General features: G+C 63.9%; 61 protein-coding genes (2 of these 61 running past the window's edge). 31 read left to right on the forward strand and 30 right to left on the reverse strand.

Features of this window, described 5'->3' with window-relative positions; translation table 11 throughout:
• On the forward strand, positions 1-569 hold the 3' portion of the coding sequence (locus HWX69_RS12965) for an enoyl-CoA hydratase/isomerase family protein (protein ID WP_178917508.1). 220 nt of this gene lie to the left of the window's left edge; only the last 569 of its 789 coding nucleotides appear in the window; its start codon lies off the left edge, out of view; the stop codon is at positions 567-569.
• A gap of 6 nt (positions 570-575) precedes the next feature.
• Here HWX69_RS12965 and HWX69_RS12970 read toward each other — a convergent pair whose 3' ends face one another.
• Positions 576-1,820 carry an MFS transporter gene (locus HWX69_RS12970; RefSeq protein ID WP_178917509.1) on the reverse strand — a complete coding sequence of 415 codons (1,245 nt, stop codon included), beginning with the start codon at positions 1,818-1,820 and terminating at the stop codon, positions 576-578.
• A gap of 86 nt (positions 1,821-1,906) precedes the next feature.
• On the opposite strand from HWX69_RS12970, the gene HWX69_RS12975 reads away from it, so the two are divergent.
• The 3 genes from HWX69_RS12975 to HWX69_RS12985 are packed head-to-tail and all read left to right on the forward strand — an operon-like array spanning position 1,907 to position 3,663.
• A complete protein-coding gene (locus tag HWX69_RS12975) occupies positions 1,907-2,281 on the forward strand; it encodes a universal stress protein (protein WP_178917510.1) in 375 nt (124 codons plus the stop codon).
• Between the two features lie 39 nt (positions 2,282-2,320).
• Complete coding sequence (locus HWX69_RS12980; protein WP_178917511.1) at positions 2,321-3,265, forward strand: D-2-hydroxyacid dehydrogenase; 945 nt, start codon at positions 2,321-2,323, stop codon at positions 3,263-3,265.
• Between the two features lie 26 nt (positions 3,266-3,291).
• The gene (locus tag HWX69_RS12985) at positions 3,292-3,663 is read left to right on the forward strand and encodes a universal stress protein (protein WP_178917512.1); all 372 of its coding nucleotides are present in this window, start codon (positions 3,292-3,294) and stop codon (positions 3,661-3,663) included.
• Here the strand turns inward: HWX69_RS12985 and HWX69_RS12990 are convergent.
• From HWX69_RS12990 to HWX69_RS13035, 10 genes are all read right to left on the reverse strand, one after another.
• Positions 3,660-4,034 (reverse strand): VOC family protein, encoded by a 375-nt coding sequence (locus HWX69_RS12990; RefSeq protein WP_178917513.1) that lies wholly within the window; start codon positions 4,032-4,034, stop codon positions 3,660-3,662. The genes HWX69_RS12985 and HWX69_RS12990 overlap by 4 nt on opposite strands.
• 47 nt (positions 4,035-4,081) lie before the next feature.
• On the reverse strand, positions 4,082-4,573 hold the full coding sequence (locus tag HWX69_RS12995; RefSeq protein WP_178917514.1) for a hypothetical protein: 492 nt from the start codon (positions 4,571-4,573) through the stop codon (positions 4,082-4,084).
• Positions 4,574-4,737: 164 nt separating this feature from the next.
• A complete protein-coding gene (gene asd / locus HWX69_RS13000) occupies positions 4,738-5,772 on the reverse strand; it encodes an aspartate-semialdehyde dehydrogenase (RefSeq protein ID WP_178917515.1) in 1,035 nt (344 codons plus the stop codon).
• 115 nt (positions 5,773-5,887) lie between these two features.
• Positions 5,888-6,076 carry a 30S ribosomal protein S17e gene (locus tag HWX69_RS13005; RefSeq protein ID WP_156710463.1) on the reverse strand — a complete coding sequence of 63 codons (189 nt, stop codon included), beginning with the start codon at positions 6,074-6,076 and terminating at the stop codon, positions 5,888-5,890.
• A gap of 87 nt (positions 6,077-6,163) precedes the next feature.
• Complete coding sequence (locus tag HWX69_RS13010) at positions 6,164-6,763, reverse strand: DUF447 domain-containing protein (RefSeq protein WP_178917516.1); 600 nt, start codon at positions 6,761-6,763, stop codon at positions 6,164-6,166.
• 3 nt (positions 6,764-6,766) lie between these two features.
• On the reverse strand, positions 6,767-7,600 hold the full coding sequence (locus HWX69_RS13015; protein WP_178917517.1) for a triphosphoribosyl-dephospho-CoA synthase: 834 nt from the start codon (positions 7,598-7,600) through the stop codon (positions 6,767-6,769).
• Positions 7,593-8,363, reverse strand: coding sequence for a tRNA-dihydrouridine synthase (locus HWX69_RS13020; RefSeq protein ID WP_178917518.1), 771 nt, complete (start codon positions 8,361-8,363; stop codon positions 7,593-7,595). The genes HWX69_RS13015 and HWX69_RS13020 overlap by 8 nt, the downstream gene beginning before the upstream one ends.
• A complete protein-coding gene (gene cofD / locus HWX69_RS13025; RefSeq protein ID WP_178917519.1) occupies positions 8,363-9,364 on the reverse strand; it encodes a 2-phospho-L-lactate transferase in 1,002 nt (333 codons plus the stop codon). Before cofD ends, HWX69_RS13020 begins: the two co-directional genes overlap by 1 nt.
• Before the next feature lie 48 nt (positions 9,365-9,412).
• A complete protein-coding gene (locus HWX69_RS13030; protein ID WP_178917520.1) occupies positions 9,413-10,399 on the reverse strand; it encodes a transcription initiation factor IIB in 987 nt (328 codons plus the stop codon).
• A gap of 213 nt (positions 10,400-10,612) precedes the next feature.
• The gene (locus HWX69_RS13035; RefSeq protein WP_178917521.1) at positions 10,613-11,671 is read right to left on the reverse strand and encodes an ABC transporter ATP-binding protein; all 1,059 of its coding nucleotides are present in this window, start codon (positions 11,669-11,671) and stop codon (positions 10,613-10,615) included.
• A gap of 174 nt (positions 11,672-11,845) precedes the next feature.
• On the opposite strand from HWX69_RS13035, the gene HWX69_RS13040 reads away from it, so the two are divergent.
• The 4 genes from HWX69_RS13040 to pcp all read left to right on the forward strand — a co-directional run bounded on the left by HWX69_RS13040 (position 11,846) and on the right by pcp (position 15,318).
• Positions 11,846-13,000: an ABC transporter substrate-binding protein gene (locus tag HWX69_RS13040; RefSeq protein WP_178917522.1), complete on the forward strand. Its 1,155-nt coding sequence runs from the start codon at positions 11,846-11,848 to the stop codon at positions 12,998-13,000.
• Positions 13,001-13,091: 91 nt separating this feature from the next.
• Entirely contained in the window at positions 13,092-13,871 is a 780-nt protein-coding gene (locus HWX69_RS13045) for an ABC transporter permease (protein WP_178917523.1), read from the forward strand.
• Complete coding sequence (locus HWX69_RS13050; RefSeq protein ID WP_178917524.1) at positions 13,871-14,692, forward strand: ABC transporter permease; 822 nt, start codon at positions 13,871-13,873, stop codon at positions 14,690-14,692. Before HWX69_RS13045 ends, HWX69_RS13050 begins: the two co-directional genes overlap by 1 nt.
• Positions 14,689-15,318, forward strand: a complete 630-nt coding sequence (gene pcp / locus HWX69_RS13055; RefSeq protein WP_178917525.1) for a pyroglutamyl-peptidase I — start codon at positions 14,689-14,691, stop codon at positions 15,316-15,318. The genes HWX69_RS13050 and pcp overlap by 4 nt, the downstream gene beginning before the upstream one ends.
• Before the next feature lie 65 nt (positions 15,319-15,383).
• Here pcp and HWX69_RS13060 read toward each other — a convergent pair whose 3' ends face one another.
• From HWX69_RS13060 to HWX69_RS13075, 4 genes are all read right to left on the reverse strand, one after another.
• On the reverse strand, positions 15,384-16,199 hold the full coding sequence (locus tag HWX69_RS13060; protein ID WP_178917526.1) for a creatininase family protein: 816 nt from the start codon (positions 16,197-16,199) through the stop codon (positions 15,384-15,386).
• Positions 16,186-17,790 carry a hydantoinase B/oxoprolinase family protein gene (locus tag HWX69_RS13065; protein ID WP_178917527.1) on the reverse strand — a complete coding sequence of 535 codons (1,605 nt, stop codon included), beginning with the start codon at positions 17,788-17,790 and terminating at the stop codon, positions 16,186-16,188. Before HWX69_RS13065 ends, HWX69_RS13060 begins: the two co-directional genes overlap by 14 nt.
• Positions 17,787-19,793 (reverse strand): hydantoinase/oxoprolinase family protein, encoded by a 2,007-nt coding sequence (locus tag HWX69_RS13070; RefSeq protein ID WP_178917528.1) that lies wholly within the window; start codon positions 19,791-19,793, stop codon positions 17,787-17,789. The genes HWX69_RS13065 and HWX69_RS13070 overlap by 4 nt, the downstream gene beginning before the upstream one ends.
• A 129-nt stretch (positions 19,794-19,922) precedes the next feature.
• On the reverse strand, positions 19,923-20,477 hold the full coding sequence (locus HWX69_RS13075) for a ribbon-helix-helix protein, CopG family (protein ID WP_178917529.1): 555 nt from the start codon (positions 20,475-20,477) through the stop codon (positions 19,923-19,925).
• A gap of 245 nt (positions 20,478-20,722) precedes the next feature.
• Here HWX69_RS13075 and HWX69_RS13080 point away from each other — a divergent pair, with 245 nt between their 5' ends.
• Both HWX69_RS13080 and HWX69_RS13085 read left to right on the forward strand, forming a co-directional pair.
• Positions 20,723-21,967, forward strand: a complete 1,245-nt coding sequence (locus tag HWX69_RS13080; RefSeq protein WP_178917530.1) for an inorganic phosphate transporter — start codon at positions 20,723-20,725, stop codon at positions 21,965-21,967.
• 107 nt (positions 21,968-22,074) lie between these two features.
• Positions 22,075-23,379, forward strand: a complete 1,305-nt coding sequence (locus HWX69_RS13085) for an acetamidase/formamidase family protein (RefSeq protein ID WP_178917531.1) — start codon at positions 22,075-22,077, stop codon at positions 23,377-23,379.
• A 29-nt stretch (positions 23,380-23,408) separates the two neighbouring features.
• Here HWX69_RS13085 and HWX69_RS13090 read toward each other — a convergent pair whose 3' ends face one another.
• On the reverse strand, positions 23,409-23,684 hold the full coding sequence (locus HWX69_RS13090) for a ubiquitin-like small modifier protein 1 (RefSeq protein ID WP_178917532.1): 276 nt from the start codon (positions 23,682-23,684) through the stop codon (positions 23,409-23,411).
• A 103-nt stretch (positions 23,685-23,787) separates the two neighbouring features.
• Between HWX69_RS13090 and HWX69_RS13095 the strand changes: the two genes are divergently transcribed.
• The 5 genes from HWX69_RS13095 (at position 23,788) to HWX69_RS13115 (ending at position 28,491) form a co-directional block, all read left to right on the forward strand.
• Positions 23,788-24,864 carry a hypothetical protein gene (locus tag HWX69_RS13095; protein WP_178917533.1) on the forward strand — a complete coding sequence of 359 codons (1,077 nt, stop codon included), beginning with the start codon at positions 23,788-23,790 and terminating at the stop codon, positions 24,862-24,864.
• A 191-nt stretch (positions 24,865-25,055) separates the two neighbouring features.
• Positions 25,056-25,496 (forward strand): DUF1810 domain-containing protein, encoded by a 441-nt coding sequence (locus HWX69_RS13100; protein WP_178917534.1) that lies wholly within the window; start codon positions 25,056-25,058, stop codon positions 25,494-25,496.
• Between the two features lie 83 nt (positions 25,497-25,579).
• A complete protein-coding gene (locus HWX69_RS13105) occupies positions 25,580-26,797 on the forward strand; it encodes an HD domain-containing protein (RefSeq protein ID WP_178917535.1) in 1,218 nt (405 codons plus the stop codon).
• Positions 26,798-26,880: 83 nt separating this feature from the next.
• Entirely contained in the window at positions 26,881-27,909 is a 1,029-nt protein-coding gene (locus HWX69_RS13110) for an amidohydrolase family protein (RefSeq protein ID WP_178917536.1), read from the forward strand.
• A gap of 75 nt (positions 27,910-27,984) precedes the next feature.
• Complete coding sequence (locus HWX69_RS13115) at positions 27,985-28,491, forward strand: universal stress protein (RefSeq protein WP_156707997.1); 507 nt, start codon at positions 27,985-27,987, stop codon at positions 28,489-28,491.
• Positions 28,492-28,520: 29 nt separating this feature from the next.
• Here HWX69_RS13115 and HWX69_RS13120 read toward each other — a convergent pair whose 3' ends face one another.
• Genes HWX69_RS13120 through HWX69_RS13130 form a run of 3 tightly spaced genes read right to left on the reverse strand, consistent with a single transcriptional unit; the run spans position 28,521 to position 30,990 of the window.
• Complete coding sequence (locus HWX69_RS13120) at positions 28,521-29,447, reverse strand: biotin--[acetyl-CoA-carboxylase] ligase (RefSeq protein ID WP_178917537.1); 927 nt, start codon at positions 29,445-29,447, stop codon at positions 28,521-28,523.
• 35 nt (positions 29,448-29,482) lie between these two features.
• Positions 29,483-29,791 (reverse strand): NifU family protein, encoded by a 309-nt coding sequence (locus HWX69_RS13125; protein ID WP_178917538.1) that lies wholly within the window; start codon positions 29,789-29,791, stop codon positions 29,483-29,485.
• 50 nt (positions 29,792-29,841) lie between these two features.
• Positions 29,842-30,990 (reverse strand): thiolase family protein, encoded by a 1,149-nt coding sequence (locus tag HWX69_RS13130; RefSeq protein WP_178917539.1) that lies wholly within the window; start codon positions 30,988-30,990, stop codon positions 29,842-29,844.
• Between the two features lie 206 nt (positions 30,991-31,196).
• On the opposite strand from HWX69_RS13130, the gene HWX69_RS13135 reads away from it, so the two are divergent.
• Positions 31,197-31,364 carry a DUF7838 family putative zinc beta-ribbon protein gene (locus HWX69_RS13135; RefSeq protein WP_178917540.1) on the forward strand — a complete coding sequence of 56 codons (168 nt, stop codon included), beginning with the start codon at positions 31,197-31,199 and terminating at the stop codon, positions 31,362-31,364.
• Positions 31,365-31,410: 46 nt separating this feature from the next.
• Positions 31,411-32,574: a M48 family metallopeptidase gene (locus HWX69_RS13140; RefSeq protein ID WP_218644791.1), complete on the forward strand. Its 1,164-nt coding sequence runs from the start codon at positions 31,411-31,413 to the stop codon at positions 32,572-32,574.
• Positions 32,575-32,682: 108 nt separating this feature from the next.
• Here the strand turns inward: HWX69_RS13140 and gcvPB are convergent, their stop codons facing one another.
• Positions 32,683-34,116, reverse strand: coding sequence for an aminomethyl-transferring glycine dehydrogenase subunit GcvPB (gcvPB, locus tag HWX69_RS13145; protein ID WP_178917541.1), 1,434 nt, complete (start codon positions 34,114-34,116; stop codon positions 32,683-32,685).
• Positions 34,113-35,441: an aminomethyl-transferring glycine dehydrogenase subunit GcvPA gene (gene gcvPA, locus HWX69_RS13150; RefSeq protein WP_178917542.1), complete on the reverse strand. Its 1,329-nt coding sequence runs from the start codon at positions 35,439-35,441 to the stop codon at positions 34,113-34,115. Before gcvPA ends, gcvPB begins: the two co-directional genes overlap by 4 nt.
• A gap of 164 nt (positions 35,442-35,605) precedes the next feature.
• On the opposite strand from gcvPA, the gene HWX69_RS13155 reads away from it, so the two are divergent.
• Both HWX69_RS13155 and HWX69_RS13160 read left to right on the forward strand, forming a co-directional pair.
• Positions 35,606-35,995 carry a universal stress protein gene (locus tag HWX69_RS13155; protein ID WP_178917543.1) on the forward strand — a complete coding sequence of 130 codons (390 nt, stop codon included), beginning with the start codon at positions 35,606-35,608 and terminating at the stop codon, positions 35,993-35,995.
• The gene (locus HWX69_RS13160; protein ID WP_178917544.1) at positions 35,992-36,261 is read left to right on the forward strand and encodes a DUF7553 family protein; all 270 of its coding nucleotides are present in this window, start codon (positions 35,992-35,994) and stop codon (positions 36,259-36,261) included. Before HWX69_RS13155 ends, HWX69_RS13160 begins: the two co-directional genes overlap by 4 nt.
• 78 nt (positions 36,262-36,339) lie before the next feature.
• On the opposite strand, the gene HWX69_RS13165 is transcribed toward HWX69_RS13160, so the two are convergent.
• From HWX69_RS13165 to HWX69_RS13175, 3 genes are all read right to left on the reverse strand, one after another.
• On the reverse strand, positions 36,340-37,644 hold the full coding sequence (locus HWX69_RS13165; RefSeq protein WP_178917545.1) for an ornithine cyclodeaminase family domain: 1,305 nt from the start codon (positions 37,642-37,644) through the stop codon (positions 36,340-36,342).
• Between the two features lie 200 nt (positions 37,645-37,844).
• Positions 37,845-40,181, reverse strand: a complete 2,337-nt coding sequence (locus HWX69_RS13170; RefSeq protein WP_178917546.1) for a S8 family serine peptidase — start codon at positions 40,179-40,181, stop codon at positions 37,845-37,847.
• A gap of 63 nt (positions 40,182-40,244) precedes the next feature.
• Positions 40,245-40,628 carry a hypothetical protein gene (locus HWX69_RS13175; RefSeq protein ID WP_178917547.1) on the reverse strand — a complete coding sequence of 128 codons (384 nt, stop codon included), beginning with the start codon at positions 40,626-40,628 and terminating at the stop codon, positions 40,245-40,247.
• 128 nt (positions 40,629-40,756) lie between these two features.
• On the opposite strand from HWX69_RS13175, the gene HWX69_RS13180 reads away from it, so the two are divergent.
• The 6 genes from HWX69_RS13180 to HWX69_RS13205 all read left to right on the forward strand — a co-directional run bounded on the left by HWX69_RS13180 (position 40,757) and on the right by HWX69_RS13205 (position 46,792).
• Positions 40,757-41,209 (forward strand): RDD family protein, encoded by a 453-nt coding sequence (locus tag HWX69_RS13180; protein WP_178917548.1) that lies wholly within the window; start codon positions 40,757-40,759, stop codon positions 41,207-41,209.
• Between the two features lie 167 nt (positions 41,210-41,376).
• A complete protein-coding gene (locus HWX69_RS13185; protein WP_178917549.1) occupies positions 41,377-42,069 on the forward strand; it encodes an SOS response-associated peptidase in 693 nt (230 codons plus the stop codon).
• A gap of 66 nt (positions 42,070-42,135) precedes the next feature.
• Positions 42,136-43,713, forward strand: a complete 1,578-nt coding sequence (locus HWX69_RS13190) for an MmgE/PrpD family protein (RefSeq protein ID WP_178917550.1) — start codon at positions 42,136-42,138, stop codon at positions 43,711-43,713.
• A complete protein-coding gene (locus HWX69_RS18390; protein WP_178917551.1) occupies positions 43,710-44,621 on the forward strand; it encodes a diacylglycerol kinase family protein in 912 nt (303 codons plus the stop codon). Before HWX69_RS13190 ends, HWX69_RS18390 begins: the two co-directional genes overlap by 4 nt.
• Before the next feature lie 105 nt (positions 44,622-44,726).
• Positions 44,727-45,911 (forward strand): PAS domain-containing response regulator, encoded by a 1,185-nt coding sequence (locus HWX69_RS13200; RefSeq protein WP_178917552.1) that lies wholly within the window; start codon positions 44,727-44,729, stop codon positions 45,909-45,911.
• 173 nt (positions 45,912-46,084) lie between these two features.
• On the forward strand, positions 46,085-46,792 hold the full coding sequence (locus HWX69_RS13205; protein ID WP_178917553.1) for a fumarylacetoacetate hydrolase family protein: 708 nt from the start codon (positions 46,085-46,087) through the stop codon (positions 46,790-46,792).
• Positions 46,793-46,798: 6 nt separating this feature from the next.
• Here the strand turns inward: HWX69_RS13205 and HWX69_RS13210 are convergent, their stop codons facing one another.
• Entirely contained in the window at positions 46,799-47,230 is a 432-nt protein-coding gene (locus HWX69_RS13210; protein WP_178917554.1) for a universal stress protein, read from the reverse strand.
• 102 nt (positions 47,231-47,332) lie between these two features.
• Here HWX69_RS13210 and HWX69_RS13215 point away from each other — a divergent pair, with 102 nt between their 5' ends.
• On the forward strand, positions 47,333-47,683 hold the full coding sequence (locus HWX69_RS13215; RefSeq protein WP_178917555.1) for a helix-turn-helix domain-containing protein: 351 nt from the start codon (positions 47,333-47,335) through the stop codon (positions 47,681-47,683).
• A gap of 71 nt (positions 47,684-47,754) precedes the next feature.
• Positions 47,755-48,045, forward strand: a complete 291-nt coding sequence (locus tag HWX69_RS13220) for a DUF7521 family protein (RefSeq protein ID WP_178917556.1) — start codon at positions 47,755-47,757, stop codon at positions 48,043-48,045.
• 171 nt (positions 48,046-48,216) lie between these two features.
• On the opposite strand, the gene HWX69_RS13225 is transcribed toward HWX69_RS13220, so the two are convergent.
• On the reverse strand, positions 48,217-48,420 hold the full coding sequence (locus HWX69_RS13225) for a hypothetical protein (protein WP_156708015.1): 204 nt from the start codon (positions 48,418-48,420) through the stop codon (positions 48,217-48,219).
• 63 nt (positions 48,421-48,483) lie between these two features.
• Complete coding sequence (locus HWX69_RS13230; RefSeq protein WP_178917557.1) at positions 48,484-49,677, reverse strand: redox-regulated ATPase YchF; 1,194 nt, start codon at positions 49,675-49,677, stop codon at positions 48,484-48,486.
• Positions 49,678-49,821: 144 nt separating this feature from the next.
• Between HWX69_RS13230 and HWX69_RS13235 the strand changes: the two genes are divergently transcribed.
• Both HWX69_RS13235 and HWX69_RS13240 read left to right on the forward strand, forming a co-directional pair.
• Complete coding sequence (locus tag HWX69_RS13235; protein WP_178917558.1) at positions 49,822-49,968, forward strand: hypothetical protein; 147 nt, start codon at positions 49,822-49,824, stop codon at positions 49,966-49,968.
• 16 nt (positions 49,969-49,984) lie between these two features.
• Positions 49,985-50,329, forward strand: coding sequence for a hypothetical protein (locus tag HWX69_RS13240; RefSeq protein WP_178917559.1), 345 nt, complete (start codon positions 49,985-49,987; stop codon positions 50,327-50,329).
• Between the two features lie 27 nt (positions 50,330-50,356).
• Here the strand turns inward: HWX69_RS13240 and HWX69_RS13245 are convergent, their stop codons facing one another.
• Together HWX69_RS13245 and HWX69_RS18300 are read right to left on the reverse strand one after the other, a co-directional pair.
• Complete coding sequence (locus HWX69_RS13245) at positions 50,357-50,617, reverse strand: hypothetical protein (RefSeq protein ID WP_178917560.1); 261 nt, start codon at positions 50,615-50,617, stop codon at positions 50,357-50,359.
• A gap of 93 nt (positions 50,618-50,710) precedes the next feature.
• Positions 50,711-50,833, reverse strand: a complete 123-nt coding sequence (locus HWX69_RS18300; protein ID WP_281361577.1) for a hypothetical protein — start codon at positions 50,831-50,833, stop codon at positions 50,711-50,713.
• Positions 50,834-50,953: 120 nt separating this feature from the next.
• On the opposite strand from HWX69_RS18300, the gene HWX69_RS13250 reads away from it, so the two are divergent.
• Both HWX69_RS13250 and HWX69_RS13255 read left to right on the forward strand, forming a co-directional pair.
• On the forward strand, positions 50,954-52,051 hold the full coding sequence (locus HWX69_RS13250) for a thiamine pyrophosphate-dependent dehydrogenase E1 component subunit alpha (RefSeq protein ID WP_178917561.1): 1,098 nt from the start codon (positions 50,954-50,956) through the stop codon (positions 52,049-52,051).
• Positions 52,052-52,105: 54 nt separating this feature from the next.
• On the forward strand, positions 52,106-53,674 hold the full coding sequence (locus HWX69_RS13255) for a spermidine synthase (protein WP_178917562.1): 1,569 nt from the start codon (positions 52,106-52,108) through the stop codon (positions 53,672-53,674).
• Between the two features lie 6 nt (positions 53,675-53,680).
• Here the strand turns inward: HWX69_RS13255 and HWX69_RS13260 are convergent, their stop codons facing one another.
• Positions 53,681-54,240: the end of a DUF2298 domain-containing protein gene (locus HWX69_RS13260; protein ID WP_178917563.1), read on the reverse strand. Its footprint extends 1,858 nt past the window's final position; the window shows 560 of its 2,418 coding nt (coding positions 1,859-2,418); its start codon lies beyond the right edge, outside the window — the gene reads right to left on this strand; the stop codon is at positions 53,681-53,683.

A 54,240-nucleotide genomic window follows, 5' to 3' on the forward strand; every position in this document is an offset into this window, starting at 1 on the left:
ACGAGACCGACGAACCAACCCTGCGAAAGCTGACGAACCTGCTTCACGAGTTCGTCGCCCAACTGATTCGGGCGCCGAAACCGGTCGTCACGGGTGTCAACGGCGTCACCGCCGGCGGCGGCCTCGGCCCGGCCATCTGTGGCGACATCGTCCTCATCGCCGAATCCGCGCGACTGGAGTTCGCCTACCCCCGAATCGCGCTTTCGGGCGACGGCGGGTCTACGTACCTGTTGCCGCGACTCGTCGGGATGCGAACCGCACAGGAAATCGCCTTCCGGGACGAGCCAATCGGCGCCGAGGAGGCCGTCGACATCGGGCTGGCGACGGAAGTCGTCGTCGACGACGAGTTCGAAGCGCGCCTCACCGAGGAGGCCGAACGACTCGCCTCTGGACCGACGAAGAGCTACGCGGCGACGAAGGGACTGCTCCGGAAGAGCTTCGACAACTCGCTGAACGAACAGCTCGCCGAGGAGGGCGACACCATCGCCGGCCTCACCGACACCGAGGACTTCTCGCGAGGACACGCCGCGTTCAACAGCGACGAGGAACCGGATTTCACCGGGAAGTAAGGCGCCTCAGTCGTCTACAACAACGGCGCTGCGTTCGGCATCGTAGGTTTCGACCAGCCCCCACGCCACGAGCGCGGTCGCGAGGAAGCCGACGAGACTCGCCGCGACGAACGCCAACTCGTAGCTGTACAGCGTCGCGACGCCGCCGACGAGTGCGGGACCGAAGACGCCCCCGAGCCCCTTCGCGGTCTCCCGTATCCCCATCAATTCCGATTCGCGGGTAGCCGGCGCCACGTCGCTGATGAACGCCAATCCGCCGATTGTCATCGCCGAGAACGACGCGCCCAAGACGACGAAGGTGGCGACGCCGAAGGCGAGGCGGGAAACGCCGGCCGGGACTGCCGTCAGCCCGGCAGCCATCAACGCGAAGACGGCGCTACCGCCCATCCCGACGACGACCAGCGGTTTCCGACCGATGTTGTCGGCGACGACGCCGAGGGCGTACATGAACAGCACTTGCGAGCCGTGGTTGAACGCGAGCAGCACGCCCATCAGGACCTGCGTGACGCCGACGATGGTGATGAGATACGGCGCGACGATTGCCATGATTCCGAGGACGGCGAGGTTTCGGAGCGCGACCGCCGCGTAGAGCCACAGCAACCCGTTCGTCGTGAGGTGACCGCGTTCGTCCGGTGCGGGGAACAGTCGTCTACGCGTCTCGGCGGCGACTTCTTTCGCGGTCGGTTGCCGCTCCGGCGTCGGCGTCGGGTCCGACACCGCGAGCACCGCGACCGTCGAGAGGAACGTCACCGCGGCGATGGCCCAGTAGATGTCGACGGGCGTGACGTACTCCAAGAGTGCGCCGGAGACGACGTATCCGAGCGCGAACCCACCGGAGCGGGCGCTGTTGAAGATGCCGATGGAGCGCCCCCGTCCCGTCGTGCCGCCGTGGTGGCTGGCGATGGCGAGTGCGACCGGCGCGAATCCGGCGAGGAAGGCGGCGTAGACGCCACGAGAGCCGACCGCGACGGCGACGGTGTCGGCGACGACCAACGGGAGAACGGCGAGGACGCCACCGATACCGGTGACGAGGAGAACGAGTCGGCGCTTTCCGGTGATGTCCGCGAGGGCACCCCAGAACGGCGAGAACAGCATCAATCCGGCGTAGTATGCGGTGCCGACGACGCCGGCGGCGAAGGCGGAGGCGCGTGCCTCGACGACTACCGCCAAGGCCGTTCCCATGAGGATGGCGCCCGCAAACCGCGCGAAGGTGGCGAGGCTCAGCGCCGCCCACTGCCGACGACTCGTCATTGTCGACTGCGACGACCGGCCCGTTGGTAAGCGACGCGATTCGAGCCGACCCGAAGCTTCGAGGGCACCGCCGTCGAAGCCGTCGTATGCGCTATCTGGTCGCGACCGACTCCGTACACACGACGGCGGCCGCCTGTGGTTATCTCGACCCTCGGCTCGAAGACGACGACTTCGTCAGCGTCGTCTCGGTGCCCGGAACCGACGGCCGCGACGCCGAAGACGCTCTCAATGTCGTGACCGCTCGATTGGCCGGACGCGCCGATATCACCACCGAGCAGTTCCTGACCGACGGCGACCCCGCCTCGGGCATCCTCTCGGCGGCGAACAACGCCGACATCGACGTTATCGTCATCGGTCCCCACGCCGGCGACCCCGATTCCGGCCCGGAGTTGGGCGGCACCGCACGACGGATACTCGAAGGCGCCAACGTGCCGGTCGTCGTCGTTCCCCTGTCCGTCTGAGACGCTGGCGTTGATTAGGTGTGCCGACGAACCTCCGGTATGGAACTGCTCGTCCTGCGGGAAGGCGTCCACCGGCTGTCGGCCGAGTCCTACGCCGAACGGCTCGAAGAGCGACTTGACGACCACTGGGTTCGGTTCGCCGCAACGCCGGCCGACGAACGCCGACTGCTCGCGTCGGCGGACGTGGTGACCGGACCGCGAATCGACGCCGAAGCAATCGACGATGCATCGAACCTGCGGTTGTTCGCCTGCACCTATGCGGGCTACGGCCACCTCCCGATGGACGCCTTCCGCGACGCCGGTATCGCGGTAACGAACGCCACCGGCGTCCACGCACCGAACGCCGCCGAACACGTCCTCGGTACGATACTCGCCTTCTCGCGGCGCCTCCACGAGGCCGCACGTGCCGAAACATGGCAGGCTCTTGACCCAGGTGAGCTTGCGGGATCGACCGTGACTATCGTCGGACTGGGCGCTATCGGCACCGCGATCGCCGACCGCCTCGATTCCTTCGAGGTGACCACCCTCGGCGTCCGGAGAACGCCCGAAGACGGCGGTCCGACCGACGAGGTGTTCGGCCCCGACCGCCTCCACGAGGCGCTGGCCCGAACGGAGTACCTCGTGTTGTGCTGTCCACTTACAGAATCGACACGGGGGCTAATCGGTTCGGCCGAGTTGACTACGCTGCCGCCGGATGCGGTGCTGGTCAACGTCGCCCGCGGTGCGGTCGTCGACACCGACGCACTCGTCCGTTCGCTTCGCCGAGGGCGTCTGGGTGGCGCCGCACTCGACGTAACCGACCCCGAACCGCTTCCCGACGACCATCCACTGTGGAACTTCGACGATGTGTTGATAACGCCACACACCGCCGGGGCGACGCCGAAATACTACGACCGACTGGCCGACATCGTCGCGGACAACGTGCGGCGCTTGGCCAACGACCGGCCGCTCCGCAATCAGGTCGGCACAGCCGAAAACCATTAGCGACGGGTCGTCTAACGTCTCCGACGATGACACGGTACCTCGTTGCGACGGCGTCCGCACCGACCACGGAGGCCGCCTGCGAGTACCTCACGGAGAAACTGGAATCCGACGACGAGGTCTACGTCCTCACCGTCGACGTGCCCGAGGAGGCCGACGACCGCGAGGCCGCACTCGACGTGGCACAGGTGGAGTTGACTGGTCTGGTCGAGGTCCGGACGTTCCGGCGCGAGGGCGTCCCGGGACAGGAAATCGTCAACTTCGTCCGCGACAACGACATCGACGAAATCATCGTCGGGCCGGCGAGAAGCGGCGGCATCTCGACTATCGGGTCGACGACACGGACCGTCCTCAACAAAGTCGACAAGCCCGTGTTCGTCCTTCCGGCGCGGACGTCCTAATCCTCCAGCGGTTCGATGAGCTCGATAGCGTGGCCGTCGGGGTCGCGGACGAATGCCGTCCGGGCACCAGCGGCGGGCTGGTCGCCCGGCTCTTTGATGACGCCGTGGTCGTCTATCTCCTCGAAGGCCGCATCGACGTCGTCGACTTTCACCGCGAGATGGTCCCAGAGGTCGCCCGCCTCGCTGGGGGTTTGCCCCTCGGTGTCGGAGAGCTGGAGTTCGACGCCGTTGTCGTCGGCGACGTAGCGGTTGACGGTCTCGCCGTCGGGCGTCTCGAAGCCCCACGACTCCTCGAAGTCGAGGTTCTCGGTGTACCATTCGATGGACCGGTCGACGTCCGAAACGTTCAGACAGGTGTGCAGGATGACCATACGACAGCGGCACACCGGGGAGCCATAACACCGACGATGTCGACCGCTCAGAGGGCGGCCGCGACGCCGAGCATCGACCCGCCGAGGACGGCGGAGACGACGAGGATGCCGAGTAAGTCGGCCCGCGTTGGCGGGTCGGGGAGGTCGGCTGTTTTTGCGTCGCGGCGATGCTTCTCGACGGCGATGGCGAAGCCGACGCTACCGAGCAGAACCCCGCCGCCGACGGCACCGACCGCCGAGAGACCGACTTCTCGCAGCGACTCCTCGACGAGGACGGGGCCGAGTTGGCCGGCCAGCGGCACCGTCCCCGCGGCCCAACTGGCGAGGACGCTTCCGTTGAGATAGCCGGCGACGAACGAAAGCAGGAGTCCGCCGAGGACGCCGACGGCGGCGTACACCGTGAAAACCGTCGGGGAGAACTCGCTCCCGAAGACCGTGCGGGCCGCCTCCAGCCCCGCGACGAGCAGCGCCAACCCGACCGCGATGCCACAGAAGTAGCCGGTGAGCCGCGGCGTCCGCCCGAGGAGGTGTTCGCGCATACCGGCCCGTGGACGCGCCGCTTTAGGACGGTTTCGGTTGGGCGAACAGGCGGCACGCTCCAGTCACCGTAGCCCGTGTGCCACGCTCCCGCCACGGCGGACCACGGCCGCTCGTCAGCGCATACGGCCCGTGGCCTCGGTTTCGTATATAAAATCGAGGGACTCTAGAGGTAGCCCTCTTCGAGCAGCAGTTCGCCGTTGAGAACCGACGCGCCGGCCGCGCCGCGGATGGTGTTGTGGGCGAGACAGTTGTACTGGACGCCGTGTGGCGTCGACTCGATGCCGCCGGCGGCGACGGACATACCGTCGCCGAGCATGCGGTCCATTCGGGGCTGGGGCCGCTCGGGGTCCTCGAACACCTCGATGAGTTGGTCGGGCGAGGAGTGGAGGTCGACGCTCGGGAAGTCGGTCATCGCCTCGGCGATTTCCTCGACCGTGGGGTCCTCGGAGAGGTCGGCCCAGACGTTCTCGAGGTGGCCGTCGAGCGTGGGGATGCGGTTACAGGAGGCCGACACCTCGGCGTCGTGCATCCGGAGCTCGGCGCCGTCGAAGTCACCGAGCAGTTTGCGGGATTCGGTCTCCATCTTCTCGGCTTCGCCGCCGATGTGGGGCAGGGCGTTGTCGATGATTTCCATCGAGGTGACGCCGGAGTAGCCGGCGCCGGAGACGGCCTGCAGCGTGGCGACGTGGACGCGCTCGACGCCGAAGTCGTCGAGGGCCGCCAGCGTCGGCACGAACGTAATCGTCGAGCAGTTGGGGTTCTTCACGAGTGCGCCGTCCCAGCCGCGCTCGTCGCGCTGGACCTCGATGAGGCTGAGATGGTCGGCGTTGACCTCGGGGATGGTCAGCGGGATGTCCTCGTCCATCCGGCCGTTCGAGGAGTTCGAGGAGACGACGTAGCCGTCCTCGACGAAGGCGGGTTCGACCGCCGCGCCGACGCTGGAGGGCAACGAGGAGAACAGCAGGTCAACGTCGTTGGGAACCGCGTCGGGCTCGGTTTCGACGACGGTGATGTCGGCGACGGATTCCGGAATCGGCGTTCCGACGCGCCACTTGGCGGCGTCGCGGTAGGTCCGACCGGCCGAATCCTCCGAGGCGGTGAGGGCGGCGATTTCGAACTCCGGGTGTGGTGCGAGCAGTTGGATGAGTCGCTGTCCGACGGCGCCGGTCGCGCCGAGGACACCTACACGGGTAGACATTGGTGGACGTATAACGAGCCCACCAAAAACGGTTGTGAAAGACGCAGGAACTGTCCGGCGATTCCTGCCGGTACCGTCGCTGTCCGTTCGAAAGCGAGAGAAACGAAAGCCCGTTCTACGCCGGCGTCGCGCGCTGCTTGCGAGTGACGTATCCGGCGACTCGGTTCCGGACGCCCTTCGACTCGATGTTGGTCAGCTCCTCTACCAGTTCCTTGTTGTGCTCGAAATCGGCACCGAAGGCTTTCGGGTAGCGTTCCATGAGCAGCGTTGCGGTCTTCTTGACGTAGGCGGGCTTGATGGCCATTGGTAAAGTCCCCTACTGTGCTGTGATTCAAAAAAGGTTCGAAAGGGCCGTCAGACCGTGCGGGACCGAAACACGGGTGCGGCGGCGTCAGACCGAGATATCGGCGTGTGTACGCAGGCGGTCGAAGGCCGCCCGCTCTCGCTCGCCGCCGCATCGCTCGACGACATCGGCGAAGTACGCCAACCGTTCCCGAAGCGTCTCGTCGTCGTAACTCGGCACGTCCAGCCGCGAGGCGGCGACCGTCGCCTCGACGACGGCGTAGTAGCCGCGGTTCGTCGTAGGGACGACGCGCCGCTCGACGGCCGACTCGACGGGTGAGAGCGCCCACTCGACCCACTGCGTGTCGCCCTCGACTCCATCCTCGACGGCGTCGACCTCGACGCGGACCCACGCGTCGGCGCTGTCGAGGACCGGGTCGTCCTCCTCCCGGACCGAACACGCCGCGTCGACGAAGTCGACCGGGTCACGGGTGAACTGGACGTGCCCCTCGCCGCGTTCCGTGAAGTTCCGCCAGGTCCGGGTCCGGCCCCACGTGCGGGCGGTTGCGGTCCCGTCGGACGTGTCGGTGGCGAACAGCCCGAGTGCGGCGACGTTCCAGCGGCCGTTCGGCCCGAGCGTCGTCACGACCGATTCGGTGACGCCGCGTAACTCGGCCGGCCACTCGGCGGCCCCCCCGCTTTCGCCCATCGCTCACACCTCCATGCCTCGCTCCAGCGCGACGAACAGCGCGGCGGCGGTGAGGTCGGCCGTCGTGCCGGGGTTGATATCGCGGTCGCGGAACTCCTCGGCCAGTTCCTCGGCGTCTTCGGTGCCGTCGAGGACGGCCCGTGCCCGTTCGGTCGCCTCCTCGGCGGCGGCCTCGCCGTTGCGCGTGACGACGAAGGTGTCCGGTTGTTCGGCGAGCAGTCGGAGGAAGGCCCGCGAGGCGCGCCGATAAATCGGTCCGTCGTCCTCCAGCAACCACTGGGCAGCTTCGAAACTGCGCTCGAAGCCGTTCGTCCACTCCGCTGCAACACCGTCGACGTCCGCCGAGAGTTCCATCACGTCGTACAGCGTCGTTCCGCGCTCCCGGAGCGTCTCCACGGCGTCGCTCCCGCGGCGTACGTCGAGTGCGTCGGCATCCTCGGGGAGGTCGTCGACTGCTACGTCGACGTGGTCGAACGCCCGGTAGAAATCGCAGGCATCGTCGACGGTAGTCGATTCGACGACATCGGCGACTCCCGCCGTGGAGAGCCGGTCGGTCGCGGCCGCCCGAACGAGCGGCGTCAACATCAGGAGCGCACCGAACTGGGTGTTGCCGCCGGATTGCTCGGCCATCCCCGCGACGGCACGCTCGAAGGCTCGCCCGACCGCCGCGCCGTCGGCGGCCATCCGGAGGCCGCGAAGCGAGCCGACGGCCCCCGCGAGGAACTGCTCGAACCGCAGGTCGTCGTAGTCGCGGTGGCGGTCGACGTTGCCCGGTTTCGGCGTTCCCGAGACCTCAAGCAGCAACGCGAGTTGACCGTTCTCGGCGGCGTCACGCATCCGGCGACACCTCCGCTCCCGACCGTGTGTCGGCGAAGTACGCCTCAACCGCCTCCCGAACACGTCGGAGGACTGCCGGGTCCGTCGAAGGACGACCGACCGACACGGCGTCCGCACCGTATTCGAGATACTCAAAGACCGTCTCGCGGTCCCGGACGCCGTTGTTCGCCACGACGAACGCCTCCGGGACCGCCTCGACGACGTCACCGACGACCGACTCGCTGTCCATCGCATCGACGTGGATTACGTCCGCCCCCGTATCGACGAGTCGCGCCGAAAGCCCCGGCAACTCGACGCCCGGAACCTCGGTTCTAACTTTCACGCTCACGGTCGCGCCGGCGTTGGCTGCCGCGGCGACCTGTTCACAGAGGCGCTCGCCGTCTTTGAGTAGCGATTCGCCCGCGTCAGCGGCACACATCTCCGCCTGCCGGCAGTGGGCGTTGATTTCGAGGAGCGCATCGTGGTCGGCACAGACCGCCGCCGCCTCGGCGATGGGGTCCAGCGTCGCGCTGCGAACGTTGACCCCCGGCAGCACGCCGACGGCATCGAGCGCCGTGAGTTGGTCGTCGACGAACGCTATCGGGTCCGCCGGCAGGAACTCATCGCGGTCGCGGTCGCGGAGGTCTCGGGCGGCACTGCGCGTCGCTTCGTCGAGTGCGACGCCGCCGAGGATGGCACAACCGACGTGTGGCGCAGCCTGCTTCGCCCACACGGCGTCGGATTGGCCGGACAGCGACGCTGCGGCGAGACGAGGACTGAACATCAGACCACCCCTCCGACGCGTTCGATGGCCTCACGGACGGCCCGGCATACGCGTTCGCCGTCGGCAGGGTCGTCGAGGGTCGTGTCGGTCCGGACGACCGGGCGGTCGATGTCGGTTCCGTCGTCGGTGTCGAGGACGAAGGCGTCGGCAAAGGGGTACGCCTCCGCGACGCCGGCCGTCGAAGGATCGGAGCCCGTCGCGGCCATCAGTTTCCCGGCCGGCCCGGAGAACACTCGGTCCTCGACGAACGGGGAGACGGCGACGACCGGTGTCGATTCGAGCGCCTCGCGAATCCCGTCGAGGGCGAGCATCGGCCCGATGCTCGTCACCGGGTTCGAGGGACCGACGACCACCGGGGCGTCGAGGGCATCACGGACAGCATCCGTGGCGCTTGCTGTCTCCGCGCCGCGGAACTCGACGGACTCGACTGTGGGTTCGGCGCGTCGGTGGACCCAGAACTCCTGGAAGTGCATCGGCCCCGACTCGGTGTGGACGATGGTGGCGACGGAATCGTCGCTCATCGGCAGGATGGGGCGCTCGACGCCGAGGGCGTCGGCAAGCGTCCGCGTCGCCTCGGTGAGGGTCCGACCTTCGTCGAGCAGTCCCGTCCGGGTGATGTGGAGCGCACGGTCTCGGTCGCCCAACTCCATGAACTCCGCGACGCCGGAGAAGCGCCGCCAACGTGCGATGTCCCGGCCGGCCGTCTGGGCCGAATCAGGGAGGTATCGCGGGCCGGCGTCGAGGCCGGCTGTATCGGCAAGGGCCTGTAACTCCTCGTGGGTTTCCGTCGTGTCGTCCTCGATACCCCACCACGTCTCGCGGTCGAGGCGGCCGCTCTCGGCGAACAGGGTCGTGTCCACGTCGGGACAGACCAGCAGGCCACCCAACTCCACGTCGTCGCCGGTGTTGGCGACGACCGGCGTCTCGGCGGGGTCGAAGACGCCGTCACCGCCGTCGAGGAGTTTCGGCGTCCCCGTCCCGCCCGCGAGGAACGTAACCATACGTCGGCTTTCGCGCCGACGGGTTTGTATCTGACCGTTAGCCGACGGTCACGTCGTCACGTCGGCGGCCCGGAGAATCTGCTTGTAGCGATTGCGGATGGTGACCTCCGAGATGTCGCAGACATCGCTGACCTCGCTTTGGGTGACCTTCTGATTGCAGAGCAACGCAGCGGCGTACACCGCGGCGGCGGCGAGGCCGACCGGTGACTTCCCCGAGACGATGCCGGCGGCCGCGGCACTGTCGAGGAGGTCCCGAGCGCGGCGTTCGACCGCCTCGTCGACGCCGAGTTCGCTGCCGAACCGCGGGATGTAACTCTTCGGGTCGGCGGGCCGGATTTCCAGTTTCAATTCGCGGACGACGTACCTGTAGGTTCGTGAGATTTCGCTGCGGCCGACACGGGAGACGCGCTCGATTTCGTCAAGGCTGCGAGGGGTCCCGGCCTGCCGGGCAGCGGCGTATAACGCCGAGGCCGCGACGCCCTCGATGGAGCGACCGGGCAAGAGGTCGTCGTCGAGGGCCCGCCGATAGATGACCGAGGCGGTTTCCCGGACGTTCTCGGGGAGGCCGAGTGCGCTTGCCATCCGGTCGATTTCGCCGAGTGCCTGCTTGAGGTTGCGCTCCTTGGAGTCACGGGTGCGGAACCGCTCGTTCCACGTCCGCAGGCGTTGCATCTTCTGGCGCTGGCGACTCGACAGGGAGTTGCCGTAGGCGTCTTTGTCCTGCCAGCCGATGTTCGTCGACAGCCCCTCGTCGTGCATCATCTTCGTCGTCGGCGCGCCGACGCGGGACTTCCGGTCGCGCTCGGCGGAGTCGAAGGCGCGCCACTCAGGCCCGCGGTCGATTTCGTCTTCCTCGACGACCAGTCCGCACTCGCTACAAACAGTTTCGCCCGTATCGACGGCAGTTTCGAGCCGACCATCGCACTCGGGACAGGCCTCCGTGCGTTCCCGTGAGTCAGCCGTGCGGCGTTCCGTCGTCGATTCGGCTGCTTCGGTTCCCCGCTCGACATCCGTTCGCGTGTTCGTGTTACTCATAGTCGGAATCCAGCGTCGGTCACTCGAACGCCCGTTCTCCGGAGGTTCCCGCACGCACTGGTGGTACCCGAACTACCCCGAACTGCTTCAAGAGAGTTTTCCGAATTCTCACCCAATTTCGGAAGGTGGGCGATTCCACAGCTCTCGAAGGAACGAATGCCCAGATACTGACTCACAGGCCGGAAACGGTACTGACGCGCCGTTTCGGCGCTGTCACTTTGCTTCTGGATGCAGTATGACTGTATCGTCCGTGTCCCAACCGAGCGTAATTGTATCTCCCTCGTCGTGTTCAACGTCTGGAAGTGTCGCGACGAATCGTTCATCCCCTGCGATACGCACGGTGTAGTCCGTGAGCTCACCTCGATAAACGACGTTCTCTATCGTTCCCGTCACGGTATTATCGCCAGCACCTAGCTGAACGTTCTCTGACCGGACGAAGAACTGGACCGGTTCTTCCGTAGGAAGTTCGAACGCCGGCGTATTTGCCGTTATTTCAGTTTCGAGGGATTCCAAGGTAACCGTCTCCCCGATGTCACGCAACCTGGCGTCGTAAATATTCGACCCGCGGAAAAACCGTGCAATGAACTGGGTTCGGGGCTGTTCGTACACTTCTTCTGGAGACCCGACCTGAACGACTTTGCCACTGTCCATTACCGCAATGCGGTCGCTCATTGAGAGCGCCTCCTCCTGGTCGTGCGTCACGTAGACGAACGTGGTCCCGAGTTCTTCTTGAATCTCTTTCAGTTCGATTTGCATTTCGCGCCGGAGCTTCTCGTCCAATGCACCGAGTGGCTCGTCGAGAAGAAGGACACGCGGCTCGATCGCGAGGGCACGGGCAAGCGCAACGCGCTGTTGTTGCCCGCCTGAGAGCTCGTCGACCTGCCGTTCTTTAAGACCAGGTAGTGAGACTAACTCGAGGAGTTCGTCGACACGCTGGTCAATCGTCGATTGGTCACGACCGCGAATTTCGAGCCCATACCCGATATTCTCGCCGACGGTCATGTGAGGGAATAACGCGTAATCCTGGAAGACCGTATTCACGTCTCGATTATACGGTGGCGCATCCGTCACATCCGTATCTCCGAGATTGATTATCCCATCTGTCGCCGTTTCGAGGCCAGCAATCATCCGTAGAACGGTGGTCTTCCCCGACCCTGACGGGCCAAGAATGGTGAAAAACTCGCTTTCAGAGATATCGAGATCGATACCTTCCACCGCGACCACGTCTCCGAACTCCTTGCGCACCTCGCGAAGTCCGATAACAGTACTCATTCAGTTGTTGGTACCTCCCCCTTGACGGGCTTATACCTGTTTGTTACTCCAACTCGTTGATTCGGGGTAACAATGTCTGAAATACTCCCCATTCATCCAAATTATGAATCTCTGCTATGTTGTATGAACAGTTCACAACAACACTTATTGACAGACGCTCGCCTGTGTCAGGTAATGTCAGACGGAAACCTGTCCCGTCGTGAGTACGTCACCCAAGGCGCCGCTGCCGCGGCGCTGGCTGCTGGGTTGGCGGGCTGTATCGGCGGTGGCAACGGTGACGATGAAACGAGTACGCTCGAATACGGAGCCATCGCGACCGCGGACGCGGGGGATTGGAGCGACTTCGAGGATGAAACCGGTTGGGAACTGAGTTTCTCGACGATTAGCAACACGCCGGGTGAACTCCTCAGCACGCTCGTCGCCGGTGGAGGGCGCGAACTCTACGACGTTCTCGGACCTGTTGGTGGTATTCAGCCGCCGCTTGCATCGGAGGGTGCCATTCAGCCAGTCGACACGGACCGATTAGACAACTGGGATGCCCAGTACGACTACTGGGAAACTGATCAGGGTCGGGACTTCATCAGCCATGACGGTGATATCTACGGAATCCCGATCGTCTGGCAGGGTGACTCGATTGCGTACCTGCCGGATGAGGTCGGAGAGATTACATCCTACGGTGCACTCTTCGATGAGGAGTACGCTGGCCAAGTCGCTATCGAGGACAATTACACGACTGCCGGCCAAAAGACGGCGATGTATCTCGACCACCACGATATCGAGGACATCGAGGATCCCCGAAACATGACCGCATCGGAGTTCGAAACGGTCGTCGACTTCCTCATCGAACAGAAGGAGTCCGGACAGTTCAGGACGATGTGGTCCGGATACGAGAACGCGGTAAACCTGATGTCGAACGGTGAGGTCGTCGTGATGGATACGTGGGAACCGGTCGTCTTCGATCTTCGCGACCAGGGCGTCAATGCAGAGTACGCGGAACCTGAAGAGGGGTACCTCCTTTGGGCACTCGCCGACTACGTCGTCAGGCCTGAGGAGGAGCGCTCCGACGCCCGAGAAGAAGCAATCTACGACTTCCTTGACTGGAACCTTGCCGGCTGGTATGGAGCGACGATAACCCAACAGACGGGCTACATGACGAACCCTGCTGCGATAGAGTACGCGGAGGAATCTGACGAATTCGACGCCGACGAGATTCGTGAGATTCACGAAGGAGTCAGCGAACGCTTCGAGGTCGGAGGGAGTTGGCAGCAGCGGTGGCCCGACGAGCGGGAAGTGTACGAAGAACAGTGGGAGCGGCTCCGAAGCGCCTGATATGCGAACAGAACTTCGACAGAGACTGCCACAGCTTCAGCTTGCGCCCGCAGTCGCAACGCTGTTTTTGATTTTTGTTGTCCCGTTGGTAATGACCTTCATGTGGGGATTCTGGCCCAGAACCGAGTTTTGGATGGAACCCGGATTCACGCTCGCGTCTTACGAGGCGTTCTTCTCCTCAGGGCGAGTAGATGTCTACTTGCAGAGCCTTCGCCTCAGTGTGATTACGGTGGTTCTCTCGTTGAGTCTCGGCTATCCAGTTGCGTACTATTTGGGTCGCCGGCTCGACGAAGATGTCGCCTTCGGGCTCTTGTTCGTGTTCGTACTGCCGTTTATAATCAGCAGTGTCGTTCGAACGCTTTCGTGGCGGTTCCTCCTCGGTCGTGAGGGCCTCGTGAACCAGACCCTCGTGGCAGTGGGTCTCGTTAACGCTCCGCTCGACTGGCTCCTGTTCTCCGAAGTCGCCGTCGTTATCGGACTCGTCACGGCAACGCTGCCGTTCGTAATCTTCCCGGTCTGGCTCTCACTCCGAACGATCGACGACTCGCTGTTAGAGGCGAGTGCTGACCTCGGCGCTCATCCTGTCACGACCTTTCGACGAGTAACAGTCCCGCTGTCGCTCCCCGGTGTCTTCGCGGCAAGTATCTTCTCGTTCGTTACGGCGTTCGGCGAGACAGCCATCCCGCAACTACTCGGTGGAAGCGGCTTCTCGACAGTTGGTACGTCGATCACGAGTGTACTTGGAGTCCTGAATTATCCGCTTGCAGCTGCCATCAGCAGTATCTCGATTGCAACGATGCTGGTCCTCCTAGGACTGTGGTCCCACTTCTTTGACATCGACCGACTTGTCAGCCTCGGAGGGACGCACTAATGAGCGAAATGAAACGAGGGATACTGGCGAAACTCCCGGAGGTTTCCGAGCAGACCGTCAACCGACTGTTCGCACTCTACACTGCGGCAGTCGTGTTCGTTCTGCTTCTGCCGTTAGCGTATCTTCTCCCAATTTCGATGCACCCCGACGGATTGACCCAGATACCGACGTCACCCACGCTCAAGTGGTACTCTCAGCTCTTCGCAAACGGAAGTCTGCTTTCAGCACTCGGTGTTTCCGTCCAACTTGGCTTGCTGACTGCCGTCGTGACGACGCCACTGGCATTCCTTGCAGCAGCGGGGACGAGAAACGTCGCTCGTCGCGATTTGGTAATCGGATTTTTCCTACTCCCGATTTTCATGCCTGGCGTCAGCGTTGGGCTTGGTCTTGCGGTCTATTTTGAACTCATTGGCGTTTCCCTGTCGATCTGGACAATGCTCATCGGTCACATTCTGTGGACGTTCCCGTTCGCCTACATAATCATCCTGACGAGCATGGCGAGCTTTGATCCACATCTGAAGGAGGCTGCCTATGACCTCGGGGCCAACGAGTGGCGGGCCTTCCGGGACGTCGAACTCCCGCGAATACAGCCCGGGCTAATCGGGGCTGCGATCTTCTCGTTCACGCTCTCGTTCAACGAGTTCTCTCGGACAATGCTGGTTCGAGGACCAACTGATACGCTCCCGACTTACGTGTTGAGCCGAGTCCAGAACCTCGGAGTGGACCCAACGGTGTATGCTATCTCTGGACTTACAGTCGTAGTATCGAGTATCCTCCTCGTCGTCATTGGGTACTTTACACTCAAGACAACCGAGTCATGAACACGTTACTGCTCACTGGATACGAACCGTTCGGATCGTACGAGACGAATCCCTCGGCGCGAATCGCACACGCCCTCGATGGAGAGACAGTCGGCGAATACACGATCGTTGGTCGTGAGCTGCCTGTTGTCTTCGATGAGGCGTTGCCAATGGTTATCAACGAGATCGACGCTCACGCTCCGGATTCGATCCTCTCAACGGGATTGATGCCGGAACGAGAGGCGATCTCCGTCGAACGAGTCGGCATCAACGTCCGAGATGCGGGTGATGTTCCGGACAATGCTGAGTGTTCTCCCGTCGATACGCCTGTTGACCGTGATGGGCCGACCGCCTACTTTGCGACAGTCCCTATCAGAGAGCTAGTCGCTGCGTCGAAAGACGTTGGCGTCCCCGCTCGGGTTTCGAACACTGCAGGAACGCATCTCTGTAACAATATTCTCTACGCTACGCGGCACTACATCGAAACAAACGACCTCTCCATCCGGTCGGGGTTTGTTCACGTACCGTTCACACATGACCAGGTTGCCCGCCGTGATGAGGTTTCTCCGAGCATGAGTTACGGTGCGATGGAGCGGTCAATCAGGGCAATGCTGAATACGCTCTCATCGGACAGCAACGTGGAGTGATCGTCCCGGCCCGGGAGCCAGGACGTTCTCTCCGAAGTCCCGGCACCTGAGCGTCGAACCCCACTCTACGAACTACTCGCCGAGCGATGTTCGGCAAGCTCGTCGAGGAAGGTGACCGCATCTGTTACGAGCCGTTCGTACAACTGCTCTCCCTTCGCTGCTGAGGCGTTCGTCGGATCCCCCACGTGGCCGAGATGTCCTGCCGCTGGATCGTGTCCGCTGCTCGGTGAGAGGATTCGATCACCGTTCCCCACGAGATTGTTCGATTGGAACTGTGAGAACGTCTCACTCGTTTCCTTCTCGAACTTCGATTCTCGGACAAGGTCCGGGTAATGGAACTGCATGAATGAGGTTTCGAACTCGCCACCATGCATTCCATCTTCGGAGCCACCGTCGCGAAGATCGGTGTGGATCTCAACGCCGAACCGAAGTGGATCAAGTGTCGCAAAGAACACGTCCGGATGCTCATCTACGAGGCGCTTGCTCGCTGTGTCGATCGCCGTGAGATTCGCGACGCGATGGCCGTTGACGGTGATGATGTTCTCGAAACCGTGACCGATGAGGCTCTCATAGACATCGACCAGCACTGATGTCGTGGTCTCTGTCGACAGCGAGATCGTCCCTGGGAACTCGAGATGGTGGCCTGCGTCACCGTATGGGATTGCTGGAGCGACGAGAACGTCGGCGCGTTCGGCGATGCCGTCTCCGAGCGTTTCTGCTTGCATTGCATCGACACCAAGCGGCAGATGAGGGCCATGCTGCTCGGTCGACCCAATCGGAACGATAACCGTCGGCGACGGTTCATCCTCGAGATACGTCTCCACATCCTCCCACGTCAGCTCATTCAATCGATGAGAGATGGCCGGATTACTCATCGTCATCACCAGTCTTCCCATCGATTCGGTCTTCGGCACATTCGGCGGCCGACCGTTCCGTCGGGTCGCCGTAGCCGCCACCGCCCGGTGTTTTGACCGTAACAGTTGACCCAGCATCGATATCAACTGTCGTCTTCGCCGGCACTGGTGACCCGTCAATCAGATTCGCACCCGTCGTTCCATCCGCCCCGCCGTGGCTGCCCCGTGGTGGGAATTTTCGGCGCTCCGTCAACAGGGATACCGTCGCAGCCGTCTCGACGGTAATCGAGCGTTCGATACCGAGGCCGCCACGGTGTTTTCCGTCACCGCCACTGCCGTCTCTTAGTTCGTACCGCTCGACACGCATCGGATACTCCGCTTCGAGCGCTTCAATCGGTGTGTTGAGTGTGTTCGTCATGCCTACTTGGACGCCGTCGATTCCGTCACTGGTTGCACGCCCGCCGAACCCGCCACCAATCGTCTCGTAGTACGTGAACCCATCGCCGTTTCGGGTCCCGATGATGAGATTGTTCATCGTCCCCTGGCTTTGTGCAGGGACGCGCTCTGGAACCGCCTCTGCAAAGGCATCCAGCACCACGTCGGTGACTCGCTGGCTTGTTTCCACGTTCCCGCCGACGACGGCAGCGGGATGGGTCGGATTGAGCAACGAACCTTCGGGAACCCGAACCGAAATCGGTTGGTAACAGCCCGCTGTCGGCGGGATATCCGGGTCCGTGACGGCTCGGACGACGAAATACACCGCACTCTTCGCAACGGCCAGCGGTGCGTTCATATTCCCTGCAACTTGGCTGGATGTTCCAGAGAAATCCACATCGACTGTGGCGTCATCAACCGTTACGGTCACCTCAATTGGAATCTCCTCTTCGGTCACACCGTCGCCCTCGAGTCGGTCGCTGGCTCGATAAACGCCGTCCGGAATCTCCTCGAGTTCGTTTTCGATGCGCTTTCGCGAGTAGTCGATAACCGCATCGAACGCCGCCTCGACCGTCGGCCAGCCGTGTTTCTCGACGAGTTCGCGAACCCGCTCGATAGCGCGGTCGTTCGCTGCGAGTTGCGCACGAATGTCTGCACGGCGCTCATTCGGGTTCCGAACGTTCGCCAGAACGAGGTCCATCACCTCCGCGTTTATGTTCTCCTCAGAGACGAGTCTCACGACTGGCAACCGAAGACCTTCCTGATAGATTTCCGTCGCGCCGGCCGGCATACTTCCCGGCGTCATCCCGCCGATATCGCCGTGGTGTGCCCGGGTGACGCCGTACCCGATGATTTCTCCCTCCACGTCAATCGGCGCGACGATCGTCACGTCGGGGAGATGGGTCCCGCCCGTAAACGGATCGTTCAAGACGTATGCCTCTCCAGGCACCGGGTTCCGGTCGCGGACTGCGTAAACCGCTTCGGGCATAGCGCCCAAATGGACTGGGATGTGCTCGGCTTGGGCAACCATCCGGCCGCGTGCATCGAACAAGGCCGTCGAGCAATCCTGCCGTTCTTTGATGTTCGGAGAATACGCACCGTGGATGAGCACATCCCCCATCTCATCGGCGATTCCCTCTAGCTGATTTCGCACGACCTCAAGCGTAACGGCGTCGAGATTCATCGTGTCTCACCTCGCTCGAGCACGAGCCCGCCATCGTCGTGCACTGAACCGGACCATCCGGGCGGCACGACGGCCGTACTTTCGTTGTCTTCGAGAACTGCAGGCCCGGTAATCGACGTCCCGACCTGAACCGTATCTCGATTCCAGATGGAAACATCGTAACGTTCGCCATCGAAATATCCGTCACGGGTGCCGACACTGGAGCTGTCCGTTCCCTCGTACTGCGTTGGTGGAGATTCGTGTTCGACACGGGCGGAGACCCCGAGCGTGACTAACTCGACCGGCTCGTCCATCCGATATCCGTAGGCCTGTTCGTGAGCCGCACCGAATCGAGTCGCGACGGCGTCCAAGTTAACGGGGTCGGTAACGTCGATAGCTAACTCGAAACTCTGTCCCGCATACCGGAGTTCGGCTGTTCGTTCGACAATTGGGGTACCGGTGGTTTCGACATCGTCTAGCACTTCATCGGTCAGTGCTTCGTATATCGACTCGAGTCGAGAGACGTCTGCGTCGTCGAGCAGTGTTCGATGCGTTCGCATTCTGTCGTGTTTCTCGTCGGCACCCAACAGGCCAAAGGCGGACAACACACCACCTGCCAGTGGGATGATGACCCGGTCCATCTCTAGACGATCTGCCAGCGCAGCGGCGTGCATCGGTCCAGCGCCCCCGAAGGCGACCAATCCGAACTCCCGCGGGTCGTGGCCTCGCTCGACGGTGACCGACCGAATCGCGCGTGTCATCTTCGCATTGGCAACGCGGTACACGCCTGCTGCAGCCTCCAGTGCCGAATCGAGTCCCGCTTCATCAGCTAACGAAGCCAAGGCCTCGCGGGCGGCATCGACATCGAGCGAGACCTCGCCACCGAGAGCTGCGTCTTCCCCGATGTATCCGAGGACCACGTTCGCATCCGTAACCGTCGGTTTCGTTCCGCCACGTCCGTAACACGCTGGACCGGGTTGGGCACCGGACGACTCGGGCCCGACGCGCAATGCGCCCCCGGCGTCGACCCAGGCGATGCTTCCGCCACCGGAGCCCACGGTCGTCACATCGACCATCGGCGTCGCGATAGGGTGGCCGCCTATCTCGGCCGACGTCGTCCGTGCAACGTCGCCGTCACGAACAAGACTCACATCGCTCGAGGTTCCGCCCATATCGAACGTCACGAGTCCGTTAAGACCGGCCGCCGATATCGCTGATTCTGCACTGGCTGCGGCACCAACCACACCCGCCGCAGGCCCCGAAAGGACCGTCGTTACCGCATGTTCACGAACTGTTTCGGGGTCAGCGATACCGCCGTTGGACTGCATCACACGCGGCTCTGGAACGCCGAGGGTTTCTGCTTCGCTTGTGACCCGCCCCAGATACGAATCGATTGCAGGCCGAACGTAGGCGTTCACAACTGTCGTTGAAGTCCGTTCATACTCGCGGAATGCGGGGAGGATCTCGTGCGACGCGGATACTGGTATATCGAACTGGTCGCGAAGGCGCTCTGCAATACCTGACTCATTGGAGGGGTCAGCGTAGGAGTGCAACAGAGAGACAGCGATGCTTTCTGCCGACGCAAGCTGGTCGCTCAATTCGTCGACGGCTGCAAGATCGACCTCTTGCTTGACGCCTTCGGGGGTTGTTCGCTCGTCGAGTTCGAACCGGCGTCGACGTGGGACTAACGGTTCGGTACGCTCGGCCGAAAGGTCGTACAAATCCGGACGAGTCTGTCGTCCGATTTCAAGCACGTCCCGGAAGCCTTCCGTCGTCACCAGCGCCGTCTTTGCTCCGTCACCTTCCAGTAGCGCGTTCACCGATACCGTCATCGCGTGTGTGAACACCTCGATATCTTCGACGTCGAGTTCGGCCTTCTGACACGCTTTTTGGATTCCAGTAAACACCCCCTCACTTTGGTCTGCCGTAGAGGGAACTTTCGCTGTCGTCAAGCCATCCGCTGTCGCTAACACCACGTCAGTGAACGTCCCTCCGACGTCGACGCCGACGTGTGGGGTAGTCACGTCAACACACCTCCGACTTGGTTGGAGTCGTTATCTGGTCGTGCATTTGTCTCTTGTTCACACTCAGCAGTAGAATCTGCAAAAACGTTGTTAAGAGGGACGCCATCTCTCGTATGAATCGATATGAATTCAGTCGTCGGTGGGGAATTCTTTGAATATGACCTTCGAGACGCCCTCCTCGATTTCGAGTTCGAACGGCAATCCGGCCGTGCTCTCCTGTACGAACCGCGTCATGAACCAGCGGAGTTGCTGAGACGGGAACACGACATGGTAGGTGTTCTCGTCCGTTTCACGAACCGTGAGAAACCCGCAGACAGAGAGCCAATCGAGCAGTTCTTCTAAACTGGTAAAACGGTCCTGGTACTCTGCTGCGTGAAAGCGGGCTACCTGGTCGATTGCTTCAACGAACTCGGGATCAGGGTCGTCGATGTCTTCGATTGCGTATTCCAGGAGACAATGTAGGAAGTCGATATCGAGCAGGACGTGTTCACCGCTCGCGAGCATCTTGTGGTACTCCTCCAGTGTACCGCTTACGTCCGTACTCGCCGCCTGGAAGTTCGCCGCATAGAACACGAGGGCACGTCGAACGAGTTCGCTTTGCCCTTTTCCAGTTCGATTGACGAGGTCGTCCAGAGATTTTCGTGAGTTCTCGTCTAGAGAGACGGTGAGTCGGTCGCTGACCATACGTAGCCCACGAGTTCAAGCACCGAATATGTCACGTACCGCGCGGGACCGCTGGTTGCTTCTATCATTCGCCTTCGCAGGGAGTCACCGCATCTGAACGCTCCCGTCGAAGGTGTAGGCACATAGGTACTCGCCGATCCTGCTTTCTATGAGACCTGCCGAGAGTAAACTATCCAGGACCAACCCGGAGTTGGCTGCAGGAATTATATATGCGAGTCGGACAACGTTGACTCAGATACGAAACGATGGTGATGCTGCTAACCGTCGTCGGAATCGTTGTCGCCGTATTCGTCGGGTTCAACATAGGGGGCTCATCGACGGGCGTGGCGTTCGGTCCGGCAGTCGGCTCGCGGCTCGTTCGGAAGACGACCGCAGCGGGCTTGTTCATCGGATTCGCCTTTTTCGGTGCGTGGACCGTCGGTCGGAACGTCATCGCGACGATGAGCAGCAGTATCGTGCCGGCAACCCAGTTCACCCCCGCTGCAAGCGTTGCCGTCCTGTTTTTCACAGGCGCGTCGTTGTTCATCTCGAATCTCTATGGCGTTCCAGCCTCTACCTCGATGACGGCTGTTGGCGCCATCGTCGGATTGGGCCTCGCCTCCGGCACGCTCAATCAGGCGCTTATGTTCGTTATCGTCTCGGCGTGGATCGCCGCACCGCTGTTGAGCTTTCTTATCGGGTTCGTGGTCGGACGCTACGTCTACCCGTATCTCGACCGGTACATCGCGTTCACGACGTTCAACCTCCACTTCATCCAACTCGACCGATCGGGGACGATTCCGCGTCCGTACGTGAATGTGAACGCCTCACCACAGGATATCGTCGGGTCACTTTCGGTAGTCATTATCGCCTGCTATATGGCGTTCTCGGCAGGGGCGTCGAATGCGGCGAACGCCGTGGCTCCCCTCGTCGGTGCGGGTGGATCGCTCACCGTCGATCAGGGCGTCCTGCTCGCGGTGGCAGCGTTCGGGTTGGGGAGTTTCACGATCGCCCGTCGCACGCTGGAGACGGTTGGAAGCAACATTACGGAACTACCGATTCTCGCGTCACTGATCGTCTCCGTGGTCGGTGGGACCGTAATCACGATTCTCTCCTATTTCGGCATTCCCGCGAGTCTCGCGGTAAGTACGACGTCGACGATCATCGGACTCGGGTGGGGTCGGTCGAGCCGAGCGGCGACACTGGCGGAGCTAGCGACGCCAACACCCGAGCGGCCGGACGTGGAACTCGCGACAGGAGCCTTAGTCACCTCACGCGCCGAGGACGCTCCCGCCGGCCCGACCATCGGGGATATTGCTCGACAGGAGAAACCGGCAGAAAAGTCGGAGGAGATCCCGGACGTCCCGGCCGTCGGCGCGGAGGGACCGGCGGACCTCGACGAGCGGAGTCTCTTCGATCCGAAAGCGGCCAAGCGTATCGTAACGATGTGGGTGTTGACGCCGTCACTGGCGATTGTCACCTCCTATCCAGTGTTCGTGTTTCTGCTGTGAACGCCGAACGCCACCGCACCGATGGCTTTCGAGACCCGACATCCGTCCGTCAGGTCAACCGACCGAGAATCGGTTTTAAGCTTGGGACCAACTAACACACTAGGGCGATGTCTCAGCAAGTCCAGAAAGAACTCGAAGTAGACCAGTATACACTCGGTCTCGTCGGTCCCGACCAGGAGTGGGCGGGCACGGTCGCCGACGGCGGTACCATTCGAACGCACACCCCACCGGCCTGCTGGGGACCGATGATTACGCCGGAGTTCCGCGGCGGCCACGAAGTCACACGTCCGATTCGCGTCGAGAACGCCGAACCCGGGGACGCTCTCGTGGTCCGTATCAAAGACGTCGAGGTGACCAGCGTCGCGACCAGCACCGGTAGCATGGCCGAACGCGAGGGGGCCTTCGGTGACGACCCGTTCGTCGACCACGTCTGTCCGGAATGCGGGACGGAGTGGCCCGACAGCGTCGTCGAGGGAACCGGCGAGGACGCAATCCGGTGTGCCGAATGTGGCGCCAACGCCTCGTCGTTCGGCTTCGAGTTCGGCTACACCGTCGCCTTCGACGAGGACCGCTCGGTCGGCCTCACTGTCGGTTCCGATGGGGCCGACGACCTCGCCAACCGCGCCCACGAGGCGATGGCGTTGCCGGAGAACTCTCGCCAGCATCCGATTCTGTTGTACAAGCCCGACGGGATTCCGGGCACGCTCGGCCACCTCCGGCCGTTCATCGGGAACATCGGAACGACGCCGTCGCGAGAACTCCCGGACTCCCACAACGCCGGCGACTTCGGGCAGTTCCTCATCGGCGCCGACCACGACTGGGGACTGCCCGACGAAGATGCCCTCGCCGACCGGACCGACGGCCACATGGACTCCAACGACGTCCGGCCCGGCGCGACGCTCATCTGTCCGGTGAAAATCGATGGCGCAGGCCTCTACGTCGGCGACCTCCATGCCAACCAGGGCGACGGCGAACTCTCATTGCACACGACGGACGTTAGCGGCCGGACCGAACTCGAAGTCGAGGTCATCAAGGGCCTCGATATCGACGGGCCACTGCTGCTTCCGAACGAATCGGACCTGCCGGATATTGCGAGGCCCTACACGGACGCCGAACGCGAGGCCGGCGACACCCTCGCCGACGAGTACAGCGTCGACGAGGTGCACGATGCGGCACCGATTCAGATTATCGGCAGCGGTGCGACCATCAACGACGCGACGGATAACGCGTTCGAACGAGCGGGCACCCTCTTCGGCATGACCGAAGGGGAAGTCCGCGCTCGCTGTACGTTCTCGGGCGGCGTCGAAATCGCTCGCCTCCCCGGCGTCGTACAGTTGTCGATGCTGGCGCCGACCGACCTCCTCGAGCAGTGCGGCCTCGAGGAGGCCGTTCGAAACCACTACGGCCTGTAGACGAGAGGTGTACGGTCCCCTGCAAATCCTTAGCTCTCGTCTTTCGCGCCGCCCTGCATCGCGGGAAAGAGCTGTACTGTCGCATCCGACGGACAGTCGTCGCCGAGGTCGGCACGCTCGCCGTCGACCATGACGCGGACGCTCGGCCGGACCTCGCCGGCGTCGTCCAAGATATCCGAGCGAGCGCGGGGATAGGCGTCGATGAACGCGGTGAGTACGTTCGCGACCGTCTCGGGGCTGACATCGAGTTCGACGGTCTTGCTGCCCGTCGCTGCACGGAGTTCCCCGTAGACCGTGACGTTCATACGACCACGTAGAACGGCGACGGAGATGAAATCTGCCTCGTTGCTATCATCGCCGGTTCCACCGGCCATAATTTGAAGCCAGTTCTGTCCGCATGGCCTTACAATGGGCCAACAAGGTGGGACGCTGTCCCGGATATGGGTCACTCGACTTATTGACAGGATTCAGGACCGCCTCGGGTTGCCGCCGCTCGTAAGCGGGACGCTTACGTTGGGGATGGTCCCGGTGTTCCTGACTGCCCTGTTTTTCGTATTGGCGGAGGGTCGAATGCCGAGGGACTTCCTCATCGCCCACCTGTTGGCGATGGGCGTTCCCGTTATCGGCCCTGCAGCCATCTGGTACTGGGACGTGCGTGTCTTCCCGACGTTCGTCGAGGAGAGTGCCGATTTAGCGACGAACCCGACGGCCGTCCAGCGCACCGGCGAGCAGTACAAGCGCATCTTCACCACCCGCTCGTGGTACTTCGTCGTGCCGTGGACGGCCCTGATCGTCGGCTTGGTCGGGCTGAATATCGGCTACTTCGAGACAGTCGGCATCGAGGGCTTCAGCGACCCCGCGCTGTGGACCTATCTGCTGTTTGCGGTCTGGTGGGGACTGATTACGGGTATCGGGTTCCACGGTGCAGTAACCGCGGTTCGGACGATTCGTGCGGTGGGAGAACTGGACTTGCAGATCGAGCCACTCCACCCGGATGGCCTCGGGGGATTGAGCATGATCGGCCACCTTGCGATCTGGACGACGATGCTGATTTCGGTCGGGTCGTTGGCCCTTCCGTTGGCGTTCCTGCTCGGCACGGAGGGCGGGTATCGTGCCGTCGTATATCTCGCGGTGGGCATCTATGTCGTCGCTATCGGGGTGTCGTTCGTCTATCCCACCGTGTACGTGAATCGGCGCGCCCGAGCCATCCAGGAGCAAGAACTCGAGAACCGCCGGCGGAAAATCAGGCAGCTACAGCGGCAAGCCGCCAATCTCGAGGAATCCGACGGGACGACAGACGACACAGGGACGCTTGACGAAGTGGCGACACGGCTCGAGATGCAGCGACTCCGTGACGAGTTCAACGAGTACGATAGCGTGAGCCTCTATCCGCTTTCGGTGGGAATCATCGTCCGCCTGATTTCCTCGCTTCTGCTCCCGATATTTTTCACGTTCGTCGATGTCTTCCTCGGTCGGCTTCTCTGACAGCCGTTCGAGGGCCTGAACTGCGTTCTCTGTGGTGCGCCGTTAGACGGTACCGACACGTGCCCAGGGGTTGGATTCCACACGAGTCCGGCGAGCAGTAGTCCGCATCAAGCGTGAAGAACGGCTTCCTGTGCCCCGTTTTGACTCTGAACCAAGAGTATATCTGACAATCCGTTCTACACTGCGTCGTAATGGCTGGTTTGGGGGGTCCGTACGATTTGCAGCGCTTCGTCGAGGCGCAGAATCCGGTGATAGCACAGGTTAAACAGGAACTCGGTTCGGGGGAGAAGCGCGGCCATTGGATGTGGTTTATTTTTCCGCAGGTTGCCGGTCTCGGCAGTAGTCGGAAGGCACAGCGATATGCAATCGCCTCGCGCGAAGAGGCCGAAGCCTATCTGGAACATCCGATATTGGGCCCACGGTTGCGCGAGTGTACGGAACTCGTAAACGACATCGATGGGCGCTCGGCACACGAGGTCTTCGGGTCACCCGACGATTTGAAATTCCGCTCATCGATGACGCTCTTCGAAGCGGTCGCGGATGATGCCTCCCCGTTTTGGACCGCTTTAGAGCAGTATTACGACGGTGAGCGCGACGAAACAACGTTGGAGTTCCTCTCGGAGGAGTCGTAACCGGAAAAGAGAGTCACAGGCACACGACGAGCCCGCGTAGCTGCACGACGGTTTTTATCTGATGCCGTCGAAAGGCGGGCGTAATGGCGACGATAAAGGACAGCGTCCACGACCACATCGCCGTCGACGGGGTCGCCGAGGACCTCCTCGACACCCCCGCCGTCCAGCGCCTCCGACGCATCAAGCAGCTCGGCACCGTCGAACTCGTCTATCCGAGCGCCAACCACACCCGCTTCGAACACTCACTCGGCGTCTATCACCTCGCCACGCGCGCGCTCGACCACCTCGGCATCGTGGGCAAGCGAGCCGAGCGGGTCCGCGCCGCCGCCATCCTCCACGACATCGGCCACAGCCCATTCAGCCACAACATCGAGGAGTTGGTCGCCCGCCACACCGGAAAGTACCACGACGAGGTCGAGGACCTCTTGACCGACGGCGAAATCGCTCGCGTCCTCGCGCTTCACGACATAGACCCCACGAGAGTCGCCGGCCTCGTCTCCGGCGACGGCGAGTTTGGCCAGTTGGTCTCCGGGGAGCTCGACGTCGACCGCATGGACTACCTCGTTCGCGACGCCCACCACACCGGCGTCCCGTACGGCACTATCGACACGGGACGGCTGGTCCGGGAGTTGCGGTTCGTCGACGGCGAACTCGTGCTCGCCGACGGCAACGTCCAGACGGCCGAATCGCTGCTGCTCGCCCGTGCGCTGATGAATCCCGTCGTGTACAACCACCACGTCGCCCGTATCTCGAAGGCGATGCTCCGGCGGGGCACGGAGGCGCTTCTGTCGTCGGGGGCCGCTGACGCCGGAACGGTCCGTCGGATGGACGACCGCGACCTCACCGTCGCCTTGCGGGACTGTCCTGACTCGGCCGAGTTCGCACGGCGTCTCGACGACCGTGACCTCTACAAGCGGGCGGTGTGGGCGGAGTTGCGGGACGTTCCTGACGACATCGTCGACGCTGACCACGAGGAAATCGCGGCCTTCGAGCGGGACATCGCCGACCGCGCGAACGTCGACCCCGATTGGGTCGTGCTCGACGTTCCCTCCCGGCCGGAGATGCGCGAGTCGACGAGCCGCGTCGTCGTCAGCGGCGAGGTGCGACAGCTCGGAACGCAGTCGACGCTGGTGAGTGCGCTCCGCCGCGCCCAACACGAGCAGTGGCGTCTCGGCGTCTACGCGCCCGAGGAGGCGACCGACCGCGTCGGGCAGGCCACCGAGGAGGTCCTCGGCCTCGACCTCGATGCCTTGGTCGTCGACGTACGGAAGAGCATCAACGCGACGCTGGACGAGTTCTAACGGCGCCCTGACTCGAAAACCCGTTGCGGAGAAAGACAATCCGAGAACGGGCCGTTTTTATTGAGGCCAACACAGAGGGGGACATGGAACTGTCGGGGACGATACTCGCCGGAGCCGACTACGAACCGGTCGAGGGCCGCGTCGTCGTCGAGGACGGCGAAATAACGGCCATCGAGGAGGTCGAGACGGCCTCGACGGACATCATCTGTCCGGCGTTCGTCAACGCCCACACGCACATCGGGGACTCCATCGCCAAGGAGGCCGGCCGCGGTCTCTCGTTGGACGAACTCGTCGCGCCGCCGAACGGCCTCAAACACCGACTGCTTGAGGACGCAACGCGGGAGGAGTTGGTCGAGGCGATGCGTCGCTCGCTGTCGTTCATGGAATCGAGCGGAACGACTGCGTTTCTGGAGTTTCGGGAGGGCGGCGTCGACGGCGTTCACGCGCTGCTCGATGCGGCGGCACGCCTCCATATCGAGCCGTTCGTCTTCGGTCGCGAGGAAATCGGCGTATTGGAGGTAGCCGACGGCTACGGTGCAAGTGGCGCCCGCGATGCGGATTTCTCCGCGGAGCGCAACGCGACCCTGCACGCGGAGAAGCCGTTCGGCATCCACGCCGGCGAGCGAGACCCCCACGACATCAACCCCGCCTTGGACCTCGACCCCGACTTCGTCGTCCACATGGTGTACGCCGAGGAGATGCACCTCGAACGGCTGGAGGACAGCGAAACGCCAGTCGTCGTCTGTCCGCGGTCGAACCTCGTCACCGACGTGGGCGTCCCGCCCGTCTCGGACCTTCTGGAACGCACGTCGGTCGCGCTCGGCACCGACAACGTGATGCTCAACAGTCCGTCGATGTTCCGGGAGATGGAGTTCACGGCGAAACTGTGTGACGTGACCGCCCCCGAGGTGCTGCGGATGGCGACGGCCGCCGGCGCCGACATCGCGGGGCTGAACTGCGGCGTCGTCGAGCCCGGCCGAGAGGCCCGACTGTTCGTTCTCGACGGCGACTCGGACAACCTCACCGGCGCTCGCGACCCGGTTCGGGCGGTGGTCCGTCGCGCCGGCGTCGACGACGTCAAGCGAATCGTCACGCCCCGAGACAGCGCGTAAGCGGCCCAAAACCGTTCGTGAACGGTCGAAAAGGGTTTGTGCCGGTGTCGTCATTGTTCATGTGGTGTGGTGACAATGTACAATCGAATTCTCGTTCCGACTGACGGGTCGGGCGGCATGGACCGGGTAATCGACCACGCGTCGGAACTGTCGCGGGCCCACGAGGCCGAAGTCCACTTCCTCTACGTCGTCGACACCGCGGGCTTTGCGAGCCTCCCAATGGAGACATCCTGGGAGAGCGTCACCTCAATGCTCCGCGAAGAGGGAGAGGCCGCGCTTCGCAACGCCGAGAAACGTCTCCGGGAGACCGAAACCGCCACCGCGATGGCCGAGGGACCACCGAGCAAAGAAATCGTCAAATACGCCCGCGATAACCGGTGTGACCTCGTCGTCATGGGCACCCACGGACGGGGTGGACTCAATCGACTCCTGCTGGGCAGCGTCGCCGAACGGGTCGTCCGCGGCTCTGAGGTGCCGGTGTTGACCGTCCGGGTCGGCGATATCGAAGAACCGCTATCCGAAGAGGCCGCTGACGAACGGCCATTCGCGGCCGACCCCGCCGTCTCGGAAGTGCTCAGGTAGCGTCACAGCTCCTCGTCGGAACCGGGAGTTCAGACTGGCCGGAGGTGTTCACAGTCGCCCGCCGACACGCGTTTCTCACCCGCTTCGGTGTCGACGACGAGCGTTCCCGGGAACTCGACGTCGACGGCCTCCCCGACCACCTCGCCCGTGGCCGTCTCGACTCGGACCCGCTGGCCGAGCGTGATAGAGAGGTCACGCCACGCCGGCAGGACCAACTCCGGGTCCCGCCGTAATTCGTCGAACCGTTCGAGTATCGCCCGGGTCAACTCGGCACGATTCACGTCGCCGACCTCGTTTCGAATCGTCGTCGCCGTCTCGGGAACCTCGCTCAACTCGACGTTGGCGTTGATGCCGATGCCGGGAACGACCCACGAGACGCGGTCGGCCTCGCCCTCCATCTCGGTGAGAATGCCGACAATTTTCTTCTCGTCGGGGCCGACGAGGACGTCGTTGGGCCACTTGATACCGGCGTCGACCCCGACATCGCGGAGTGCTTCGGCCGTGGCGACCGCCGCTGCCAGGGTGTATATCGGCACCTGCGCCGGCGTGAGGTCGGGACGGCAGACGATGCTGAGCCAGATGCCGCCCGACGGCGCCGACCACGCACGTTCGAGACGGCCCCGGGCGCCGGTCTGTTCGTCCGCGAGAACGGCGACATCGGCCGCGCCGTCGGCCGCCAGTTCCCGTGCCCGGTCGTTGGTACTTCCGACGGCGTCGTGGTACTCGATTTCGAACGGTGCCTCGAGACCGAACTCGACGGCCGCACCGCCGAACTCCGGAACGGACGTGAGAACGTAGCCGTCGTCTCTGCTCTCGATTCCGAACCCCTCCTCGCGGAGCGCCTCGACGTGTTTCCACACCGCCGCCCGAGAGACACCGAGCCGTTCGGCCAGTTGTGGCCCAGCGACCGGACCGTCGGCGACCGAATCGAGGACCTGTCGTCTCGTTTCCTGCATACTCGACCCTCGGTGGCCGGCGATAAAAGCCTCCCTCAGAACGGCACGTCGTCGGCGTCGAATCCCCGGGGTGTTCCCGCGTCCCCGTCCCCGGTTTCGGTTTCGACCCGCGTTATTTCCGGTATCTCCTGGACGAGCCGCGTCTTCAGCGCCTGCGTCGTCATCGGCGAGACGCCACACCCCGAACACGCGCCGCCGAGACGGATGGTGACGCTGCCGGCGTCCACGTCGAGTTGCTGAATCGCCGCGCTGCCGCCGTGCATCTCTATCTGCGGGAAGTTCCGTCGGAGGAACGCCATGATACGCTCTCGGAGGTCGTTCTCGTCGGCCGTGACGGTGGTCATCGAATCCTCTACGCGGACGACAGCAATAAAATGCCGGTCGGCAATCGACGTTACAGCCGTTCGATGATGGTCGCGATGCCCTGCCCGAAGCCGATACACATCGTCGAGAGGCCGTACTGGCCGTCGCACTCCTCGAGTTGGTAGGGGAGTTTGCCGACGAGTGCAGAGCCGGTCGCACCCAGCGGGTGGCCGTGGGCGATGGCGCCGCCCCAGACGTTCGTCTTCTCCCAGTCGGCGCCGGTCTCCTCGAGCCAGGCGGCGACTACGGCCGCGAAGGCCTCGTTGACCTCGAAGCGGTCGATGTCGTCGATGCTCAGGTCGTTCTGCTCGAGAATCTCCTGCGTTGCCGGAATCGGACCAGTCAGCATCGTGATGGGGTCGACGCCGACGACGTGGCTGTCGACGATGCGGGCCATCGGGTCCCAGCCGTGTTCCTCGGCCGCTTCCTCGCTGGCGATGAGCAGGCCGCCCGCGCCGTCGACGATGCCCGAGGAGTTCCCGGCGTGGTGGAAGCCGTTCTCGGCGCTGCGGAACGACGGCGGGAGGTTCGCGAGTTTCTCGGCGGTCGTACCGGGACGGGGATGTTCGTCCTCCTGGACGGTGACACGGTCGTCGTCCAGTTCCGTCTCGACGGGGACGACCTGGTCGTCGTAGTGGCCGGCCTCGGCGGCCTCGCCCCACCGCGATTGGGACTCGGCGGCGAGTTCGTCGAGATACTCCCGCGAGAAGCCGTAGTTCTCGGCGATGCGCTCGGCACCCTCACCCTGCGTGGTGAGTTCGTCGAAGTACTCGAAGTACGTGTCCGTGACGCTGTTGCCGTCCGACCCCATCGGCACGCGCGTCATGTGTTCGACGCCACCGGCGATGATGACGTCGTGGTGACCCGCAGCGATTTGGCCGGCCGCGAAGTTGATGGCCTGCTGGCCGGAGCCACACATCCGGTTCAGTTGGACGCCGGGTACGCCGTCGCCCCAGCCGGCGACCATCGGCGCCAGTCGGCCGATGTTGAGCCCCTGCTCGTCGACCGGCGTCACACAGCCGTAGATGACGTCTTCGATGGTTTCGGGGTCGAAGTCGTTTCGCTCTCGAAGGGCGTGCAGTGGTTCTGCCGCGAGGTCCTGTGGGTGGGTGTCGCTGAACGAGCCGTCACGCTTGCCGAACGGCGTTCGAACGGCGTCGACGATGACTGGTGTACTCATGAGTCTCTCTAACAATGGTAAAGGTCCCCCTTGTGCGTTGTGGTGGCCATGACAGGCACGTTCATATTCGACGTTTGCCTACGGCCGACCCGAACGCAGCGTGCCGATTCGATATCCCCACATACAGTTTATTATTAAAAGAACTCCAATCAGTTGCAAGCCGCCGACCAGTAAACTACAACTGTCCGCCCCGAATAGGGCGACTCATGAGCCTCTCACTGGAAGACGACTGTCCGGTCTGTGAGTCGAGCCGGGAGTTCTACAAGGCTGCGAGCATGCGCATCCACCTCGGCAGGAAAAAGAAGTGGCACTGCCCGGAGTGTGACTACGGCTTCGTCACCATCAACGGCATCGACACCTCCACCTCGGCGTAGGTCGGACCCCGAGTGATTTGTCGGTTCGGTGCGTGCGTCGGATAGCATGAAGCTCCGGTTACGGCTCTCGCTTCTCGCTCGAATGGCCGTCGCCCTCGGCATCCTCCTGTCGATATCGCTCGTTCTCGCCGTGATTCTCTCGATTTTCGGCGGAATGCTCGGATTCGCGATTTTCGGCTGGGTGTACGAGGGCGCCGACGCACTTGCCGACCTGCCACGGCTGTCGACAGCGTTCCCCGTGCCGGCATGGGCCGTGGCCTCAGCCGCGATAGCCGCCATCGTGGGTGTGGTTCGCGGGTGGCCCTACGTTCGGAACTACACCGGGACGGAGTACTTGATTCCGCCGACGACACCCATCTCCCTGACTGTTACCGCCGGATTGCTCGGCTGTCTCTACCTGACGCTCGTCGAGGGGAGCGCAGCGCTACGGGCCGCCCTGTCGACGGCGGTCGGTCTCGTCGTCGTGTTCGGACTTGGCGTCGTCCTCGCGCTGTGGGTGACGGTCGCGGACGTTCGGTCCCGGATTCGGGGACTGCGCGAAACGCTCGCAGCGGACAGCAACCCCATCGAGGAAAGCCACCCAGAGGTGGCCACAACCGTGAGTCGTCTCGCACAGCAGGCCGACGTTCCCGAACCAGCAGTCCACATCACTGAAACGGCCCGTCCGGAGTCCGTGACCGTGGGATACGGGGATGACGCAATCATCGTGGTTTCGACTGGACTGCTGGAGACGCTCACCGAGGACGAACTCGAGGCTGTTTTAGCACACGAAATCAGCCACCTGGCCAACGGGGACAGTCGCGTGATGGGCGCCGCACTCGGACCGGTACTCGCCGCCGACGAGTGGATGGAGGACGACCCCCACGACTTCGGAGACCGCATCTGGAACGGCGTTTTCTCTCTGTTGAAGCTGTACGGCCAACTCGGGACGGCCATCCTCTCGCGCGGACGCGAGTGGAGTGCCGACGCCGGCGCTGCCGAACTGACGGGCGACCCGGTGGCTCTCGCGAGCGCGCTCCGTCGACTCGACGACGCCAGGAGGCGACCGGAAACCGACCTCCGCGAGTGGGAACACTCCGTCGCAGTCATGGACATCTTGCCGCCGGCAGCGTCGGATATCACGACGGGGCCGTTTCGAACACACCCCGCCACCGAAGAGCGCATCGAACACCTCCGAAACCGGACCGAATCCCTCGAAACCGCGGATTGACCCCGGAGGACAGCCGACTTATAAATCATATATTGCGATAGCAAATCGCCCGATTCGCACAGAGTCGCGACTGTGGACGGCGGCTTCGAGTGACAAAAAACGGAGCGGCTATTCGTCGTCGAGCGCCTGCCACGACAGCCGTGGGTCCCGTGCGGCCGACACTTGGTCGATTCGGCGGGCTGCCGTTCGTTCGGGGGCAGCCTCCAGCGTCTCGATGTCGTCGGCCCGGGCGGCGTTGAACGCCGCGGCGAGTTGGTCCAGCGTTCGTTTGTTCTCGATTTCGGTCGGTTCGGTCATCAGCGCCTCGCCGACGATTTCTGGCCACTTCGTCGTCGGCGGGTGGACGCCGTAGTCGAGCATCCGTTTCGCCACGTCGGCGGCGTCCTGTTCGCCGGCCGAGGCGACGAACTCGTGGTGGAACGGCCCGAACGGCACCTCGTAGTCGACCATCTCAGCGAGGTAGTTGGCGTTGAGGACGGCCTTCGCGGAGGCGTCGGCCAGCCCCTCGTCGCCGAGGCGGGCGATGTACGCGTAGGCCTTCACCGCAACGAGCCAGTTGCCCTGATAGCCGTGGACCTTCCCGATAGAGTTCTCGGGAGCGTACAGTTCGTATCCACCATCGGATTCACGCACGTGCGGATCGGGGAGGAACTCGGCCAACTCCTCGACGACGCCCACCGGTCCCGCTCCGGGGCCGCCCCCGCCGTGTGGCGTCGCGAACGTCTTGTGGACGTTGTAGTGCATGATGTCGAAGCCCATGTCGCCCGGTCGACCGTGGCCGAGCAGGGCGTTGAGGTTCGCACCGTCGTAGTACAGCAGACCGCCGGCGTCGTGGACCATCTCGCTGATTTCGGTGATGTCCCGCTCGAAGAGGCCGAGAGTGTTCGGGTTGGTGAGCATCAGCGCGGCGGTATCCTCCGTAAGAGCTGCCTCGAGCGCTTCGAGGTCGACGCGGCCGTCCTCGCCGGAGGGAAGCGTCACCACGTCGTAGCCCGCCAACGCCGCCGACGCGAAGTTCGTCCCGTGAGCCGAATCGGGGATGACGACCTCGCTGCGGTCGTCGTCCCGGGATTCGTGATATGCTCTCGCGATGAGAATCCCGGCGAACTCGCCGGCGGCGCCGGCGGGGGGCTGTAGCGTCACCGCGTCCATCCCACCGATGACTCCGAGATACTGCTGGAGTTCGTACTGAAGTTCGAGCGTTCCCTGCGTGCTCCGCTCGGAGCGGTCCGGGTGGACCGACGCGTCGGCGACTGCGGCCACGTCCTCGGTGAACTTGGGGTTGTACTTCATCGTACAGGAGCCGAGCGGGAACGGCCCGGAATCGACGCCGTAGTTCATCTCGGAGAGTCGCGTGTAGTGGCGGGCGAGTTCGGGCTCCGAGAGGTTCGGTAGTTCGAGTTCATCGCGCGTGAGGTCGTCAGGCAGCGCCGAGTCGACGGCGACGGATTCGGTGTTCTTCTCGGAGAGCAGCGGCTCGTAGGTGTCCTCGTCGTCGGTCCACCGCGCCTGGTCGTAGCCGAGCGGCGACTCGTCGGTCATCGTGCAGCCTCCTCGAAGGCGGCGACGAAGCCATCGATTTTGGCCTCGTTGGTTTCGGTCACGCAGACCTGCAGTTCGTGTTCGCTGACGACGTGGACGGCGTAGCCCGCGGATTCGAGGTCCGCGGCGACCGCCGACGCGGGTTGGTCCGTTCGGGCGACGAACTCCCGGAAGTGGTGGCGGTCGTGGACCGGCGCTTTCACTCCTCGAATACCGTTGAGTCGGTCGGCGAGGTCACGAGCGAGGGTGACACAGTCCTCCGCGAGGTCGAGTAAGCCGTCGGGGCCGAGCCACGCGACGTGCATCGCCGTCCGGAGGGCGACCCACGCCTGATTCGTACAGATGTTCGAGGTCGCCCGCTCCCTCCGGATGTGCTGTTCGCGGGTCTGGAGGGTGAGCGTGTAGGCCCGGTGGCCCGTCGTATCGTCGCTGGCGCCGACGAGGCGGCCGGGTACCTGCCGGAGGAATTCCTCTCGGCAGGCGAAGACGCCGAGCCCCATCCCATAGGCGGCCGGCAAGCCGAGCGTCGCGGCGTCGCCGACGACCACGTCTGCGCCGACGCTGGCCGGTTCCTGCAGCAAGGCGAGTGCGACCGGGTCCGAGCCGAGAACGAACAGCGCGTCGTTGTCGTCGGCCAGTTCGCCGACCGTTTCGAGACCTTCCTCGATAGTGCCGCGAACCGTCGGGTTCTCGGCGTAGACGAGCAGCGTCTCCTCGTCGACGGATTCGGCCAGCGTCTCGCGATCGACGTTGCCGTCGTCCATCGGATAGGTGTCGATAGTGATGTCGTGACCGGCGATGTAGTTCTCCAGCGTGCCGCGGCGGCCCGCCGACAGCGTCTCGGGGACGACGACGCGGTCACCGGAGGTTTCACGGACGCGGACGGCGAGCGTCGCCGCCTCGCCCAACGCCGTCGCCGCGTCGTACATCGAGCAGTTGGCGACCGACAGACCGGTCAACTCGACGAGCATCGACTGATATTCGAACAGCGCCTGGAGGAACCCCTGTGCGACCTCGGGTTGGTACTGTGTGTAACTCGTCAGGAACTCCGAGCGCGCCGAGAGGTGGTCGACCATCGAGGGGACGTAGTGGTCGTAGTGACCGCGTCCGAGGAACTCGACGAGGTCGTCGTTTTTGGCGAGCGTGTCCTCGACGAGTTCGCGCGTCGCCTGCTCGCTGCGGGCGTCGATGTCGAACTCGCCGTCGAATCGAACGTCGTCGGGGATGTCGAAAAGTGCCTCCTCGCGGTCGACGCCGACCGCCGAGAGCATCGCCTCGGTTTCGGCCGGCGTGTGGGGTGCGTAGGGGCTACCGTTGGCTGTCATGGGAAACTGAGCGTACACGCCCTTTCGGCGCATGGCTAATGATAGCCCCGGTTCGGCTGCAGTAAACTGCATACTCTGGTTCGAGAAGCCCAGAATATATGCACGAACATGTATCCATAGGTCAGCGGACGGTTTTAATAGGGTACCGGTCGTCGTGGATGCACATGACGACGTTCCTGGCAGCGACCGACAACGAGGCGACCAGCAAACGACTCCGGCGGTACCTGAAGAACCGAGTCACCGACGACGACACGGTGTACGTCGTCAACTCCCTGAAAGGTGGCGACAGCACGTCCGACCGGGACGTCCTCGACGGAAAGGAGGCCGCCGAGGAACTCACAGAGTCGATTCCGAACGCCGAAACTCACCAGCTCGTCCGGGGGAACGATCCCTCGACTGACATCCAGAAGTTCGTCGACCAGTACAACGTCGACGAAGTAATCCTCGGCATCCGACAGCGGAGCAGGACCGGGAAAATCGTCTTCGGCTCCACCGCACAGGACGTGCTGCTGACCTCGGACGTGCCGGTCGTCGCCATCCCACTCGACTCATGAGCGCGGACGAACTCCAGTCGGCGCTCGACGCGCTCGAAGCCGCCCGCGACCTCGCCGACGGCGACGCCGAACAGCGACTCGACCGCATCGTCGAGAAGGTGTCGAAGGCGCTCGACGCCGGACGACAACTCGACCACGGCGCCCTCGCACGAATGGACCGGACGCTGGACGAACTCACAGACGAGACGACCGACGAGACGGCAGACGCAGTCGCCGACGCGAAAGCAGCGCTGATAACCTACCGGGAAGGCGTCCCCGGCGCGTAGAATCATACGGGTGTTGTAGTCTTTTATCAGTCTACTCCAGTGTGGGCGATGACCGGTCGATCGTTACAACAACCCGTGTCAGTCGTCCAACTCGACGGCGCCTTTCTCAAGCAGATTCTCCGCGAGGATGGGCACGAACGTCCCGATGTCGGTGACCATGCCGACTGCCTGTGCCGACCCGCGGTCGAGCAGTTGGGTCACCGTCGCCGGGTTGATGTCGACACAGACGACCCGCGTCGTCGACGGCAGACAGTTGCCGACGGCAACGGAGTGCAGCAGCGTCGACAGCATCAACACCATATCCGCCTCGTGGGCCTGCTCGCGGATGGCGTTCTGGGCCTCAATGGCGTCGGTGATGGTGTCCGGCAGCGGGCCGTCGTCCCGAATCGACCCCGCGATGACGTAGGGCACGTCGTTCTGGACGCACTGGTACATGACGCCGGATTCGAGGAGTCCGTCCTCGACGGCTTCCTCGATGCCGCCGGCGCGGATGACCTCGCTGATGGCGTAGATGTGGTGTTTGTGGCCGTGGCGGGCGTGGTCCAGCGTCTCGGTGTTGACGCCGAGTGACGTACCGTAGAGGTCACGCTCGATGTCGTGGACGGCGAAGCCGTTGCCGATAGAGAGATAGTCGACGTACCCTTCTTCGACGAGCGAGGCGAGGTCCTCCCGAGCGCCGGAGTGGATGAGCGCGGGGCCGGCGACGACCAACACGTCGCCGTCCTCGGCTTTTGTCTCCTCGATGGCTTCGGCGATCTGCTCGATTGTCGATTCGGAGGGGCGTTCACTGGAGATGCCGCCCTGCATGAACCCGAAGGCACCCTCCTGACTCCGGGGCCGTTCCGGCGGTTGGACTCGAATCCCGGCCTCGCCGGTGACCACTCGGTCGCCCTCCTCGATGGCGTTGAGAACCTTCGTGTACGCGCGGACGCCCGAATCGGATCCGTCTCGTGGCTCGTCGCCGCTCGACCCTTCGGAGTCGCTACGCGACTCCCGCTCTTCGACGATGACCGCACAGTCCATCTCGATGTGTTCGACGTCGACCCACTCGCCCTCGTATCGAATCTGTGTGGGGTGGTTCGTCGTCGAGTAGAAGCCGTGTGGGACGACCTGGTCTTCGGGGGCCGGTTCCAGTTTCGCGTCGTTGGGGTCGGCGAGGTTCGCCCCGTTCTGGTGGAGTTCGTGGACGATGCGCTGGAGGTCCTCCTCGGTATCGGCGGTGACGAGCATGCGGGCGTAGGACTCCTTGTCCTTGTGGCGGCCGATGTCGAACTCCTCGACGTCGAAGGAGCCACCGTGGTCCATGACGATACCGAACGCAGCCTGCATCATCCCCGAGTCGATGATGTGGCCCTCCAACTCGACGACGCGAGAGACGCTCATATCGGTGCGTCGGTTCGGGTCGATAAGTCGGTTGTGGGTGAGGAGCGAGATGTGGGTGGAATTTGGGTAAACACTGATACGTCGGTTGATACTGAGTACCAGTGGGTGTGAGTGGGACCGACCACTTCGACACCCGGAACGGAGGCATCCCTGTCCCCGCTTTTGCGGCAAAATAACGGAAAGAGCGACGGCTCCAGACCCTACGTCGACTGTCCGATGACCACCACGTCGGTCGTCCCGCCGAACGTCGTCTCCCCGGAGCCACGTTTCTCCTCGGGGACTGCCCACGTCTCGACGGTGGCCTCGGCGGCACCGAAAGTGTACGGCCCGCTCGCTTGGACGCCCTCAGGTGCCTCGATGAAGTAGGTGAACTCCACCGAGCCGTCGTCGAGGTCGGATGCGGGGACGGTGCCGAAGTCGACAGTTCCGGCATCGTCGTCGACAGATTCGTAGCTCCCGCCGTATTCGAGGAAGTTCCACTCCGAGGGGAACTGGTCGACGACGCGGACGGAGTCGGCGGCCTCGGTGTCGAAGTTCCGGAGCGTTACCGTGACGCGAGTGGCCTGTCCACCTGTGAACACCGAGGCGTCGTTCTCCCGACTGCCGCTGGCCGTCAAATCGAACGTCTCGGGCGGTTCGACCGATTCGACGTCTTCGACCAGCGCGTCGAGTCCGGTGTCGAGGTCAGCGACCGTGAGACCCCCGGCCAGCGCCTCGGCCGTCTCGATGGCTGCCTCGGCGTCGACGGACCCGGCACCCGTGTTCGTGACGCTGTAGTCGGGATTGAAATCAGCCGCACTGTGTTCCAGCACGCGGATGAGGTCGATGGGGGAGAGTTCCTCGCCACCGCTCTCGGCGCGGTAGGCTTCCTGGACCAACATGGCGATGCCCGCTGCTCCGGGGCAGGACATCGACGTCCCCGAGAGGCGACCGTAGAACGGTTCGGCGTCGCCCGTCTCGCCCAGCGGCCCGAGCACGTCGGCTTTGTCCTGCGTGCTCAACACGAGGTTGCCGTGGGCGCTGATGCCGGGGCGGAACAGGGTCAGCGGCCGAGCCTCGCTCAGGTCGCCGTCGGCCTTCTCGTACTGTTCGTACTCGATGGTGTACTCGGCGGTGACGGCGTCTTCCGGTTCGAGTTCGACGAGGTAGGTGTTCCCGCCGTCGATATCGACGGTGAGCGTGTCGTGTTGCTTCAACGGTTCCTCCCGTGACTGGGCGATTTCGACCCACTCGCCGTTCTGTTCCTCGTAGACGCGCATCCGGACCCACTGGCCTTCAGGGTCCAGTGTCAGCGTCAAATCGACGAGGTCGACGTTCCCGAAGGTTTCGAGCCGCTCGTAGGCGGAGCCGGTGTCCTCGTCGACGGCGGCCGCGCCCGGACTGGTGTTGACTCCGGGGCCAACGGTGCCGGTGAACGTGCCGCTGTCGACGGTTGCGTGGGAACCGCTCTGAATGGCGTGGAACTCCCGGAGGTTCCGGAGCAGCTGTTCGCGGTTGTAGAACGTGTCGTCCTCGACCTCACGACCGCGCGAGGAGAAGTTCGTAATCGAGCGGTTGTTGGCGTTGTCTCCGGGCGAGATGGTCTTTTCGGCGGCGCCGACGCCGAGGACGTGCGGTGCCTTCGCAAAGCGGTTGCCCGACCCGAGGTCCGGCCCGTCGTTGCCGTAGGAGAACACGGGGAGGACGCCCTCGGTGAACGCCTCCCAGGTGGCGACGTTGACGGGGTCGTTCGGGTTGTAGACGTTGTTCCGGGAGACGCCGTAGGAGTTCGACACCACGTCGGGGTCGAACTCCGGTTCGGTCCGGATTCGGCCGAGGAGGTGGTCCCACGCCGCGACCACGTACGGGAGGTAAACTCCCTGAACGACCGCGTAACTCGTGATGGTCGCGTCCGGGGCCATCCCTTCGTAGGAGCCGTTGACGCCGCCCTCACCGTTGCCGGCGACGATGCCCGCGCAGTGTTGGCCGTGGCCGACGGTGTCGGTGTCGCCGGGACCGGCATCGATCCACAGGGGGTCCCGCGGCCCGGTCGGTTCGTCGACGTACCGGAAATTCGCCTCTACGCGCTCGGAGCCGATACCGGGGTGGCTGGCGTTGAGTCCCGAGTCGATGACGACGACGTGGGCGTCCTCGCCGGTGTAGCCGAGGTCCTGGTGGACAGTCTCGACGGCCATCGACTCCCGGGAGGTGTCGTCGTTGTGCCACTCCAGTTGTTCGGAGCGCTTGACCCGCCGAACCGAGTCCCAGCCGGCGACGGTCTCGATTTGGGACGGTCGGAGGTGCGTCCAGGCGATACCGAGATGTTCGAACAGGCGGTAGCCTTCTTCGAGGTCGAGTGTATCGAGCCGTTCGGCGTCGTCGGCGGAATCGAAGACGACGAGCGCCTCCTGGAGGCCGCCGTCGAGGTCGAACTCCTCGTCGAGAATCGCAGTCGAGACCGTCGAGTTCGCCGCGGCCGTGCCTACGAAGGCCGCCGTCCCGGCTGCGATGCCGATACCCTTCACGAACGTTCGTCTGTGTATGCCGTCGTCGCTCATCGGTACCGACAACTCTCGAAGCCATACTTAATCCGATTCTGACAAACCCATCCAAAGGTCCGGTCACTCGCCTTTTCGCGCGACTGACCACGAGGAGTCCGTCGCATCGGTCAATCGGCGATACAGCCCGCGCAATCCCGCCGAGTCCGTCGCCGGGAGGACGTGGAACTCGACGGCACCGTCCCGGACCGCGACGCGGAACGTGTCGCCTGTGTCGTCGTCGTGGACGAGATACAGCGGCATCGGCAGGTCGAACCAGTCGCCGTACCGATACGGACCGGCGTCGAGCACCGACTGGACGAGTTCGACGAGTTCGCGGTCGTCGAAGTCTGCGGTCGGCCGCACCGAAAACACCGTCTCGCCTTCGTACTCGACGCCGCCGCCCCGCGGGTAGCGACGCTCGGGAGGCGTCGGAATGGCGAACGTCGGGTCGTCGTCGTCGGCCACGGGGCCGCTACGGCGGCTTGTCGTTTAAATTCGCGGGCGGAGTCGACTCGGCGGCCGGGTGGACCGAACCACCTGCGCCGAATCGGCTTCCTGTATCTTTATCCCCAACCGACGTGCACCGAACGGACATGGTAACCTTCGAACGGCCGCTTCCCGATTTGGGTACCGAGGGCGATGTCGTCGTCAAACGAATCCTCGCGTTTCTCGTCGACGCCATCGGGTTCGGTCTCTTGATAGGTATCGTCTCCGAGGTCCTGGCAGTGATTTCCGAGACTCTCGGTGTGTTAGTCGGCGGTCTCGGAACGCTCCTGTTTTTCATCTACTTCATCTACTTCGAGGCGGAGTACGGACAGACCGTCGGGAAGATGGTGATGGACATCGTCGTCGTCACCGAGGACGGCGACCCGATTACCTACCGCGATTCGGCCATTCGGACGCTGCTGCGAATCGTCGACGCACTGCCGTTCTTCTACATCGTCGGCCTCGTCGCCATCTACGTCACCGACCGCAAACAGCGGGTCGGTGACCTCGTCGCCGACACCATCGTCGTGAAGACAAAGCCGACGGCCGACAGACTGTAGCGGCCGACCCTTTTTATCGGATGCCGCGACCAGACCGCCCGTGACCTGAGAGAGGCCGGCGGTCGGTCGAGGCCGTAGCGTGGGACCCGCCGCCGGTTACGCATTCCCGCCTGTTCGCTAACTCCATCTCCGGCACCTATATCGAATCGGAGTCCGTAGTCGCGGTCATGTGTGGCCGTTACAGTCTGTTCACGCCACCGGAGGAACTCGAAGCCCGCTTCGATGCGACGTTCGCCTTCGAGTTCGAGCCGCGGTACAACGCCGCGCCGAGTCAACGACTTCCGGTCATCACCGGAGAGCAACCCGACGCCATCCAGCGGCTCGAATGGGGTCTCGTCCCGCGCTGGGCCGACGACCGGAGCGACGGCCACATCAACGCCCGCGCGGAGACCGTCGACGAAAAGCCCGCCTTCGCCGAGGCCTACGAGCAACGGCGCTGTCTCGTTCTCGCCGACGGCTTCTACGAGTGGGCCGACACCGGTGGCGGGAAACGACCCTACCGCGTCGCCTACGAGGACGACCGCCCCTTCGCGATGGCTGGTCTCTACGAGCGGTGGACGCCCGACACGCTCCAGACCGGTCTCGGGGAGTTCGACGGCGGCGAGAGCGGGTCGGCAGGGCAGGCCGACCCAATCGAGACGTTCACCGTCGTCACGACGGAACCGAACGGGGTCGTCGAGCCGCTGCACCACCGGATGGCCGTCATCCTCAGTCCCGACGAGGAGGGGGCGTGGCTCGACGGGGAGTCCGTCCCGCTGGACCCCGCTCCCGAAGACGGCCTCCGGTCGTACTCGGTCTCGACGGCCGTGAACAACCCCGCCAACGACGGCCCGGAGTTGGTTCGGGAGGTCGAGGGGTAAATCCGTGCCTCGGGGCCGGTCTGGGCCGGGCGAACGCCTAAACCGACGGGCGACGACTGGCCAACAATGACCGTCACCGACCGCCTACCGCTCGGCAGCGAGGAGGAAACGGAACTCGACCCGTTTCTGGAGCGTGCCGCCCGGTGGGCGACCGAGTTGGAGTACCGCGACGTGCCGCGTCCGGTGCGGTGGGCCGCACGCGCACAGTTGGTCAGCACCGTCGGTGCGGCGGTGTGGACGTGCTCTCACCCACTCGGCGAGCGAATCGCGACAGCGACCGAAAGCCACGCCGACGGTGACGCAACGTTCCTCGGAGGCGCAGATCTGTCGCCGGAGGGTGCGGCGGCCGGCAACGCCGCGCTGTCGATGGCGCTGGATTTCGACGACACCGTCCTCGGCGGCCACACCGGCCACAGCAGCGTCTTCGTCCCGCTGGCGTACGCCGAATCGACAGGGGCGAGCGGCGAGCGACTGCTCGTCGCACACGTCGCCGCAAACGAGGTGGCCGCACGACTGGCCGCCGCAGCGGCAATCGGCCCCTTCCGGGGGCAACAGACCGCCTACATCCACGCGGTCGCTGCCGCTGTGGGACGTGCGGTCATTGAGGGCGACGACGCCGAAACGCTGAGCGACGCTCTCGGGACCGCGCTGTTACAGCCACCGTGGCCGCTCGAATCGCCGTTCCTCGGGAGCGACGCGAAGGTCTGGAGTGCGAGCGAACCGCTCAAGAGCGGCATCGCCGCCGTCGATTCCGCACGCGCTGGGCTCTCCGGCCGTCCGGACCTCACCGAAGCCGACGAGGGGTTCCTCGATTCCTTCGCCGACCTTCCGCTTCCGGAGTTCCTGGAAGGGTTCGGCGAGCGTTGGCACACCCGCGCCGTGACGGTGAAGGGCGTCCCCGGCTGTGCGTACGTGACGGCGCCAATCGAGGCCGCACTGGAGGCTCGCGGGCGGTTCGACCGCGGCCGAACCACTATCGAACGCGTCGACGTGTACGGGTCGCTGTTCGCGACGGAGGTCGACGACCGCGCCTCGCCGTACCTCGACGGCCCGAACAGTCCCGTCTCCGCGCTGTCGTTTACGATTCCGTTCAACGTCGCGGTGGCGCTCATCGACGGAGAACACACGCCGCGACAGTTGGCCGGACGGGTCGGTGACGCCGATGTCTGGCGTTTGGCTGACCGGGTGTTCGTCCACCACGACGCGTCGTTTACGATGGCTGCATTGGAGTCCGAAGTGCCGGTGGGGGCGATGCTTCGCCGGGTCGGCGTGCCCGTCGTGGGGTACGCGGCGAAAACCGTCGGCGTCGGCGCGACGCTCCGGCACCTCCCGACGCTGCTGCGCTTCGCCCGCAAGCGGCCGCTCCCGTCGGACTTCTCGGACGCCGACAAGCGGATGGGCGCCCGCGTCGAGGTGACGACCACTGACGGCCGGACCATCGAGACGACGGTCGACCATCCGTCGGGATTCGCCGGCAAGCCGCTCGAAGAGATACGGGCGGTCGCCCGCAACAAGTGCCGTTCGGGGCTCGAAGCCGCCGGCGTCGGACCGTCCGATGCGACCCAACGGGTCGACGAACTGTTCGCCGTCGACAGCGTCCCGTCCGTCTCGCTGGAGGCGTTCGCCCCGGAGGGGTCGCCGTGAAACCCGAGCGCGTCGGTGCGGTCGTCAATCCCCAATCCGGTAGCGGGAAGGCGGCGGAGTTGTTCGCCGAACTGTCCGACCAGTTCCCCGGGGCCGAAGTCGATGCGATCATCACGACCGGCGCAGACGACGTTTCCACCGCGGCCCTAGAGCAAGCGAAATGGGCCGACCTCGTGGTCGCGATCGGTGGCGACGGAACTCTCCGTGAAGTGGCTTCGGCGCTCGTCGACGCCGACATCGAGACGCCGCTGTTCGTCGTCCCGGCCGGCAGGGGGAACTCCTCGTATCGGCATCTCTACGGCGATTCCGACTGGCGGAGCGTCGCCGCTCGGTTGGCCGACGGTGTCGAGACGCGGCCGCTGGAGGTCGGTCGAGCCGACACGACACCTCGAATCGCCCCGACGTACTTCGTGCTCGGATTTACTGCCGGACTGTTCCGGAGCGCACTCGGCTACGCCGAACGATTGCGACGACTGCCCGGACCGCTCGCGTACCTCCTCGCAACCGGATGGGCGACGCTGGCCGACGACCCCGTCGAACTGTCGCTGTCGGTCGGGGGCGACCCGATGTATCACGGCGCCGCACGTGTCGTCGCCATCGGCGGTGGCCGCTACCGCGGGAGCGACTTCGAACTGCTCCCGGAGTCCCGACGCGGCGACGGACTCCTCCATGCCCTCGTCGTCGAATCGGTCGGGCCTCGTGCGGCCGTTCGGCTCGCAAGGCGTGCCAGAGCGGGTCGGATAATCGACGACCCGTCGGTTCGATATGCCACGGGTGAGACCGCACGGCTCCGTTCGGAGGCGGGACTCCCGGTCGAACTCGACGGGACGCCCGTCTCGGAGCCGGTGACTGCGGCCGAACTCGCGGTGGTTCCAGAGGCACTGTCGGTCGCCTATCCCGCCGAGTGACTGTACCGGTATGTGTTTCATCCGACGATAGTCACCATAGAATTTATATCATGAGTGTATAATCCGTGTTCACAAATGGCGATAAATTCGACATCTGGCCCGGGTTTGAGCCTCGAGCGTCCGATATCGGTCGCGTGCGTCGACGACTACGCGGAACTGTGTGACCTCACTGCGGAGGGTCTCGAAGCAACGAGCTGCCGCCTACAAACGACCGCGATAACCGACCCATCGTCGGTAACCGACCGCCTCGCGGAGTTCGACTGCATCGTCTCCGATTACGAGATGCCCGGTATCGACGGCCTCGAGTTGCTCCGACAGGTTCGCGTCCTCGACGACGACATCCCATTCATCCTCTTTACGAGCGAAGGCTCCGAGAACGTCGCGAGCGACGCCATCTCGCTGGGCGTCACGGATTACATCACGAAATCGGGCGGTTCCGAGCGGTTTACCCGGCTTGCACACCGAATCGAGAGCGTCGTCGATGCACAGCGGGCGACCGAGCAGGTCGAACGAACACGGGAACAGGCCACGGAGGCCATTCGCACCGAACGCGCTCGGTTTAGAGCCCTCATCGAACACTCCCCGGCGACGGTGTGTCTCCTCGACGACACCGGTACCTTCCAGTACGTCAGCCCCTCGATGGAGGAGGTGACGGGGTTCGTGCCACGGGAACTCCGCGGCGAGAGCGCCTTCGATAGGGTCCACGCCGAGGACCGCGAGCGCGTCGAACGCGAGTTCGCAAAATCGCTGTCGAACCCCGACTACCGACCCACCGTCGAGTACCGCTTCCGACACAAAAGCGGCGACTGGCGGTACATCGAATCCCGAGGTGCCAACCGCCTCGACGACCCTGACATCGAGGGGTTCGTCGTCAACAGTCGCGATATAAGCGAGCGTCGCGAGACCGAACGCCGCCTGCGGCGAGAACGGGACCTCACCGACCGAATTCTCGAGGTAAGTCCAGCGCCGTTGCTCTTGATGGAGCGGGACGGCCACATCCGGCGTGCGAACGACCGGGCCGCCGAGGTGTTCGGCATGGAGCGACAGGAACTAATCGGTCTCTCACCGGCGGAACCGTCGGTGACCTTCCGGAACGCCGACGGGGAGTCGATTGCCGACGGTGAGTACCTCTGGGAGGTCGTCGCCGGCGCCGGAACCGCGATGCAGGGCGTCGACTGCGAAGCATCGCTTCCCAGCGGGGACTTCTGGCTGACCGTCAGCGCCTCACCGATGTCCGGCGAGGACCGAACGCTCGTCGTCGTCTCGGTCGACGACATCGGGCCGTTGTGATGACGACTGCTGATTTGAACGTCGGGGCCGCGTTTTAACAGGTAGATGCGTAGCAAACGAGTCGCTGGCGATAACACGGGCGTTCGCGAAGACAGCCACCGTCTCCATCGGCGACGTGACACGCCTCGACGACGATAACAACACGTAAGTCCGGGGCGGCCGGCGGCCCGAACATGAAACAGGCACGCATCGAGACGCCCGACGGCGTCCTCGAAGGCGAGTACGACGACGACGGCACCGTCCACACCGAAGAGGGGACGTACGAACCCGCTCAGTACGATTTGCTGGCGCCGTGTGAACCGTCCGTGTTCTACTGTGTCGGTCGCAACTTCGGCGAGAAGGTCGACCAGATGGACTACGAAGTGCCGGAGGTGCCGGACTTCTTCATCAAGCCCCCCGTCTCGCTGCACGCCCCCGAGACGCCGATTCCGTATCCCACCTTCACCGAGGAGTTGACCTACGCCGGCGAGTTGGCCGCCGTCATCGACACGGAGTGCAAGAACGTCGAGGAAAGCGAAGTCGACGACGTGGTGCGGGGCTACACCATCCTCAACGACCTCGACTGCCTCGATCAAGAGCGCCGCACCGCCCGGAAGGCCTTCGACTCCTCGGGACCGCTCGGCCCCGTCGTCGCCGACGTCGACCCCGTCGGCCTCGATATGACGACTCACATCAACGGCGAACTCCGACAGGAGGACAACACCGAGAACATGTTCATCAAACCACGAGAAGTGATTTCGTTCCTCTCGGAGCGCTTCACGTTCAAGCCGGGCGACGTGATTTCCTTCGGCAGTCCTGCCAACCCCGGTCTGTTGGAACGGGGCGACGAAATCGAAATCCACTACGAGGGAATCGGGACGCTGCGGAACACCGTCGAGTAGTTCGGCCTATCCGATATTGACGACGACGACGGGGCGTTCGGACTCCTTGACGACGCGTTCGGTCGTACTCCCCAGATGGAGGCGTTTCTCGCGGCCGGTCCGACCGTGCGTTCCGAGAACGAGCAAGTCGATGTCGTTGTCTTCGGCGTAGCGTAGAATCTCGCGATGAGGGACGCCCTCTGTGGTCGCGGTCGTGGCATCGATGTCCGACTCCGCAGCCCGGGCGGAGAGGTCTTCTACAGCCCCAGTCGCGTCGTCGGACAGTTCGGTCCGGACGGTCTCCTTCTCGTCGGTGTCGGCGGCCAAGACGACCCGACGGTCGACAATCGAGATGATGTGGAGGTCGGCGTCGTAGGCGGTTGCGGCTCCGATGGCGTGTTCGAGTGCCTCGGCGGCCCCGTCGCTTCCGTCGGTCGGCAACAGCACGGAATCGTACATGCAGGCCACTCCGATGGCCACCTACTTCAAACGGGCTGTCCCGGATTGGGGGACGGCGCGACCGTCGGAAACGTTTTTATTCTGCCCTGCCTGAGACGGATTGTGGCAGACGACCGTAGCATCGAGGATGTCCTCGATACAATCGGCGACCAACACGCACGGACGGTGCTGGCAGCGATTAGTCGTCAGCCCCGTTCGGCGAAGGAACTCGCCGAGGAGTGTGAGTTGTCGCTCCCGACGATTTACCGGCGGCTCGAACTGTTACAGGACCACGACCTCATCATCGAACAGACGGCCGTCGCCGAAGACGGCAACCACTACAACGTCTACGAGTGCAACTTCGACAGCACCGTCATCCAACTGGAGGACGACGAGTACAAGGTCCGCATCTATCGACGCGAGAACCTTCCGGACCGCTTCACGCAGTTGTGGGACGACCTCGGCGCCGAGTGAGACGACGGCGTTCGCGTCGACTCGGACTACCGGGTGGATGGTTTTAATACGACGGCAGGAATCCCCCGCACATGGTCGACATCCTGCAGGGCGTGTTGATTCTGATGCGACTCGTTCTCTTCGGACTCTCGCTCGGGCTGACGCTCATCAGCTTTCAGGCGTACTCCAAGCGGGGCTCGGACCGACTGCAGTACGCGTTCATCGGGTTCGCGTTCATCAGCATGGGCGTCGCGATGACGAACCTCACGACACAGGTCGGCGTGGGCGGTGACCTCGGCCGGCAGTTGTTCTACCTGCAAATCGCCGAGACAGTGCCGTTCATCGTCGGCTTCGCGATGATTTACATGTCGCTGTATCGCTAGCCACCCACTTTTTACTTCGTCGGGGTCGCTCACTACGCTCGCGACCCGCTCCTCGTAAAAACATGGGGAAAAACGACCCGGACGCTCCCTCCGGTCGCGTCCGGTGAAACGCCTCGCTTGCGCTCGGCGTATGCTTACAGAAGGGCCGAACCGGACGTACCAGCGAAAATCTCAGCGCCACTCCTCGACGACGGTGGCGCCGGAGCCACAGAACAGACACCGCTCGCCGTGTCGAAGCGCGACCAACTGTCGACCGCAGTTCAGACAGTGCAGCAGTTCGCGGTCGCCCGCCTCCAGTTCCGCGCGTATCTCGTCAGTCTGTGGCGGGATGGCGTGGTCGGGTCGCCGCAGGTTCCGGTCGCGTTTCTCGGGCACGTTCGTTATACGCACTCGACCGATAAGAACCTCTCTCCCGCAGCAACGGCCCCCCGCCAGCGGTCAGTTCGTCGTGATGAGTTCGACCACGTCGCGGTGGTCGAGTTCGTGGTCGCCGGCGATTTGCCGGCCGGCACGGCAGTCGACGCCGTGGAGCAGGCCGTCGCCGAGGTCCGAGTGGATGTGGTAGGCGAAATCCGAGGTGGTCGCATCCGGCGGCAACAGGAAACAGTCGGGAAGGATTTTGCCGTCCGCGGTGCCGAGGCCGCCCGAAGAGCCGGGGAACACCGCCAGCAGGTCGAGCGTGTCGAACAGCGCGGTCTCCAGTGCGGCTTGCACGCCGGTGCCGTCGTACTCGGCGGCGAACTCGGCGATGCGGTCGAGGCCGGCGGCCTGCTCCTCGGAGATGTCGCCGACTATCTCGAAGTCGGCGCTGCCGGGGACGTACTCGACGACGCCGTTCTCGTCGGCCGCCTTCAGCGCCTTCTCGGCGTGGGCACTGGCAGGGACGATGGTGAGATGGTCGTAGTCGGGGTCCGACGTGATTTCCTCGTAGTTGGCCTGTGCCTCGGGGGTGTCCATCTTGTTGGCGGCGATGACGATTGGTTTCGTCGCCTGTCGAATCTCTCTCGCCAGCGTTTCGCGGTCGTCGTCGTCCCACTCGCCGGGGTCGAAGCCACAACCCACCCGGCGGATGAGCCGTTTGATTTCGTCTTCGTTGGTTCGGAAGGCGGTCATCTGTTCTGCGAGTTCGACCTCGATGTCCGTCTCGGCGGTGTTGTAGGCGCCCTCGTAGCGCTCGATGCCGCGTTCGAGGATGTCGAGATACCACATGTCGAGTTCGTCTTCGAGGAACTCGATGTCCTCTCGTGGGTCGTGGCCCTCGGTGGGTTCACCCTCGGCGTCGGTCGTCCCCGAGAAGTCGACGACGTGGACCAACACGTCAGCCTCGTTGAGGTCGGTGAGGAACTGATTGCCGAGGCCGGCGCCCTCGTGGGCGCCGGGAATGAGTCCGGCCACGTCGACGAGTTTGACGGGGACGAAGCGCTCGCCCGCCCGGCAGAAACCCGAGTCGGGCGTACACGTCTCGTCGAACTCCGGGGCGGCACAGGGAACGCGGACGTACGCCTCGCCGATGGAGGGGTCGATGGTCGTGAACGGATACGCGCCCTCCGGCACGTCGTTCATGGTCGCGGCGTTGAAGAACGTGGACTTGCCGACCGAGGGCTTGCCGACGAGTCCGACCGTGTAGCTCATACAGTCGGTTGCTCGCTGGCGTTCAAGAGGGCTTCCATCGTCGCCGTCAGTGCGTTTCGGTGACACACTGCAGTCGATTTCGACTGACGATTCGACGCTCGATACCGAGCGGGGGTTAAATCGGACGTGTCCGCTACGGTGGGTATGGCAACGGACCACGCCACGGCCGTCGAGACGGAGGGCGTAGAGTCGGAGTCGGCCGCTTACATCTCGCCGACCGCCGATTTCCTCCTGTTGTTCGGTGCGACACTGCTCGTCGCGCTCACAGCCGCCGCCGTTATTACGCCCTGACTCGACAGGGCGCCCAGTGAGCGCCGACACGCCCGCCCGGAGCCCCTTCGAGTTGCTCGCCGACGCCGAGCGGCCGCTGTGGGTCGCGGCGGTGCTTCTGTACGGTGTCGGCGACACCGCGACGACGTTCTGGGGGCTCTCAGTCGGCGGAGCCGCGGAGGCCGGCCCCATCGCCGGGCCGTTCATCGACCTGTACGGCCCAGTCGCACTGTTGGGCCTCAAGGCGGTCGTGTTCACGCTGTTTTATTTGACGTGGCGCGTGTTGCGGACGCCGGGCCGGACCGCCGTCCCGCTTGCGCTGGCGGTCGTCGGCGGTCTCGTGACGACGTGGAACCTGCTGGTGTTGTCGGGGACGCTGTGACCGTCTCGGGCGCTGGAACAGGATGAATCAGTTCGCCCCGGTGTCGTCGACTCCCTGGCTGGGGGCTGGGTCGGCTACGATGAACTGCAGGAGGACGCTCACGACGAGGTAGCCGACGGCACCCACCAGTACGGCGAGCGCGATTTCGTCGGCCACTTCGAGGATTAGGTTCGTGTACGGGTAGCCGTCGGTCTCCAGTCGGGCGACGAACACCAAGGGGTACAGCGACAGGGGGATGGCCAACACGGCGGTACAGCGTCGAATCGTCCGTTGGAGGGCATCGGACATGGATGGGGGTCGGGGTCGGAAGTCAAAAAATCCTACCTCGGTAGCGACGAGGTCCGGCCTTCCGAGCGAGAAGTTCGCGTTGGGGGCGGCGATTCAAAGGACGAACAACACGATTTGATACAGCAATCCGAGGACGAACGCGGCCACGAGAACGGCCGACGAGGCCACGACGATGGGCGACAGTTGCTGTTCTTCCTCGACGATGTAGTCGGTCATACGCGTTCGGAGAGCGCCGGGCGGAAAAAGCGTTGCGTCACCGTCGGCGCAGTCGGCCGCTCCTGACAGCCATCTCACCGGATGGCGAACCGATATGACCCTCCCGGTGGAACGGGGGGTATGACATTCGGCTCGGACGACGAGATACACCGGCGACTCGATTCCGAGGGTCGACCGCTGGACGACGACTACGAGCCGCCGCTGCCCGATGAGCAGTTGGTGGAGCTGTACGCCGACATGCGGCTGGCACGGCACTTCGACGAGCGGATGGTCAGCCTCCAGCGACAGGGCCGGGTCGGCACCTACGCCCCGCTGGCTGGACAGGAAGGGTCCCAATTCGGGTCGATGTACGCCGTCGACGACGCCGACTGGATACTGTACCAGTATCGGGAACACGGTGCCGTCATCGACCGCGGGCCGCTGGCGGAGTACGTCCGTTACTGGATGGGCCACGAGTCGGGCAACGCCGCGCTGACCGACCACAACATCGCGCCGCTGAACATCTCCATCGGGGGTCACATCCCTCACGCGACGGGAATGGCGTGGGCGTCGAAACTGCAGGGCGACGACAACGCCATCGTCTGTCACTTCGGCGAGGGATCGACCAGCGAGGGCGACTTCCACGAGGGGCTGAACTTCGCCGGCGTCTTCGACGTGCCCGCGGTGTTCATCTGCAACAACAACGGGTGGGCCATCTCCCATCCCGCCGACGAACAGACCGCGAGTGAGTCCTACGCCGAGAAGGCGGCCGCCTATGGACTCCCGGGCGTCGTCGTCGACGGGATGGACCCGCTCGCGACCTACGAGGTCGTCGCTGAGGCGCTCGCGAAGGCGAAGGACCCCGACGCCGAGACGCGGCCGACGCTCGTCGAGGCCATCCAGTACCGCTTCGGCGCCCACACGACCGCCGACGACCCCACCGCCTACCGGGAAGACAGCGAGGTCGAACAGTGGAAGGAGTGGGACCCGATACCCCGGATGGAGACGTTCCTCAGAGAACGGGGCTCGCTCGACGAGGAACGCATCGACGCCATCGGCGAGGAGGTGCGGGAGACCGTGGCCGACGCCATCGACCGCGGGACTGACGTGGAGGCAAACCCCGAGGACCTCTTTGCGGATGCCTACGCCGAACCGACGCCGCGGGTCGAAGCGGGTCGGGAGTACCTCCAACGACTCCGCGAGGAGTACGGCGACGCGGCACTGGTCGACGACGAGTAACCGTCGCTTCCGCCTCGACAACCTTTATTCACGGAAAGCCGTACCGACTAACATATGGATTCGTTTCCGGGTCGGTCGTACGGTCGGGTGACCGCACCCGAACTCGCGGTGTTCGTCTCCGGTGTGGCGAGTATGGGACTCGAGATACTCGCCGGCCGAATGGTCGCTCCCCAGTTCGGCAGCAGTATCTACACCTGGGGAAGCATCATCGGAGTGTTCCTCGCGGCGCTGAGTCTCGGCTATCACTTCGGCGGCAAGCGCGCCGCCGAGCGAGCCAGCGTCAACCGTCTGACGTGGCTGTTGCTTGGAACTGCGGCCTACGTCGCGCTGTTGATTTTCGCCGGGGACCTGCTGTTGGCGGCGGGGTCGTCGTTCCCGTTACCCAGTCGGTTCGCCTCACTGCCGGCCATCACGCTGCTGTTCGGCCCCCCAACCTACCTGCTCGGCTTCATCAGCCCCTACGCCGCCGAGTTGTCGAACACGGAGAAAATCGGCGAGGCCTCGGGTCGGGTGTACGCAGTCGGGACCGTCGGGAGCATCCTCGGTGCCTTCGGGACCACCTTCTTTCTCATCCCGTCGCTCGGCATCGAGGCCATCAGTTTCCTGTTCGGTTTGCTATTGGTCGGGACGGCGCTGTCCATCTCGCTGCCGAGGATGAATCGCGAACCGCTGTTCGCCACCGTCGGCGTCACGGTGCTTCTCGTCGCCGCCATCGGTAGCGGCGCCGTCGGCGTCTCGACGGGCGGACAAGTCATCTACCAGACCCAGACGCCGTATCAGGAACTCGAGGTGGCCGACCTCGGCGACACCCGAACGCTGTATCTGGACGGCCAGCGCCACAGCGCGATGGACCTGAACGACCCGAACCGCCACGTCTTCGAGTACACGCGGTACTTCCACATGCCGTATCTGTTCGCGAAGGACCCCGACGACATCGATAGAGTGCTGTTCGTCGGTGGCGGTGGGTTCACCGGCCCGAAACGGTTCGCCGCCGAGTACAACGCCACCGTCGACGTGGTGGAAATCGACCCCGAAGTCATCGACGTCGCCGAGCAGTACTTCCGGGTCGAGGAGTCGGAGCAACTCAACATCCACAACGGCGATGGCCGGCGGTTTCTCCGGAACACGAACCACACCTACGACCTCATCGTCCTGGACGCCTACAAGAAGGACAAGGTACCGTTCCAGTTGACGACGGTGGAGTTCATGCAGTTGACCAACGACCGCCTCTCGGAGGACGGCATCCTGTTTGCGAACCTCATCTCGGCACCGAGCGGGCCGGCCTCGGAGTTCTACCGCGCCGAGTTCCGAACGATGGAGCAGGTGTACCCGCAGGTGTACAGTTTCCCCACCGCCGGGTCGAGCGTCGTCCAGAACATCGAAATCGTCGCCACGAAGAACCCCGAGCAGGTGACCGAGGCCGAACTCCGCGAACGGAACCGCCAGCGCGACATCGGCATCGACCTCGAGAGCGAAATCGGGAGCTATCGGAGCGACGAACCGACCGACGACGTGCCGATACTTAGAGACGACCGCGCGCCGGTCGACAGCCTACTGGACCCGATGGTCGGCCAGCGATACGTCATCGAGCAGACGGCACCCGGGAACGAGACGGCCGGCTGAACGCCGTCAGCCACTCCCGGAGTCGGAGAGCGCGGAGCCGTCGACCTCGTAGATAGTCACCGCCTCGTTCTCGAAGGCGACCGATAGCTCCGGCCGCTCGTCGAACGCCCGGAGGTTCTCGCCGTACTGTTCGCGCTCGTTGGGGCCGACGTAGACGTACTGCACGTCGTAGGTGCGGAGTGTCGCTGCGGCGTCGGACCACGGCCCGTCGTAGACGGCGTCGACCTCCTCGGCGCGGCGCTCGAAGGCCTCGACGCCGCGATACCCCTGCTGGTGGTCCCACCCGATGACCGACGGCAGGCCAGTCAGCGTCGAGGCGGGACTGCTCCAGCGGTACGTCGACCGACCCGGCGCCTCGACGATGGTCGGCGTCCCCTGCCGGTCGTCGAGCCAGTGAATGGCTTGCATCTCTTCGGCGTGCCAGCGTTCGTGGGTCGCCAGTCCGTCGATGGTCGCGTCCCGGTCGGCGGCCGCATCGGACCCAACCTCTCCGGCGAAGGTCAGGACGGCGAACGGACTGCTCAAGAGGATGACGGCGACGACCAACGTCCCGGCGATGACCGCCG

It is taken from the genome of Natronomonas gomsonensis, from assembly GCF_013391635.1.
Taxonomy (GTDB): domain Archaea; phylum Halobacteriota; class Halobacteria; order Halobacteriales; family Haloarculaceae; genus Natronomonas; species Natronomonas gomsonensis_A.

What these genes read in the sequence shown, in the direction of transcription:
- HWX69_RS12970 (WP_178917509.1), bottom strand. Translation starts at nt 1,820, where the DNA reads ATGACGAGTCGTCGGCAGTGGGCGGCGCTGAGCCTCGCCACCTTCGCG.
- HWX69_RS12975 (WP_178917510.1), top strand. Translation starts at nt 1,907, where the DNA reads ATGCGCTATCTGGTCGCGACCGACTCCGTACACACGACGGCGGCCGCC.
- HWX69_RS12980 (WP_178917511.1), top strand. Translation starts at nt 2,321, where the DNA reads ATGGAACTGCTCGTCCTGCGGGAAGGCGTCCACCGGCTGTCGGCCGAG.
- HWX69_RS12985 (WP_178917512.1), top strand. Translation starts at nt 3,292, where the DNA reads ATGACACGGTACCTCGTTGCGACGGCGTCCGCACCGACCACGGAGGCC.
- HWX69_RS12990 (WP_178917513.1), bottom strand. Translation starts at nt 4,034, where the DNA reads ATGGTCATCCTGCACACCTGTCTGAACGTTTCGGACGTCGACCGGTCC.
- HWX69_RS12995 (WP_178917514.1), bottom strand. Translation starts at nt 4,573, where the DNA reads ATGCGCGAACACCTCCTCGGGCGGACGCCGCGGCTCACCGGCTACTTC.
- asd (WP_178917515.1), bottom strand. Translation starts at nt 5,772, where the DNA reads ATGTCTACCCGTGTAGGTGTCCTCGGCGCGACCGGCGCCGTCGGACAG.
- HWX69_RS13005 (WP_156710463.1), bottom strand. Translation starts at nt 6,076, where the DNA reads ATGGCCATCAAGCCCGCCTACGTCAAGAAGACCGCAACGCTGCTCATG.
- HWX69_RS13010 (WP_178917516.1), bottom strand. Translation starts at nt 6,763, where the DNA reads ATGGGCGAAAGCGGGGGGGCCGCCGAGTGGCCGGCCGAGTTACGCGGC.
- HWX69_RS13015 (WP_178917517.1), bottom strand. Translation starts at nt 7,600, where the DNA reads ATGCGTGACGCCGCCGAGAACGGTCAACTCGCGTTGCTGCTTGAGGTC.
- HWX69_RS13020 (WP_178917518.1), bottom strand. Translation starts at nt 8,363, where the DNA reads ATGTTCAGTCCTCGTCTCGCCGCAGCGTCGCTGTCCGGCCAATCCGAC.
- cofD (WP_178917519.1), bottom strand. Translation starts at nt 9,364, where the DNA reads ATGGTTACGTTCCTCGCGGGCGGGACGGGGACGCCGAAACTCCTCGAC.
- HWX69_RS13030 (WP_178917520.1), bottom strand. Translation starts at nt 10,399, where the DNA reads ATGAGTAACACGAACACGCGAACGGATGTCGAGCGGGGAACCGAAGCA.
- HWX69_RS13035 (WP_178917521.1), bottom strand. Translation starts at nt 11,671, where the DNA reads ATGAGTACTGTTATCGGACTTCGCGAGGTGCGCAAGGAGTTCGGAGAC.
- HWX69_RS13040 (WP_178917522.1), top strand. Translation starts at nt 11,846, where the DNA reads ATGTCAGACGGAAACCTGTCCCGTCGTGAGTACGTCACCCAAGGCGCC.
- HWX69_RS13045 (WP_178917523.1), top strand. Translation starts at nt 13,092, where the DNA reads ATGACCTTCATGTGGGGATTCTGGCCCAGAACCGAGTTTTGGATGGAA.
- HWX69_RS13050 (WP_178917524.1), top strand. Translation starts at nt 13,871, where the DNA reads ATGAGCGAAATGAAACGAGGGATACTGGCGAAACTCCCGGAGGTTTCC.
- pcp (WP_178917525.1), top strand. Translation starts at nt 14,689, where the DNA reads ATGAACACGTTACTGCTCACTGGATACGAACCGTTCGGATCGTACGAG.
- HWX69_RS13060 (WP_178917526.1), bottom strand. Translation starts at nt 16,199, where the DNA reads ATGACGATGAGTAATCCGGCCATCTCTCATCGATTGAATGAGCTGACG.
- HWX69_RS13065 (WP_178917527.1), bottom strand. Translation starts at nt 17,790, where the DNA reads ATGAATCTCGACGCCGTTACGCTTGAGGTCGTGCGAAATCAGCTAGAG.
- HWX69_RS13075 (WP_178917529.1), bottom strand. Translation starts at nt 20,477, where the DNA reads ATGGTCAGCGACCGACTCACCGTCTCTCTAGACGAGAACTCACGAAAA.
- HWX69_RS13080 (WP_178917530.1), top strand. Translation starts at nt 20,723, where the DNA reads ATGGTGATGCTGCTAACCGTCGTCGGAATCGTTGTCGCCGTATTCGTC.
- HWX69_RS13085 (WP_178917531.1), top strand. Translation starts at nt 22,075, where the DNA reads ATGTCTCAGCAAGTCCAGAAAGAACTCGAAGTAGACCAGTATACACTC.
- HWX69_RS13090 (WP_178917532.1), bottom strand. Translation starts at nt 23,684, where the DNA reads ATGAACGTCACGGTCTACGGGGAACTCCGTGCAGCGACGGGCAGCAAG.
- HWX69_RS13095 (WP_178917533.1), top strand. Translation starts at nt 23,788, where the DNA reads ATGGGCCAACAAGGTGGGACGCTGTCCCGGATATGGGTCACTCGACTT.
- HWX69_RS13100 (WP_178917534.1), top strand. Translation starts at nt 25,056, where the DNA reads ATGGCTGGTTTGGGGGGTCCGTACGATTTGCAGCGCTTCGTCGAGGCG.
- HWX69_RS13105 (WP_178917535.1), top strand. Translation starts at nt 25,580, where the DNA reads ATGGCGACGATAAAGGACAGCGTCCACGACCACATCGCCGTCGACGGG.
- HWX69_RS13110 (WP_178917536.1), top strand. Translation starts at nt 26,881, where the DNA reads ATGGAACTGTCGGGGACGATACTCGCCGGAGCCGACTACGAACCGGTC.
- HWX69_RS13115 (WP_156707997.1), top strand. Translation starts at nt 27,985, where the DNA reads ATGTACAATCGAATTCTCGTTCCGACTGACGGGTCGGGCGGCATGGAC.
- HWX69_RS13120 (WP_178917537.1), bottom strand. Translation starts at nt 29,447, where the DNA reads ATGCAGGAAACGAGACGACAGGTCCTCGATTCGGTCGCCGACGGTCCG.
- HWX69_RS13125 (WP_178917538.1), bottom strand. Translation starts at nt 29,791, where the DNA reads ATGACCACCGTCACGGCCGACGAGAACGACCTCCGAGAGCGTATCATG.
- HWX69_RS13130 (WP_178917539.1), bottom strand. Translation starts at nt 30,990, where the DNA reads ATGAGTACACCAGTCATCGTCGACGCCGTTCGAACGCCGTTCGGCAAG.
- HWX69_RS13135 (WP_178917540.1), top strand. Translation starts at nt 31,197, where the DNA reads ATGAGCCTCTCACTGGAAGACGACTGTCCGGTCTGTGAGTCGAGCCGG.
- HWX69_RS13140 (WP_218644791.1), top strand. Translation starts at nt 31,411, where the DNA reads ATGAAGCTCCGGTTACGGCTCTCGCTTCTCGCTCGAATGGCCGTCGCC.
- gcvPB (WP_178917541.1), bottom strand. Translation starts at nt 34,116, where the DNA reads ATGACCGACGAGTCGCCGCTCGGCTACGACCAGGCGCGGTGGACCGAC.
- gcvPA (WP_178917542.1), bottom strand. Translation starts at nt 35,441, where the DNA reads ATGACAGCCAACGGTAGCCCCTACGCACCCCACACGCCGGCCGAAACC.
- HWX69_RS13155 (WP_178917543.1), top strand. Translation starts at nt 35,606, where the DNA reads ATGACGACGTTCCTGGCAGCGACCGACAACGAGGCGACCAGCAAACGA.
- HWX69_RS13160 (WP_178917544.1), top strand. Translation starts at nt 35,992, where the DNA reads ATGAGCGCGGACGAACTCCAGTCGGCGCTCGACGCGCTCGAAGCCGCC.
- HWX69_RS13165 (WP_178917545.1), bottom strand. Translation starts at nt 37,644, where the DNA reads ATGAGCGTCTCTCGCGTCGTCGAGTTGGAGGGCCACATCATCGACTCG.
- HWX69_RS13170 (WP_178917546.1), bottom strand. Translation starts at nt 40,181, where the DNA reads ATGAGCGACGACGGCATACACAGACGAACGTTCGTGAAGGGTATCGGC.
- HWX69_RS13180 (WP_178917548.1), top strand. Translation starts at nt 40,757, where the DNA reads ATGGTAACCTTCGAACGGCCGCTTCCCGATTTGGGTACCGAGGGCGAT.
- HWX69_RS13185 (WP_178917549.1), top strand. Translation starts at nt 41,377, where the DNA reads ATGTGTGGCCGTTACAGTCTGTTCACGCCACCGGAGGAACTCGAAGCC.
- HWX69_RS13190 (WP_178917550.1), top strand. Translation starts at nt 42,136, where the DNA reads ATGACCGTCACCGACCGCCTACCGCTCGGCAGCGAGGAGGAAACGGAA.
- HWX69_RS13205 (WP_178917553.1), top strand. Translation starts at nt 46,085, where the DNA reads ATGAAACAGGCACGCATCGAGACGCCCGACGGCGTCCTCGAAGGCGAG.
- HWX69_RS13210 (WP_178917554.1), bottom strand. Translation starts at nt 47,230, where the DNA reads ATGTACGATTCCGTGCTGTTGCCGACCGACGGAAGCGACGGGGCCGCC.
- HWX69_RS13220 (WP_178917556.1), top strand. Translation starts at nt 47,755, where the DNA reads ATGGTCGACATCCTGCAGGGCGTGTTGATTCTGATGCGACTCGTTCTC.
- HWX69_RS13230 (WP_178917557.1), bottom strand. Translation starts at nt 49,677, where the DNA reads ATGAGCTACACGGTCGGACTCGTCGGCAAGCCCTCGGTCGGCAAGTCC.
- HWX69_RS13235 (WP_178917558.1), top strand. Translation starts at nt 49,822, where the DNA reads ATGGCAACGGACCACGCCACGGCCGTCGAGACGGAGGGCGTAGAGTCG.
- HWX69_RS13245 (WP_178917560.1), bottom strand. Translation starts at nt 50,617, where the DNA reads ATGTCCGATGCCCTCCAACGGACGATTCGACGCTGTACCGCCGTGTTG.
- HWX69_RS18300 (WP_281361577.1), bottom strand. Translation starts at nt 50,833, where the DNA reads ATGACCGACTACATCGTCGAGGAAGAACAGCAACTGTCGCCCATCGTC.
- HWX69_RS13250 (WP_178917561.1), top strand. Translation starts at nt 50,954, where the DNA reads ATGACATTCGGCTCGGACGACGAGATACACCGGCGACTCGATTCCGAG.
- HWX69_RS13255 (WP_178917562.1), top strand. Translation starts at nt 52,106, where the DNA reads ATGGATTCGTTTCCGGGTCGGTCGTACGGTCGGGTGACCGCACCCGAA.